This window comes from Bradyrhizobium sp. MI1.11, from assembly GCF_055811255.1.
In genome coordinates, this window is the sequence record NZ_JBVVPM010000040.1 from 1 (window position 1) to 57,671 (window position 57,671).

Annotated in this window: 48 protein-coding genes (1 of these 48 running past the window's edge); 32 read left to right on the plus strand and 16 right to left on the minus strand. The window is 64.4% G+C overall.

Annotation, left to right across the window (positions count from 1 at the left end; genetic code table 11):
- Positions 1–238: 238 nt before the first annotated feature.
- The gene (locus AC0L30_RS30200; protein WP_354160489.1) at positions 239–1,150 is read left to right on the plus strand and encodes a lipase family protein; all 912 of its coding nucleotides are present in this window, start codon (positions 239–241) and stop codon (positions 1,148–1,150) included.
- Positions 1,151–1,211: 61 nt separating this feature from the next.
- Here AC0L30_RS30200 and AC0L30_RS30205 read toward each other — a convergent pair whose 3' ends face one another.
- Positions 1,212–2,150 carry a LysR family transcriptional regulator gene (locus tag AC0L30_RS30205; protein WP_007595822.1) on the minus strand — a complete coding sequence of 313 codons (939 nt, stop codon included), beginning with the start codon at positions 2,148–2,150 and terminating at the stop codon, positions 1,212–1,214.
- 212 nt (positions 2,151–2,362) lie between these two features.
- Here AC0L30_RS30205 and AC0L30_RS30210 point away from each other — a divergent pair, with 212 nt between their 5' ends.
- From AC0L30_RS30210 to AC0L30_RS30265, 12 genes are all read left to right on the plus strand, one after another.
- Positions 2,363–3,445 carry an ABC transporter ATP-binding protein gene (locus tag AC0L30_RS30210; protein WP_354127245.1) on the plus strand — a complete coding sequence of 361 codons (1,083 nt, stop codon included), beginning with the start codon at positions 2,363–2,365 and terminating at the stop codon, positions 3,443–3,445.
- Positions 3,446–3,480: 35 nt separating this feature from the next.
- The gene (locus AC0L30_RS30215) at positions 3,481–4,197 is read left to right on the plus strand and encodes an HAD family hydrolase (protein WP_007595813.1); all 717 of its coding nucleotides are present in this window, start codon (positions 3,481–3,483) and stop codon (positions 4,195–4,197) included.
- A gap of 16 nt (positions 4,198–4,213) precedes the next feature.
- Positions 4,214–5,521, plus strand: coding sequence for an NAD(P)/FAD-dependent oxidoreductase (locus AC0L30_RS30220; RefSeq protein ID WP_473405865.1), 1,308 nt, complete (start codon positions 4,214–4,216; stop codon positions 5,519–5,521).
- A gap of 28 nt (positions 5,522–5,549) precedes the next feature.
- Positions 5,550–6,608, plus strand: a complete 1,059-nt coding sequence (locus AC0L30_RS30225; RefSeq protein WP_473405866.1) for an ABC transporter substrate-binding protein — start codon at positions 5,550–5,552, stop codon at positions 6,606–6,608.
- A gap of 193 nt (positions 6,609–6,801) precedes the next feature.
- Positions 6,802–7,674 (plus strand): ABC transporter permease, encoded by an 873-nt coding sequence (locus tag AC0L30_RS30230; RefSeq protein ID WP_473405867.1) that lies wholly within the window; start codon positions 6,802–6,804, stop codon positions 7,672–7,674.
- Complete coding sequence (locus AC0L30_RS30235) at positions 7,671–8,456, plus strand: ABC transporter permease (RefSeq protein WP_219681238.1); 786 nt, start codon at positions 7,671–7,673, stop codon at positions 8,454–8,456. Before AC0L30_RS30230 ends, AC0L30_RS30235 begins: the two co-directional genes overlap by 4 nt.
- A 197-nt stretch (positions 8,457–8,653) precedes the next feature.
- Entirely contained in the window at positions 8,654–10,315 is a 1,662-nt protein-coding gene (locus tag AC0L30_RS30240; RefSeq protein WP_473405868.1) for a thiamine pyrophosphate-binding protein, read from the plus strand.
- 3 nt (positions 10,316–10,318) lie between these two features.
- On the plus strand, positions 10,319–11,584 hold the full coding sequence (locus AC0L30_RS30245) for an NAD(P)/FAD-dependent oxidoreductase (RefSeq protein WP_473405869.1): 1,266 nt from the start codon (positions 10,319–10,321) through the stop codon (positions 11,582–11,584).
- Between the two features lie 9 nt (positions 11,585–11,593).
- The gene (locus AC0L30_RS30250) at positions 11,594–12,337 is read left to right on the plus strand and encodes an aspartate/glutamate racemase family protein (protein ID WP_354127251.1); all 744 of its coding nucleotides are present in this window, start codon (positions 11,594–11,596) and stop codon (positions 12,335–12,337) included.
- 325 nt (positions 12,338–12,662) lie between these two features.
- Positions 12,663–13,202 carry a thiamine pyrophosphate-binding protein gene (locus tag AC0L30_RS30255; protein ID WP_007595796.1) on the plus strand — a complete coding sequence of 180 codons (540 nt, stop codon included), beginning with the start codon at positions 12,663–12,665 and terminating at the stop codon, positions 13,200–13,202.
- The gene (locus AC0L30_RS30260; RefSeq protein ID WP_473405870.1) at positions 13,202–13,792 is read left to right on the plus strand and encodes a thiamine pyrophosphate-dependent enzyme; all 591 of its coding nucleotides are present in this window, start codon (positions 13,202–13,204) and stop codon (positions 13,790–13,792) included. Before AC0L30_RS30255 ends, AC0L30_RS30260 begins: the two co-directional genes overlap by 1 nt.
- A gap of 56 nt (positions 13,793–13,848) precedes the next feature.
- Complete coding sequence (locus AC0L30_RS30265) at positions 13,849–14,628, plus strand: SDR family NAD(P)-dependent oxidoreductase (RefSeq protein ID WP_473405871.1); 780 nt, start codon at positions 13,849–13,851, stop codon at positions 14,626–14,628.
- 120 nt (positions 14,629–14,748) lie between these two features.
- Here AC0L30_RS30265 and AC0L30_RS30270 read toward each other — a convergent pair whose 3' ends face one another.
- The 3 genes from AC0L30_RS30270 to AC0L30_RS30280 are packed head-to-tail and all read right to left on the minus strand — an operon-like array spanning position 14,749 to position 18,516.
- On the minus strand, positions 14,749–15,543 hold the full coding sequence (locus AC0L30_RS30270; RefSeq protein ID WP_473405872.1) for an IclR family transcriptional regulator: 795 nt from the start codon (positions 15,541–15,543) through the stop codon (positions 14,749–14,751).
- A 16-nt stretch (positions 15,544–15,559) separates the two neighbouring features.
- Positions 15,560–17,293 carry an FAD-dependent oxidoreductase gene (locus AC0L30_RS30275; RefSeq protein WP_473405873.1) on the minus strand — a complete coding sequence of 578 codons (1,734 nt, stop codon included), beginning with the start codon at positions 17,291–17,293 and terminating at the stop codon, positions 15,560–15,562.
- An 8-nt stretch (positions 17,294–17,301) separates the two neighbouring features.
- Positions 17,302–18,516, minus strand: coding sequence for an ABC transporter substrate-binding protein (locus AC0L30_RS30280; protein WP_473405874.1), 1,215 nt, complete (start codon positions 18,514–18,516; stop codon positions 17,302–17,304).
- A gap of 365 nt (positions 18,517–18,881) precedes the next feature.
- Here AC0L30_RS30280 and AC0L30_RS30285 point away from each other — a divergent pair, with 365 nt between their 5' ends.
- The 9 genes from AC0L30_RS30285 (at position 18,882) to AC0L30_RS30325 (ending at position 30,022) form a co-directional block, all read left to right on the plus strand.
- On the plus strand, positions 18,882–20,183 hold the full coding sequence (locus tag AC0L30_RS30285; RefSeq protein ID WP_473405875.1) for an MFS transporter: 1,302 nt from the start codon (positions 18,882–18,884) through the stop codon (positions 20,181–20,183).
- 274 nt (positions 20,184–20,457) lie between these two features.
- A complete protein-coding gene (locus AC0L30_RS30290; RefSeq protein ID WP_473405876.1) occupies positions 20,458–21,807 on the plus strand; it encodes an ABC transporter substrate-binding protein in 1,350 nt (449 codons plus the stop codon).
- A gap of 55 nt (positions 21,808–21,862) precedes the next feature.
- Positions 21,863–22,792, plus strand: coding sequence for an ABC transporter permease (locus tag AC0L30_RS30295; RefSeq protein ID WP_354168307.1), 930 nt, complete (start codon positions 21,863–21,865; stop codon positions 22,790–22,792).
- Positions 22,789–23,691: an ABC transporter permease gene (locus AC0L30_RS30300; RefSeq protein WP_354127256.1), complete on the plus strand. Its 903-nt coding sequence runs from the start codon at positions 22,789–22,791 to the stop codon at positions 23,689–23,691. Before AC0L30_RS30295 ends, AC0L30_RS30300 begins: the two co-directional genes overlap by 4 nt.
- 7 nt (positions 23,692–23,698) lie before the next feature.
- Entirely contained in the window at positions 23,699–24,805 is a 1,107-nt protein-coding gene (locus AC0L30_RS30305; protein WP_473405877.1) for an ABC transporter ATP-binding protein, read from the plus strand.
- A gap of 21 nt (positions 24,806–24,826) precedes the next feature.
- Entirely contained in the window at positions 24,827–25,318 is a 492-nt protein-coding gene (locus AC0L30_RS30310) for a (2Fe-2S)-binding protein (RefSeq protein ID WP_473405878.1), read from the plus strand.
- Between the two features lie 2 nt (positions 25,319–25,320).
- Positions 25,321–27,708 carry a xanthine dehydrogenase family protein molybdopterin-binding subunit gene (locus AC0L30_RS30315; RefSeq protein ID WP_473405879.1) on the plus strand — a complete coding sequence of 796 codons (2,388 nt, stop codon included), beginning with the start codon at positions 25,321–25,323 and terminating at the stop codon, positions 27,706–27,708.
- A gap of 11 nt (positions 27,709–27,719) precedes the next feature.
- Positions 27,720–28,517 carry an FAD binding domain-containing protein gene (locus tag AC0L30_RS30320; protein ID WP_473405880.1) on the plus strand — a complete coding sequence of 266 codons (798 nt, stop codon included), beginning with the start codon at positions 27,720–27,722 and terminating at the stop codon, positions 28,515–28,517.
- 17 nt (positions 28,518–28,534) lie between these two features.
- Positions 28,535–30,022, plus strand: a complete 1,488-nt coding sequence (locus AC0L30_RS30325) for an amidase (protein ID WP_473405881.1) — start codon at positions 28,535–28,537, stop codon at positions 30,020–30,022.
- A gap of 3 nt (positions 30,023–30,025) precedes the next feature.
- Here the strand turns inward: AC0L30_RS30325 and AC0L30_RS30330 are convergent, their stop codons facing one another.
- A complete protein-coding gene (locus AC0L30_RS30330; RefSeq protein WP_473405882.1) occupies positions 30,026–30,925 on the minus strand; it encodes a LysR substrate-binding domain-containing protein in 900 nt (299 codons plus the stop codon).
- 202 nt (positions 30,926–31,127) lie between these two features.
- Here AC0L30_RS30330 and AC0L30_RS30335 point away from each other — a divergent pair, with 202 nt between their 5' ends.
- Positions 31,128–31,925, plus strand: coding sequence for a fumarylacetoacetate hydrolase family protein (locus AC0L30_RS30335; protein ID WP_007595763.1), 798 nt, complete (start codon positions 31,128–31,130; stop codon positions 31,923–31,925).
- 193 nt (positions 31,926–32,118) lie between these two features.
- Here the strand turns inward: AC0L30_RS30335 and AC0L30_RS30340 are convergent, their stop codons facing one another.
- Positions 32,119–32,970, minus strand: coding sequence for an HpcH/HpaI aldolase/citrate lyase family protein (locus AC0L30_RS30340; RefSeq protein WP_473405883.1), 852 nt, complete (start codon positions 32,968–32,970; stop codon positions 32,119–32,121).
- Positions 32,970–33,422, minus strand: coding sequence for a MaoC family dehydratase (locus tag AC0L30_RS30345; RefSeq protein WP_007595761.1), 453 nt, complete (start codon positions 33,420–33,422; stop codon positions 32,970–32,972). The genes AC0L30_RS30340 and AC0L30_RS30345 overlap by 1 nt, the downstream gene beginning before the upstream one ends.
- Before the next feature lie 229 nt (positions 33,423–33,651).
- On the opposite strand from AC0L30_RS30345, the gene AC0L30_RS30350 reads away from it, so the two are divergent.
- Positions 33,652–34,818, plus strand: coding sequence for an acyl-CoA dehydrogenase family protein (locus AC0L30_RS30350; protein WP_007595760.1), 1,167 nt, complete (start codon positions 33,652–33,654; stop codon positions 34,816–34,818).
- A 61-nt stretch (positions 34,819–34,879) separates the two neighbouring features.
- Here the strand turns inward: AC0L30_RS30350 and AC0L30_RS30355 are convergent, their stop codons facing one another.
- From AC0L30_RS30355 to AC0L30_RS30365, 3 genes are all read right to left on the minus strand, one after another.
- On the minus strand, positions 34,880–36,466 hold the full coding sequence (locus tag AC0L30_RS30355; RefSeq protein WP_473405884.1) for an AMP-binding protein: 1,587 nt from the start codon (positions 36,464–36,466) through the stop codon (positions 34,880–34,882).
- 33 nt (positions 36,467–36,499) lie between these two features.
- Positions 36,500–37,135, minus strand: a complete 636-nt coding sequence (gene upp / locus AC0L30_RS30360; protein WP_354127265.1) for a uracil phosphoribosyltransferase — start codon at positions 37,133–37,135, stop codon at positions 36,500–36,502.
- Between the two features lie 192 nt (positions 37,136–37,327).
- Entirely contained in the window at positions 37,328–37,795 is a 468-nt protein-coding gene (locus AC0L30_RS30365; protein ID WP_354168286.1) for a hypothetical protein, read from the minus strand.
- Between the two features lie 468 nt (positions 37,796–38,263).
- Here AC0L30_RS30365 and AC0L30_RS30370 point away from each other — a divergent pair, with 468 nt between their 5' ends.
- The 6 genes from AC0L30_RS30370 to AC0L30_RS30395 all read left to right on the plus strand — a co-directional run bounded on the left by AC0L30_RS30370 (position 38,264) and on the right by AC0L30_RS30395 (position 46,408).
- Complete coding sequence (locus AC0L30_RS30370; RefSeq protein WP_007595755.1) at positions 38,264–38,353, plus strand: K(+)-transporting ATPase subunit F; 90 nt, start codon at positions 38,264–38,266, stop codon at positions 38,351–38,353.
- 31 nt (positions 38,354–38,384) lie between these two features.
- Positions 38,385–40,088, plus strand: a complete 1,704-nt coding sequence (kdpA, locus tag AC0L30_RS30375; protein ID WP_473405885.1) for a potassium-transporting ATPase subunit KdpA — start codon at positions 38,385–38,387, stop codon at positions 40,086–40,088.
- Positions 40,089–40,137: 49 nt separating this feature from the next.
- The gene (kdpB, locus tag AC0L30_RS30380; protein ID WP_473405886.1) at positions 40,138–42,252 is read left to right on the plus strand and encodes a potassium-transporting ATPase subunit KdpB; all 2,115 of its coding nucleotides are present in this window, start codon (positions 40,138–40,140) and stop codon (positions 42,250–42,252) included.
- A 106-nt stretch (positions 42,253–42,358) separates the two neighbouring features.
- Positions 42,359–42,961 (plus strand): K(+)-transporting ATPase subunit C, encoded by a 603-nt coding sequence (locus AC0L30_RS30385; protein WP_007595748.1) that lies wholly within the window; start codon positions 42,359–42,361, stop codon positions 42,959–42,961.
- A 37-nt stretch (positions 42,962–42,998) separates the two neighbouring features.
- Entirely contained in the window at positions 42,999–45,722 is a 2,724-nt protein-coding gene (locus AC0L30_RS30390) for a DUF4118 domain-containing protein (RefSeq protein WP_473405887.1), read from the plus strand.
- On the plus strand, positions 45,719–46,408 hold the full coding sequence (locus AC0L30_RS30395; protein ID WP_219681184.1) for a response regulator: 690 nt from the start codon (positions 45,719–45,721) through the stop codon (positions 46,406–46,408). The genes AC0L30_RS30390 and AC0L30_RS30395 overlap by 4 nt, the downstream gene beginning before the upstream one ends.
- Before the next feature lie 128 nt (positions 46,409–46,536).
- On the opposite strand, the gene ku is transcribed toward AC0L30_RS30395, so the two are convergent.
- Entirely contained in the window at positions 46,537–47,421 is an 885-nt protein-coding gene (gene ku, locus AC0L30_RS30400) for a non-homologous end joining protein Ku (RefSeq protein ID WP_007595745.1), read from the minus strand.
- Between the two features lie 118 nt (positions 47,422–47,539).
- On the opposite strand from ku, the gene ligD reads away from it, so the two are divergent.
- A complete protein-coding gene (gene ligD, locus AC0L30_RS30405) occupies positions 47,540–50,218 on the plus strand; it encodes a DNA ligase D (RefSeq protein ID WP_473367062.1) in 2,679 nt (892 codons plus the stop codon).
- Positions 50,219–50,312: 94 nt separating this feature from the next.
- Here the strand turns inward: ligD and AC0L30_RS30410 are convergent, their stop codons facing one another.
- Positions 50,313–50,477: a DUF3309 family protein gene (locus tag AC0L30_RS30410; RefSeq protein ID WP_007595743.1), complete on the minus strand. Its 165-nt coding sequence runs from the start codon at positions 50,475–50,477 to the stop codon at positions 50,313–50,315.
- Positions 50,478–50,661: 184 nt separating this feature from the next.
- On the opposite strand from AC0L30_RS30410, the gene AC0L30_RS30415 reads away from it, so the two are divergent.
- Positions 50,662–50,979 carry a polyhydroxyalkanoic acid system family protein gene (locus tag AC0L30_RS30415; RefSeq protein ID WP_007613819.1) on the plus strand — a complete coding sequence of 106 codons (318 nt, stop codon included), beginning with the start codon at positions 50,662–50,664 and terminating at the stop codon, positions 50,977–50,979.
- A gap of 3 nt (positions 50,980–50,982) precedes the next feature.
- On the opposite strand, the gene treY is transcribed toward AC0L30_RS30415, so the two are convergent.
- The 4 genes in view from treY to glgB are tightly spaced (at most 3 nt apart) and all read right to left on the minus strand, a layout consistent with a single transcriptional unit that may run on beyond the window.
- Positions 50,983–53,769, minus strand: coding sequence for a malto-oligosyltrehalose synthase (gene treY, locus AC0L30_RS30420; protein ID WP_473367061.1), 2,787 nt, complete (start codon positions 53,767–53,769; stop codon positions 50,983–50,985).
- Position 53,770: 1 nt separating this feature from the next.
- Positions 53,771–55,525 (minus strand): malto-oligosyltrehalose trehalohydrolase, encoded by a 1,755-nt coding sequence (gene treZ / locus AC0L30_RS30425; RefSeq protein ID WP_473405888.1) that lies wholly within the window; start codon positions 55,523–55,525, stop codon positions 53,771–53,773.
- A complete protein-coding gene (gene glgX, locus AC0L30_RS30430) occupies positions 55,522–57,600 on the minus strand; it encodes a glycogen debranching protein GlgX (protein WP_007595729.1) in 2,079 nt (692 codons plus the stop codon). The genes treZ and glgX overlap by 4 nt, the downstream gene beginning before the upstream one ends.
- A gap of 3 nt (positions 57,601–57,603) precedes the next feature.
- On the minus strand, positions 57,604–57,671 hold the final stretch of the coding sequence (glgB, locus tag AC0L30_RS30435; protein ID WP_473405889.1) for a 1,4-alpha-glucan branching protein GlgB. The gene runs 2,071 nt beyond the window's last position; 68 of the gene's 2,139 nt are visible here — the last part of the coding sequence; the start codon falls outside the window, past its right edge; its stop codon occupies positions 57,604–57,606.

The window sequence follows — 57,671 nt, forward strand, 5'->3', positions numbered from 1 at the left end:
CATTGCGAGCGCAGCTAAGCAATCCAGAATCCCTCCGCGGAAAGACTCTGGATTGCTTCGCTGCGCTCGCAATGACGTGGAGGAGAGGTGCCTCGTCTCAACCTTGTCCTCTTAAGCGCGACGGCAGAATACGTCCCGGGCACGCGCACAGATTGTCAAAGTTCCAGCCATATGCGAAGGTAGCGCCATTCCGTTTTCGATCGACGCATTGCAGCAATAAGCCATTTAGGAGCTTGATGTGAGCATTCTGGTCGAACTTCCTCCCGATCAATATGACCGACGGGCATTTGCAAAATTCAACGAGACATCAACCGGCTTTGATCTCGACATCGCTCGCGCGATGATGTGGATGTCGCAACTCGCCTACGAGACCCATGTGCCGGACACGATCAACAGGGTCTCTCCGTTCTTTGATCTGTCCGGTGTCAAGCTGCTGAGCCAGCCGGCGCATTCGACGCTGCCGCTGACCGACACGCGCGGGATCATCGCGAGCAAGGGCGACGCAACAATTGTCGCCTTCGCCGGCACCGACCCGCTTCATCTCCTGAACTGGGTCAGCGATTTCACGCTTGGCCGACCGAAGGCGCCCGTGCACCAGGGGTTCGTCGATGCGGCGGCAGCCGTGTGGGACGACGTGAAGAGCGCACTGGCGGCAGCGCTGGCGCGCAAATCACCGATCTTCATCACTGGGCACAGCCTCGGCGCCGCGATCGCGGTGGCAACGGTGGACTTCGCGCGGGAGCAGCTCCAACTCGCGGATGCGCAGATCTATCTTTACGGTTGTCCGCGCGTGGGCCGCGACGATTTCGTCGCACTCTACAACGGTACGTTCGGCAGGATGACCTATCGTCTCGTGCACGGCACCGACATCGTCCCGACCGTGCCTCCGCCCGGGCTTGGCTTTCATCACGTCGGCCGTTATCTCGCCTGTGCACGCGGCGCCAAATTCAGCGCCAGCCAGCTCACGACGAATGTTGGTTCGGATGAGCCAATGGCGAATGCTGGAATTGGTGAGCAGGTCCGCAATCTCCTCAGCGGCGTATCCGAGAACACGCGGTCGGATGTCGTCGGCAGGCTTACGGTGCTGCTCCCGGCGGGCATCGGCGATCACCTGCCCGATCGTTACTGTGCCGCGCTGACACCCGCCTAGACTCCGGTTTTGACGCGTTTTCTTCACGCGAGCCGGTATATCCACTTCGCCCGAAAACGCTCTAGTAGCACGCAGCCATCGCGCCGAGCTTTGGATAGAGCCGGTCGATCGCGGCGATCTCGCTTTTCATCTGGGCGGTGATCCAGTCGCGGATCTCGGCGGCGATGGGGCGCATCGGCCGGTTGCGCGGTGGCAGGAATTCGCAGATGCGGCGCGTCGTGGTGAGCGTGTCGGACGCCGGCACCAGCGCGCCCGTCAACAGCCAGTGCGAGGCGACCGTCAGCCATCCGAGCGCGATACCCTGGCCGAGCAGGGCGGCCTGCATCACGACGGCATAGTCCGTGAAGCTCAGCGCCTTGGCCGCACCGCGACGCCCGGTGAGAAGCGATGCGTAATCCGCGGCCCAGTCGCCCGGCGTCTCGGCGAGCCTAATGATGGTGTTGCCCTCGGCGGGATCGGTTTCGCCGAGATAGGCAGGGCTGCACATCGGCAGCATGACCTCCTTCATCACCAGCGTGCCGCCGGATGACGGCTCCTCGCGATCGCGGAAGCGCATGCCGAGGTCGACATTCTCCACCGGCCCGCGCAGCGCGCCGGAAATGAGCTGGAAGCGCAGATCGACCTGCGGAAATTGCTTCTGCAGCTTGTCGATGCGCGGCATCAGCCAGTGCGTGGTGAACGCGGAGGAGACCGACAGCGTCACCGTCTCGGTGCCCTTGCGCCGCCGTTCGATTTCCACGAGTCCGCTCTCGATGCTGCGAAAACCTTCGAGCACGCGGCGATACAAGAGTTCGCCTTCCTCGGTGAGCACCGCACGTCCTGCTGTTCGGTCGAACAGGCGAACGCCTAGGTGCTCCTCGAACTGTCCGAGCATCCGGCTCACCGCAGGCTGGGTGACGTTCAGTTCGGCGGCAGCCGCCGTGAAGCTGCCATTGCGCGCCGCTGCGTCGAAGACGAACAAGGCGTTACTTGAGGGCAGCATGCGGCGCAGCTCGGGCATAACACCATGTTATGAGCCAGGTGAGAATTTGGCAATTGCCGAGTTTTGCCAAGTCTGGTGTCATTGGCGTCACAGCCTAAAGACAGGGCTTGCGAGCGAAGATGTTGGTGCGGTGCACGCTTCGACCGTGAGTGCTCAAATTTCCTGTCTATAAAGCAGGCTTATGGCGTGCAGTGAGGCACGCCGTTGCAGGGACATGGCGAGGTCGATCGTTGGACAAACGAGCGGAAAGCGTCGAGATCAGATCCGCGAGCAAGGCCTATGGTGCCGTTCGCGCCCTCGACGACGTGTCCCTCAATGTCGCCGCCGGCGAGTTCGTCTCGCTGCTGGGCCCCTCCGGCTCCGGCAAGACCACGTTGCTCGGCATCCTCGGCGGCTTCATCTTGCCATCGAGCGGAACGATCCTGTTTGGCGGCCGCGACGTCACCTGGATGCCCCCGCACAAGCGCGACATCGGCGTCGTTTTCCAGAATTACGCGCTGTTCCCGCATATGAGCGTCGGCGAGAATGTCGCCTTTCCCTTGCGCGCGCGACGGCTGCCGAAGGCGGTCTGGCCGGACAAGGTGCGCACGGCACTTTCGATGGTTGGCCTTGCCGGCTACGAAGAGCGCGGTATCGCGCAGCTCTCCGGCGGCCAGCGCCAGCGCGTGGCGCTCGCACGCGCCATGATCTTCGAGCCGCGGCTGATCCTGATGGACGAACCGCTGTCCGCGCTCGACAAGCAACTGCGCGAATCCATGCAGATCGAGCTGCGCGCGCTGCACAAGCGCATCGGCGCCACCATCATCTACGTCACCCACGACCAACGCGAAGCGCTGACCATGAGCGACCGCGTCGCCGTGATGAAAGACGGCAGGCTGATCCAGATCGACGCGCCCGAGCGCCTGCACGATCATCCCGCGGATTCCTTCGTCGCAAGTTTCATTGGCGAAGCCACGATGCTTCCCGTGCGACGCGTCGATGCCTCCGGCGTTGCGCTGGGCAATGTGCTTCTGCGCAGCGCCCGCGCCATTCCCGACGGAGACTCGCTGATGCTCGCCGTGCACAGCGAAAAGCTGCTGATCGACGACGGCGCGCCGGACTCAGCCTGCAACCGGCTCACCGGCACGGTCACTGACATCGTCTATCAGGGCGAGAGCCTGCGCATCTTCCTGGCGCTCGCCGACGGCATCGTGCTCAGCCTGCGGCAGCCGAGCTACCACCAGGCCTACAGCCGCATCCCGCCACTCGGCGGCAGCCTCACCGTGACCCTTCACCCCGAGGACACCATCGTCGTACCCAGGGTGAGGGACTGAACCCAAGCCTTGTCCAACCGAGAGAAGAAGCCAAAATGTCGTCAGCAGCCTCGTTCAGCAATTTCAAGGTTCTCACCTTCGACGTCGTCGGCACCTTGATCGATTTCGAGACCGGCGTGCTCTCCGCGGTGCGCAGGATCTCGGGCAAGTCGCCGGCCGAGCTCAGCGACGACAAGATCTTCGAATCCTACAAGCGTGGCCGCGACAAGCACCATGAGCGTTCGAGCGAGGTGATGTTCCATGTCTATCGCTATCTCGCCAAGGAGCTCGGGCTGCAGGCCGATGACGCCTCCTGCGACGTGTTCCAACTCGCGGTGCTGCGCTGGGGACCGTTCCCGGATTCGGTCGAGGCTCTGAAGCGCCTGAGAACTAAATTCCGCCTGGTCGCGATGACCAACGCCGACCGCGTCGCGCTCTCCTGTTACGCGCATGCGCTCGGCAATCCCTTCGACGATACCGTTTGCGCCGACGAGACTGGCGTCGCCAAGCCGAACCCGGAATTCTTTGCCTACAACAAGGGCCGCCAGTCGGCGTTCGGCTACAAGCAGTCCGACATTCTGCACGTGGCGCAGAGCCAGTATCACGACATCGGGATCGCGCGGAAGCTCGGTTACAAGGTGTGCTGGATCGAGCGGCGTCAGGGCATGGCAGGCTTCGGCGGCACGCCGGCCGTGGAGACGCTGACCAAGCCGGACTTCCATTTCCCGACATTGAAGGCGCTCGCCGACGCGGCGATCGGGCCGGCGGTTTAACTTTGTGAGCGCGGAGATGACGCAGAACTGGGGCGCATTGCCGTCGGCCAACTCGCTGTGGGAAGCCACGGCGGAGCCGGCGCGCGCGTCTCCGGTCCTGTCCGGCGAGAGCCAGGCTGACGTGGTGATCATCGGTGCCGGCTATACCGGCCTGTCCGCGGCCCACCACATCGCCAAGAGCGGGCTCAGCCCCATCGTGCTCGAGGCCAACCGCCCGGGCTGGGGCGCCAGTGGGCGCAATGGCGGCGTGATCACCGCAAAATTCCGTCTCTCGTTCCGCGAGATCGACGCCGTGCACGGCCGCGCCATGGCGCGGCGAATGTACGAGATCGCGCATGAATCCACCGACATGGTCGAGGAGCTGGTCTCCGAATTCGGCATCACCAGCGCTCAGCTTGCCCGCACCGGCCAGGTCAAGGCCGCACACAATGAGACCACGCTGAAGGCCGCGATCGACGAAGCCAACTGGATGACGCGCGAGATGGGCTCCGCCGCGGTCCGTATTCTCGACAAGCGCGGCGTACGCGACGAGACCGGCTCCGACAGCTTCGTTGGCGGCGTGCTCAATCCCGGCTCTGGCGGCATTCATCCGCTGAACTATTTGCGCGGTCTCGCCGACGGCGTCGCGCGCCGCGGGGTGCCGATCTTCCAGGAGTCGCCGGTCGTAAGACTCCGGCGCGACAACGGCGGCATCGTCGCGGAGACGCCGCAAGGCGCGGTGCGGGCGAAGCAGGCGATCATTGCCACCAACAGCTATTCGGACCTGACGGATGCCACCGCGCAGATGCAGCGCACCCTGATTCCCTTCCGCAGCGCCATGGTCGCTACCGAGCAGCTGCCGCGCAATCTCGCGGGCAAGCTGATGCTGACGGGCCGCACCTACACCGAGACCAAGCGCATGATGCGCTGGTTCCGCATGGTCGACAATCGCGTCATCTTCGGCGGGCGCGGCGCCTTCGGCAGGCAGGACTCGGAAGCCGCATTCGATGCGCTGCGCAAGGCGATGGTCGGCATCTTTCCGGACCTGGCCGATGTGCCGCTCGCGTACAAATGGTCGGGCCTCGTTGCCATGACGCTGGATTCGGTGCCGCATCTCGGCCGGCTCGACGACCGCACGCTGTTCTCGATGGGCTACAACGGCGCGGGCGTCGCGATGTCGAGCCTGATGGGCCGCTATCTTGCCGCCTTCGTCCGCGGCGAGACACCGGAGGTCGGGCTGCTCGACGCGCGGCGCCTGAGGGCGATTCCGTTCTATCCGCTGCGCGAGCCCGCCGTGCGCATGATCGCCGGCTGGTACCAGTTTCTCGATGCGATCGGACAGTGACATTCAATTGGTGACAGAGGAGGCGAGGATGACGACGAAACGAGATATTCGATTTGGCTACGCATTGTTGGGCGGATCGCTCGGATTGTTCGCAACAACCGGCACCGCCGCCGCTGCCGAACAGATCACCTTTGTCTCGCAAGGCGGCGCCTATCAGCAGGCGCAGACGGTGACGATCCTCGATCCTTCCGCCAAGAAGCTCGGCATCACCATCAACCAGGATTCCATTCCCGATGCCTGGCCGGCGATCAAGACCCAGGTCGGCAGCGGCAAGCCGATCTGGGACGTCGTGGATACGCCGACCGGCAACTGCCTGCGTGGCGGCGAGCAGGGGCTGATCGAGAAGCTCGACTTCTCAAAGATTCCGAATGGCGCGGCGATGCCGGAATCCTATCGCAGTCCCTATTCGGTTTCCTACGAGTTCTATTCCAGCGTCCTGGCCTACAGTCAGAAGACCTTTCCGAAGGACGCGCCGAACAGCTGGGCCGATTTCTGGGACGTGAAGAAATTTCCCGGGCGCCGCGCACTGCGCAACCACCCGTTCGCCACACTCGAGGCGGCACTGATGGCCGACGGCGTCGCGCCCGATAAGCTCTATCCGCTCGACGTCGACCGCGCCTTCAAGAAGCTCGAAGAGATCAAGCCGAATATCACGGTGTGGTGGACCTCCGGCGCGCAGTCGGCGCAACTGCTCAACGACGGCGAGGTCGACATGGAGATGGCCTGGAACGGCCGCGTCAGCGCGGTCGCGAAGGAAGGCGCCAAGGTCGCCTTCACCTACAACCAGGGCGTTTTGCAAAGCACCTCGCTCTGCATCCTCAAGGGCGCGCCGAATCTCGAGACGGCCGTCAAGTTTCTCAACGAGGCCGTCGATCCCGTGCACCAGGCCAATCTGCCGCTGCATATCGACTATGGTCCGGGAAATCCAAAGGCGTTCGAGACCAAGGTGATCAAGCCCGAGCGCGCCGCGCAATTGCCGAGCGAGCCGGCCAATGCGGCCAAGCAGGCGCTGATGTCCTACGCGTGGTGGTCGTCGCCAGCCGGCGAAGCGGCGGAGAAGCGCTGGGCGTCGTTCATGCAGAAGTAAGCGAAATCGCGATGAGCGCAAGTCGTGCCAGAGCTGACACTGCGCTCCCTCCCCCGCTTGCGGGGGAGGGTTGGGGAGAGGGTATCTCCGCGAGAAAGACTCCCCAAGAGGACAGAACCCTCACCCGGATCGCTTTCGCGATCCGACCTCTCCCGCAAGCGGGAGAGGTGCACCACCCGAGATGAGCGAGCAAATGCTGACGACATCAATGCCAGATCCCTCCCAAAAGCATCAGCGCCGCGAGCATGCGCTGATGCTGGCATTGGTGTCGCCGGCGCTGCTGGTGATCTTGGCTCTGATCGTGCTGCCGGTCGGCTGGCTCGCCTGGCAGTCGATCTACCATGACGGCTTCACGCTGGAGAATTATCGCCGCGTCTTCACTGAAGACATCTACTGGCGCAGCTTTGCGCTGACCTTCGAGATCAGTCTCGCGGTCACGGCAATCGCGCTGCTGCTTGGCTATCCCGTGGCCTACCTCGCCAACTCGGTGCCGAAAGGATGGAGCATTCTCATCCTGTCGCTGGTCGTTCTGCCGTTCTGGACCAGTGTACTGGTGCGCGCTTATGCCTGGCTGGCGCTGCTCCAGCGCACCGGCGTGATCAACCAGTTCTTGCGTTATCTCGACGTGACGAGCGAACCGCTCGCGTTGGTGCACAACACCTTCGGCACGGTGGTTGCGACGGTACACATCCTCCTGCCGTTCATGGTGCTGCCGCTCTATGCCACCATGCAGAAGATCCCGAGCGATCTCATGCAGGCCGGCGCCAGCCTGGGGGCGAGCCCGTCGCTTACCTTCGTCCGCGTCTTTCTGCCGCTGTCTCTGCCCGGCGTGCTCGCAGGCTGCACCATGGTGTTCGTGCTCTGCCTCGGCTTCTACATCACGCCGGAACTGCTCGGCGGCGGCCGCACGGTGATGGTGTCGATGCTGGTGAGCCGCAATGTCGAGCTCTACAACCAGTTCGGTGCTGCGAGCGCGGTCGCCGTCGTGCTGCTCTTAAGCGTGCTCGCGATCTTTTTCGCCCTCAGCCGCTTCATCTCGCTCGATCGCATATTGGGGCAGAAATGACGCGATTGTCGCCCGCCCGGATCGCCCTCTATATGATCAGCGCGCTGGTGCTGGTCTACCTGATCCTGCCGGTGCTGATCATCGCGCCGATCTCCTTCTCCAGCGCGCGCTTTCTGACCTTTCCGCCGCCGTCGTTCTCGCTGCGCTGGTATCAGCAGTATTTCTCCAACTCGGCCTGGATGCAGGCGACGCGGGTGACGCTGACGGTCGCGCTTCTGACCGTGTTTATCGCAACGCCGCTCGGCGTCGCCGCCGCCTATGGCATCAGCCAGTCGAAGCTGCGGATCATGCGGCTGATCCACATGATGCTGCTGTTGCCGCTGGTGGTGCCGATCATCATCACCGCGGTGGGCATCTTCTTCCTCTATGCGAAAGTCGGCTTGGTCGCGACGCTGCCGGGCCTGGTGCTGGCGAATGTCATGTTGGGCCTGCCATACGTCATCATCTCGGTGCTGGCGGGCCTGCAAAGCTTCGATCCGGCGCAGGAGATGGTCGCACGCAGCCTCGGCATGAACCGCCTGCGCAGCTTCTTCGCGGTGACCTTGCCGCAGATCAAGTCCAGCGTGGTCGCAGGCGGCATCTTCGCCTTCATCTCGGCGATGGACGAGACCATCGTCGCGCTGTTCATCTCCGGCGGCCAGTATCAGCCGCTGACCAAGCGCATGTTCACCGCGCTCCGCGACGAGATCGACCCAACCATCGCCGCCATCTCGACACTGATGACGGCGGCCTCGTTCATGCTGGTGCTGCTGGCAAGCGCTCGGCAGCGCAAAGGGGCATGACGGCAAGGGGCCTGCTCCCCGGTCGACGTCCGAGAGAGGCATGGCTGCCGCCGCTATTTTCTGGAGAGGCATGACGAGGCCGTAATGCCGGGCAGCGGTTTCGGCCTTGCACCTTGTTTCCGGCTGTCCTACGCCAGCCCGGAACAAAATTTTCGCGAAGCTGCGAAACGCATCGCCAAAGCCTTGAGGGAGCCGTCATGACCATTCGCAACACCCGCACCGGGGGCCAGATCCTGATCGATCAGCTGGTCGCGCAAGGCGTCGAGCGCGTCACCTGCGTGCCGGGCGAGAGCTACCTTGCGGCGCTCGATGCGCTGCACGACAGCCCGATCGACGTCATGATCTGCCGCGCCGAGGGCGGTGCCGCGATGATGGCGGAGGCCTATGGCAAGCTCACCGGCCGTCCCGGTATCTGCTTCGTCACCCGCGGCCCCGGCGCCACCAATGCCAGCCATGGCGTCCACATCGCGATGCAGGATTCCACGCCGATGATCCTGTTCGTCGGTCAGGTCGACACCGGCATGCGCGAGCGCGAGGCGTTCCAGGAACTCGACTACAAGGCGGTGTTCGGCACCATGGCGAAATGGGCGGTCGAGATCGATCGTCCCGACCGCATTCCGGAGCTGGTCGCGCGCGCCTTCCGCGTCGCCATGCAGGGCCGTCCCGGTCCCGTGGTGATCTCGCTGCCCGAGAACATGCTGACCGAGACCGCAGCTGTTGCGGACGCCATGCGGATCGAGCCGGCGATGAGCTGGCCGGCGCCCGCGGATATCGAGCACGTTGGCGCCATGCTTGCGGGCGCGAAGGCGCCGCTCGTCATTCTCGGCGGCTCGCGCTGGACCGATGAGGCGACCAGGAGCATCGCGCGCTTTGCCGAGCGGTTCGACCTGCCGGTCGCGACCTCGTTCCGCCGCGCGTCGCTGATCGACGCCGATCACTCGCATTATGCCGGCGACCTCGGCATCGGCCCGAGCCCGGGCCTGAAGGCGCGGATCGACGGCGCCGATGTCATTCTTCTCATCGGCGGCCGCATGTCGGAGATGCCGTCCTCATCCTACACGCTGCTCGACATTCCGACCCCGCGGCAGAAGCTGATCCACGTTCATCCCGGCTCCGAAGAGCTCGGCCGCATCTATCAGCCTGAGCTCGCGATCCAGGCCACACCCGCCGCGTTCGCGGCCGCGGTCGAGACGCTGAAGCCGGCCGGCGCCGTTGCCTGGAAGGGCGAGGCCGCCAAGGCGCATGCCGATTATCTCGCCTGGACCGACAAGGCGCGCGAGCTGCCGGGCACGTTCCAGTATGGCCAGGTCATGACCTGGCTGCGCGATCGCCTGCCCAAGGACGCGATCGTCTGCAACGGCGCCGGCAACTACGCCGGCTGGATCCATCGGCATCATCGCTTTCACAGCTTTGCCTCGCAGCTCGCGCCGACGTCGGGCTCGATGGGCTACGGTGTGCCGGCCGCGGTGCTCGCGAAGCGACAATATCCGGACCGTACTGTTATCGCCTTTGCCGGTGACGGCTGCTTCCTGATGAACGGGCAGGAATTCGCGACCGCCGTGCAGTACGACGCAGCCCTCGTCGTCATCGTCGTCGACAATGCGCAATACGGCACCATCCGCATGCACCAGGAGCGCGACTATCCCGGACGCGTGGTCGGCACCCAGCTCAAGAACCCGGATTTCGCGATGTACGCAAAAGCATTCGGCGGCCATGGCGAGCGCGTCGAGCGCACCGAAGAGTTCGCGCCGGCGTTCGAGCGTGCGCTCGCCTCGGGCAAGCCGTCGATCCTCCACTGCATCATCGATCCGCGTGCGATGTCGGTCGGCAAGGACTTTGCCCCTGCGGTGAAGGCATAGCCGATGCCGCAAGGCCGCCACGTCGCCATCATCGGTGCCGGCGCGGTCGGCGTGATCAGCGCGATCGAGGCGCTGCGCGAGGGCCATCGCGTCACGCTGATCGATCCGGGCGAGCCCGGTGGCGAACAGGCGGCGAGCTACGGCAATGCCGGCTGGCTCTCCTCGCATTCGGTGATCCCGCCGGCCGAGCCCGGTGTCTGGAAGAAGGTGCCGGGTTATCTGATGGATCCGCTCGGGCCACTCGCGATCCGCTGGTCTTATCTGCCGAAGGCGCTGCCCTGGTTGATCAAATATCTGCTCTCGGGCTGGACCAAGGCGCGGGTCGAGAAGACGGCATTTGCGCTGCGCGATCTCCTGAAGGACGCGCCGCTATTGCACAGGAAGCTCGCGGAGGAGGCGGGCGTCCCTGAATTGATCGAGCGTAACGGCGTGATGCATGTCTTCCCGTCACGCGGCAATTTCGACAATGATCTCGGCTGGCGCGTGCGCAAGCGCGTCGGTGTCGAATGGCTGGAGCTTTCGGCCGACGAGATGCGTCAGCGCGAGCCCGATCTGCATCCGCGCTACACTTTTGGCGTGGTGGTGGAGGAAGCCGGTCGCTGCCGCGACCCCGGTGCCTATGTCGCGGCCCTCGCGCAACATGCGCTGGCAAGCGGCGCCGAGCTCGTGCGGGCCAAGGCAATTGGGCTGAAACTATCCGGCAACAAGCTCGTGGCTGTCCTGTCCGAGGCCGGCGAGATTGCGTGTGATGCCGCGGTGATTGCCGCCGGTGCGCATTCGAAGCGGCTCACGGCGTCCATCGGCGATCCGCTGCCGCTGGAGACCGAGCGCGGCTATCACGTGATGATCGAGAATCCGGAAACGGGCCCGCGCAGCTCGATGATGGCCTCGGATGCGAAGATGGTGGTGAACTGGACCGACAAGGGTTTGCGCGCCGCCGGCACGGTCGAGATCGCAGGCCTCGAGGCCGCGCCGAACTGGAAACGTGCCGAGATTCTGCGCAACCATCTCGTCAGCATGTTCCCAAAACTGCCCAAGGACATTCCGGCCTCCCGCATCAAGACCTGGTTCGGTCATCGGCCGAGCATGCCAGACGGACGTCCCTGCATCGGTTACGCGCGGGCCTCGCGCGATATCGTCTATGCCTTCGGCCACGGCCATATCGGCCTGGTCGGCTCGGCCCGCACCGGTCGTCTCGTCGCCCAGCTTCTGAGCGGCAAGCCGCCGGAAATTCCGCTGGCACCGTTTTCGCCCGATCGTTTTCTCTGAGATCGTACCATGACCCATCCTGCCAACTCGCCTTCTCGTATCGCCCGCGGCGGCAAGGCCATCTATGGAGCACCGCTCGGCATCCTGATGTTGGAGGCGCGCTTTCCCCGCATTCCCGGCGACATGGGCAACGGCACCACCTGGCCTTTCCCCGTGCTCTATCGCGTGGTGAGCGGTGCCTCGCCCGAGAAAGTGGTGCTGAACGGTGCGGCCGGTCTGCTGCCTGATTTCATCGATGCGGCGAAGGATCTGGTGCGGCTCGGGGCGGAAGCCATCACCACCAATTGCGGCTTCCTCTCGCTGTTCCAGAAGGAGATCGCAGCCGCGGTCGGCGTTCCCGTCGCGACCTCGTCACTGATGCAGGTGCCGTGGGTGCAGGCGACCTTGCCGCCGGGCAAGCGCGTCGGCCTCGTCACGGTCTCAGGTTCATCCTTGACGCCGGCTCATCTCGAAGGCGCCGGCGTGCCGCTCGATACGCCGCTGGTCGGCACCGAGCACGGCAAGGAATTCTTCCGCGTCCTGATCAAGGCCGAGAAGGACGACATGGATATCGCGCAGGCCGAACGTGACGTGGTCGAGGCCGGCAAGGAGCTGGTCGCCAGCAACCCGGATGTCGGCGCGATCGTGCTGGAATGCACCAACATGCCGCCTTATGCGGCGGCGCTTCAGGCCGAGGTCGGATTGCCCGTCTACGATATCTATTCCATGATCACCTGGTTTCATGCAGGACTGCGGCCGCGCCAGTTTGGCTAGAGGTCGAGAAGTTGCCTATGGCTCCTCTTCCTTCTACCCTTGTGGGAGAAGGTGGCGCGAAGCGCCGGATGAGGGGTATCTCTCCGCGCATATAGATGCGGATGAGTGCACGGAGAGATACCCCTCATCCAAATGAGTTTGTATCTGTCAGCGGTGATGCCCTCTCCCGCAAGGGGAGAGGGCGCAGCCATGCGCATCGTGCGCTGTCCCACCGGCAGCGGAAGAGGCAGCTATACAATCCCTCGATACCTGATCGCGCCAGACGGTCAGAGCTTTCGCGCCTGAACATCGTTAGAGTGCCGCTCGAAATCCACGGAGACATGCGGTGCACAGCCTTCAATCCAATCCCGACACGCGCGCAGACAATTGGCCGTCCGAGCTCTACCGCATCCTGAAAGCCGCCGACGTGCGGCAGATGTCATACGTCCCCGATGCCGGCCACAGCCAGCTCATCAGCCTGTTCTCGGCCGATCGCGACGTCACCACCAACGTGCTGACGACGGAAGAGGAGGGCGTCGCCATCGCCGCCGGCGCCTGGCTCGGCGGCCAGCGCAGCGTGCTCTTGATGCAGTCGAGCGGGGTCGGCAATTGCATCAACATGCTGTCGCTGTCGGCGATCGGACGATTTCCACTGCTGATGCTGGTGACGATGCGCGGCGAATGGGCCGAGTTCAATCCCTGGCAGGTGCCGATGAGCCGGGCGACGCAGCCCTCGCTGGAAGCGATTGGTTTGAAGGTGATGCGGGCGGAGACGGCGGAGGATCTGGTCGAGACGGTCGAATCGGCCGCAGCGCTCGCCTACGATTCCGATCAGCAGATCGCGGTGCTGATCGGGCAGCGCCTGATCGGCAAGAAGAAGTGGTGATGCCAATGCAAGCTCAACTCGATCGCCGCGCCGCCGTTGCCGCGCTCTTGAAGAATCGCAAGGACACGCTGGTCGTCTCCGGCCTCGGCTCGCCGACCTATGACCTTCATTCGGTCGGCGACCACGACGGCAATTTCTATCTCTGGGGCGCCATGGGCGGCGCCGCGCTGATCGGGCTTGGCCTCGCGCAAGCCCAGCCGGGAAAACGCGTCCTCGCTTTGACCGGGGATGGCGAGCAATTGATGGGCCTCGGCGGCATCGCCACCATCGGCGTCGCACGCCCGCGCAATCTCGACATTGTCGTGATCGACAACCAGCATTTTGGCGAGACCGGGATGCAGGCCAGCCACACCGGGCGTGGGGTCGACCTCACCGCAATCGCCGTGGCTTGCGGCTTTGCCGCTGCCGGAACCGTGCGGACGATCGAGGAGGTGCAGCGCCTCGCACCCCAAATCGCCGGGCCGGCCGATGGCCCGCGGCTGTTTGTCATCAAGGTCCTGGCCGAAAATCCGCCGCGCTCGCTGCCCTCGCGGGATGCCGTCTTTATCAAGAACCGGTTCCGTGCTCATCTTGGCTTCGCGGCGGCCTGAGCCGGGTTTCTCGCCCGGCGACAGTCTGCCCCAAGCAGCTATCCTGGAGTGAGACCATGAAACTAACCGGCAAGGTCGCCGCCATCACCGGCGCGGCGCGCGGTATCGGCAAGGCTTGCGCAAAGCGATTTCTGGATGACGGCGTCAAGGTCATCATTTCGGACGTCGATGCCGAGGGTTTGGCCGCGACGGCCGCCGAACTCGCGCGGCCGGATGCCTTGCGCACTGTCGTCGGCAATGTCGCCAAGCGTGTCGATGTCGACCAGCTGGTCGCAACGGCTGCAAGAGAGTTCGGCCGGCTCGACATCATGGTCAACAATGCCGGCGTCGCCCGCAACCGGGACCTCCTGGAGATATCCGAAGAAGAATTCGACGAGATCATCGGCATCAACCTGAAGGGCGCGTTCTTCGGCGTGCAGGCGGCGGCGAAGCAGATGATCGCGCAAGGTAGCGGCGGGGTCATCGTCAACATGTCCTCGGTGAATGCACTGCTGGCGATCCCGGCGCTTGCGACCTACGCGATGTCCAAGGGCGGCATGAAGCAGCTCACCTCGGTCGCCGCCGTCGCACTCGCCCCACACAACATCCGCGTCGTGGCGGTCGGGCCGGGCACGATTCTGACTGACATGGTGGCGTCGTCCATCTACACCTCGGAGGATGCCCGCAAAACCGTGATGTCGCGCACGCCGGCCGGCCGTGGCGGCGAGCCGAGCGAGGTTGCTTCCGTCGTGGCGTTCCTCGCGAGCGACGATGCGTCCTATATCACGGGGCAGACCATCTATCCGGATGGCGGGCGGTTGATCCTGAACTACACGGTGCCGGTGAAGGAGAGGTAGCGGGCGTCGTATTCTCCCTCGTCATGCCCGGGCTTGACCCGGGCATCCACGTCCTTCCGCAATCGCGGTGGCGCGTGGATGGCTGGGACAAGCCCGGCCATGACGTCGGACCAACCGCGCTCACTCCGCCGCAATCGTCATCCCGTAGCCCAGCCGCTTCGAGATCCCGCCCGCGCAGTCGCGCAGGGCATGGGCGATCGCGCTGTCCCAGCGGGCATCGAACGTGCCTTCCGGCCCCATCGCGGTGATCACCAGGGCGACATGGCCGGAATGGTCGAACACGGGCGCGGCGAACGCATTGACGCCGGGCAGGGGATCGCCGAGCGCGCGGGCGAGACCGTGCTTGCGGACCTCGGTGAGCATATCGGCGACCTTCGCGCCTTTCACGAGACGCTTCGGATTGTAACCGACGCCATGACGGTCGAGGCCGCTTTCGAGCGCGGCGTTGATGGACTTCTCCGGCAGAAAAGCTGCAAAGGCGCGGCCGGTCGCGGTCTCCAGCAGTGCCATCACCGAGCCGGCCCGCATCACGATGTGCACCGGCTGGCCGGGCTCCTCCAACTGCACCACGGTCGGACCATGCGTGCCCCAGACGGCCAGCGAGACCGCGTGTCCGATCTGGCTTGCAAGCGCCGCGATCTTCGGCCCGGCGAATCGTACGCCGGAGAGGCGGCGCAGGCTGATGAGGCCGAGCTCCAGCGCCAGTGCGCCGATCTCATAGCGGCCGGTGGTCTCGTCCTGCTCGATCAGCCCGATGCGGGAGAAGCTGGCAAGATAAGGATGCGCTTTGGCCGGCGTCATGCCGGCCTCGCGGGCGAGATCGCGCAGCATCATCGGCTCGCCGCTGCGGGCGAGGGCGCGGAGCAATTCCCCGCCGACCTCGATCGACTGGATGCCGCGGCTTTCTCTCTTCATGCGCCTCCTGGCGGGCTTAAGCCGCGTCGCGCTTGGCGGCGCTGTCGGCGAGATGACGGCCGGCAATGTAGCCGAAGGTCAGCGCCGGCCCAAGCGTAATGCCGGCGCCGGGATAATTGCCGCCCATGATGCTGGCCATGTCGTTGCCGGCGGCATAGAGCCCCGGAATGACCCGGCCTTCGGCATCCAGCGCCCGCGCGTTCTCGTCGGTGACGATGCCGGCATAGGTGCCGAGATCGCCCACCACCATCTTGATGGCGTAGAAAGGACCGTTCTCGATCGGCGCCACGCAAGGGTTCGGGCCGTGCAGCGCGTCGCCCTGGTAGCGGTTGTAGGCCTTCGAGCCCTTGCCGAAAGCGGAATCGTGTCCCAGTGATGCGGTCGCATTGAACTGCTTGACCGTCTCGGTGAGGGCCTTGGCATCGATGCCGGCCTTCGCCGCCAGCGCCTCGAGCGTATCGCCGCGCATGAGATAGCCGGTCTTGAGATGGTGACCCAGTGGCATCGGAAACGGCGGCACGCAGCCGAGGCCGTACTTCCGCAGCGTCTTGTGATCGCAGACGAGATAGGCGGCGATCTCCTCGCCGGGCTTTGCTGCCTTGACCATGGCCTGGACAAAGTCGTGATAGGAATTGCCTTCATTGGCAAAACGCTTGCCGTCGCGCATCACCGCGATCACGCCGGGTTTGGCGCGGTCGATGAAATGCGGCATCACACCCTTCGATCCGTCCTTGCGCGTGGTCAGCGACACCGGCACCCAGGCCGCCGCGTTCGGCAAGCGATCCTCGACATGCCCGCCGGCACCTTCGGCAAGGCGCAGGCCGTCGCCGGTGTTGCCGGTAGGACCGGGTGAAAAATGTTCATTGCCGGTCGGCGCGTGCGGAAACATCTTCTTGCGCCGTTCGACGTCGTGCGGAAAGCCGCCGCAGGCGAGCACGACGCCCTGCCGTGCGCGGACGCGCACGTCTCGTCCCTCACGCGAAACGATCGCTCCCGTGACCGTACCGTCCTCGACCGTCAGCTCACCCACCGGCGAAGACAGCCACATCGGAATCTTCAAATCCTGCGCGGACTTCGCAAGACGTCCGGCCAGTGCATTGCCGTTGGTCAGCGTCATGCCGCGGCCATAGCGCAGCACATCCATCAGATGCCGCGACAGGCGCTTGGCGACGTAGACCGCTGAGTTCAGCGACTTCGTCACACGCATGAAATGGATGATCTCCTTGCCGCTTCCGAGCATCATGCCGAACACCGTGAGCTCGGGCAGGGGCATGCCGAGGGTCTCGATGAGGTCGCCGAGCTCGCGGCCATCGAACGGGCGGGTCACCATCGAGCGGCCGCCCTGCGCGCCGCCGGGCGCTTCGGCGTGATAGTCCGGGAACACCAGCGGCATGTCGAAACGGAGCGCCGTCTTGCTGGTGAAAAAATCGACCGCCTCGGGCCCGGCCCTCAGGAATGCATCGACGCGCGCGGCGTCAAAGTTGTTGCCGGCTTCGTGCCGCAGGTAAGTCCGCGCCTGCTCAAGCGTCTCCTCGATGCCGTAGACCTTTGCCAGCGAGGTGCCGGGAATCCAGAGCCAGCCGCCGGAGCGGGCGGTGGTGCCGCCGAAGCGCGGCTCCTTCTCGACGATCAGCACGTCAAGACCGCGATAGCGCGCGGTGATCGCGGCCGACATGCCGGAGCAGCCCGATCCAGCCACGAGCACATCGCACTCGTAGATTTCGCCTGCGTTGCGCTCGTTACCGGTCATGCGGTGCCTCACTTCTTGAGCAGCGGACATTTGGATTCGGAGACCGGGCGGAAGGCGTCCTCGCCCTTCACCGTCTTGATGATCTCCAAATAATCCCAGGGTTCTTTGGACTGCTCGGGCGTTTTCACCTTGGCCAGATACATGTCGCGAATGACGCGGCCGTCCTCGCGCAACTTGCCGCCATGAACGAATGTATCCTCGATCGGCAGCTCGCGCATCTTGGCCATCACCTTGGCCGGATCGTCGGTGCCGGCGGCCTTGATGGCCTTGAGATAATGCAGCACCGAGCCGTAGACGCCGGTCTGGATCATGGTCGGCATCACCTTCGTGCGCTCGTAGAATTTCCGCGACCATGCGCGGGTCGCCTCGTCCATGTTCCAGTACGACGCGGTGGTCATGTAGGTGCCCTGCGCGGCCTTGAGGCCGACCGCGTGCACGTCGGTGTCGAACATCAGGAGGCCGACAAGCTTCTGGCCGCCCTGGACCAGGCCGAACTCGCCGGACTGCTTGATAGCGTTGTCGGTGTCCTGGCCGGCGTTGGCGAAGGCGACGACGTCGGCTTTCGAGCTTTGCGCCTGCAGCGCGAAAGAGGAGAAGTCGGCCGTATTGGTCGGATGCTTTACCCCGCCCAGAACCTTGCCGCCCATCTCGTTGATGAAGCGGGTGGCGTCCTTCTCGAGCTGCTGGCCGAAAGCATAGTCCGCGGTGATGAAGTACCAGGATTTGCCGCCTTCCTTGATCACGGCGGAAGCGGTGACCTTGGACAACGCGTAGGTGTCGTAGGTGAAGTGGACGGTGTTCGGGCTGCACAATTCGTCGGTCAGCGAGCTTGCGCCGGGGCCGGAGAGCAGGGCGATCTTGTTGCGCTCGCGCACCATGTTGTGCACGGCGATCGCGATGCCGGAATTGGGGATGTCAACCACCGCGTCGACCTTGCCGTTGTCGAACCAGCCGCGCACGATCTGCACGCCCACGTCGGTCTTCATCTGGTGATCGGCGCTGATGATCTCGATTGGCTTGCCGAGCACGGTCGGGCCGAATTCCTCCACGGCCATTTTGGCGGCCTCGACCGAGCCCGGCCCGCTGTTGTCGCGACCCCAGCTCGACAGGTCCGTCAGCACGCCGATCCGCACCGCGTCGTCGGAGACTTGCGCGGTCGCGGCCGTCGTCACGACAGCCGAAATCACGGCCGCGAGCATGGTGCAGGCCAGATAGGCTTTCATTGTCGTTCCCTCTCTTTTATGGGCCGCTTGGCGCGGCTGGTTATTGGAGCTAATTAGATATTAGCGAATACGTTTGTCAATAACGAATAAGTGGGTATACGGGGTCTGTGACTGCCGGGAGGGCGTTGCGGAGAGACGCACGCCACTGCTTCAACACCGTCATTGCGAGCGAAGCAAAGCAATCCAAGGGCTTTCCGCGGCGAGATTCTGGATTGCTTCGTCGCAAGGGCTCCTCGCAATGACGGTGCTGAAACCGTAGCGCGCAATTGACACCCACTGTGGTCCTCGTCGACGACTATGCGCGGACAAGTTGCAACCATCATCATGATTGGCCATGATGCCCTCTGGAATTGTGGGGCGCGGCAATGACGGTAACAACGGGGGTCTCCGGCGAAACGGAGAGATCGACGACAGCGCATGTGGTGTGGGCAGCCGCGCTCGGCACCGCGATCGAGTGGTACGACTTCCTGATCTACGGCACCGCCGCGGCCCTCGTGCTCAACAAGCTGTTCTTTCCAAGTTTCGATCCATTCGTCGGCACGCTGGCGGCATTCTCGACCTATGCGGTCGGATTCGTGGCGCGGCCGATCGGCGGTGCCATCATCGGGCATTACGGCGACCGGCTCGGCCGCAAGACCATGCTGGTCGCGACCATGATCGCGATGGGCCTCGGTACCTTCCTGATCGGTTGCCTGCCGACCTACAGCCAGATCGGCGTCTGGGCGCCGATCTTCCTCGTCCTCCTGCGCTTCATCCAGGGCATCGGCCTCGGAGGCGAATGGAGCGGCGCGGTCGTCATGGTGATCGAGCATGCCGGCAACCGCCGCGGCTTCTATGGCAGTCTGGTGCAGATCGGCTTTCCCGTCGGCGTTGCCGCCTCCACCGGCATCTTTGCCCTGCTGACGCAATTGCCCGAGGCCGATTTTTTGAGCTGGGGCTGGCGCGTGCCGTTCTGGATCAGCATTCTCCTGGTCGGCGTCGGCTTCCTCGTGCGGTTGCGGCTTGCCGAGACGCCGCACTTCAGGGACGTGGTCGAGCGCAAGGAGGTACTGGCGCAGCCGGTATGGGAAGTGCTTCGCCGCGACTGGCGCAGTTTTCTGCTCGCGGTCGGCATCACGGTGTCGGAGGTTGGGCTCGCTTATCTCCTCACCGTCTTCACCGTCGTCTATGCCACGACCAAGCTCGGCCTGCCGCGCCAGGTGATCCTGAATGCCGTGGTCTATGCCGCGCTCGTCGAGTTCGCGACACTGCCGCTTGCGGGCTGGCTGTCCGACATCTTCGGCCGCAAGGCGCTGTATCTTGCCGGCGGCGTGTTTTCGGTGGCGCTGGCGTTTCCGCTGTTCTGGTTCCTCGACACCAAGGAGCCGGCACTGATCACGTTCGCGCTCGTCGTCACGATGACACTGACGCATGCGCTGCTGTTCGGACCGAAGGCCGCCTTCATGCCGGAACTATTCCGAACCCAGGTGCGCTACAGCGGCGCTTCGCTGGGCGCCAACGTCGCCGCTGCGCTCAGCGGCGGCTTCTCGCCGCTGATTGCGACTGCGTTGCTCGCGTGGGCCGGCTCTTACTGGGCCGTGTCGGTTTACATCATCGCGCTCTCGATCATCACGATCATCGCGACGCTGATGGCGCCGGAGACGGCGCGTGACGCGCTGAAATCCTGAGGCAATCGACATCGTGATCCCGATCACGCCTGCCGCGCGAACGGGCCCTCGCCGTTCGGCGCGCTACCTTGCATGCACCTCCTGACGTCTTCTTATGCGGTGCTGCTGAAAGCAAATGCAGCGGCGCGAACCATTAGCCGCGTTTATGCGGCGAATTTTTACTTCCAATTTTACTTCGCAATTTCCTGCCCCTAGCCTCGCCCGCAATTGATCACTTCCGCAGCCGATCAATGACGATCGGGGCGAGCGCTTATTGTAACCAACGGGGGTTGCCATGCTTGACAAGGACAAGGGGACATCCACTGCCAATCCGACGGGGACGAGCGACAAGTCTGCGAAAAAGCTGAACCGGCGCACACTGTTGAAGGGGGCGGCCGCAGTTGCGGGCGCGGCCGCGGGGTCGGACGCGATCCGCGGCTTCCCGACCATCTGGGCGCAGGAGATCAAGGACATCGAGCTGCGCCATGTCGGCGTATCCTATTCGGTGGTGAAGGCGATCGGCGACCAGGCCGCCAAAGATCTTGGCTTCAAGGTGACGATGCAGAACCTCGACACCTCCGCCGCCATCAACCGCTTCATAAGCCAGCCTAATACGGTCGACATCGCCGATCTCGAGGGCTGGCAGGCCAAGCTGGCCGCCAAGCGCAGCGTGATCCAGGGCATCGAGGTCAAGAAGATCAAGGAGTTCGACAACATCCTGCCGATCTTCACCAAGGGCGAGATCGACGGTCACAAGATCCCGCGCCAGGGCATCTCGCCCTACGAAGCCATGTACATTTCCAAGCCCGACTCCACCGATCTGAACGACGGCGTCACCGAATGGGCGACCTTCCTGCCGCAGGTCTACAACGCCGACTCCATCGGCTATCGCCCGGATCTCGTCGGCCATGAAGTGACCGAGTGGAAGGATCTGATCGATCCCAAGTTCAAGGGCAAGGCCGCGATCCTCGACGTGCCCGCGATCGGCATCATGGACGCCGCGCTCTGCTTCGAAAGCGCCGGACTGATCAAGTACGGCAACAAGGGCAACATGACCAAGGAGGAGATCGACTTCACCTGCAACAAGCTGATCGAGCTGAAGAAGCAGGGCCAGTTCCGCGCGACCTGGACCACCTTCGACCAGTCGGTGCAGCTGATGGCGGCGGGCGAAGTGGTCATCCAGTCGATGTGGTCGCCGGCGGTTGCCGCGGTGCGCGTGAAAGAAATCCCCTGCGTCTACGCGCCGGTCAACATCAAGAACGGCAAGGAAGGCTATCGCGGCTGGTGCAACGGCATGGGCCTGATGAAGCATCTCTCCGGCAAGAAGCTGGACGCGGCCTATGAATATCTCAACTGGTATCTGTCGGGCTGGCAGGGCGGCTTCGTCGCGCGCTACGGCTATTACAGCCCGGTCCCTTCGACTGCGAAGAAATTCCTCACGCCGGCCGAATGGGCGTTCTGGTACGAGGGCCAGCCCGCGCCCGAGGTGGTCAACGATCCCTATGGCGTGCCGATGGAGAAGAGCGGCACCAAGCGTGACGGCGGCTCGTTCCTCGACCGCGTCAAGAACATCTCCTGCTGGAATACGCTGATGGACGAAGCCGCCTACATGAACAAGCGCTGGAACGACTTCAAGGTGGCCTGAAACCTGCTTTTCCTGACGTGAACGAAGCGCCGGCGCGGCGATGCGCCGGTGCCAAATGACCGAGTTCGAGGCGTTTGCCGACATGCAGCCAAGCCTTAGTCCAGCTCTTAGTCCAGCTCAAACCTCACCACGCGCAAATCTCGCCGGCTGGCTCTACGTGTCTCCGCTCGTGCTCGTGCTCGTACCGTTCTTCGTGGCGCCGATCCTGGTCGTGCTGGCCGCGAGCTTCTTTGCCACCGACGGCTTTGGCGGGCTGACGCCGGGCTTCACGCTCGCAAGCTATGTCGAGGTGCTGCATTCGGCGCTGACGCTGAAGCTGTATCTCGCGACCATCAAATTCACGGTGCTGACCTGGATCTTCACACTGATCATCGGCTTCTTCGTCGCCTACTTCCTGGTTTTCCACGTCCGCAACCAGTTGCTGGCGATTGGCCTGTTCCTGCTCTGCACGGTGCCGTTCTGGACCTCGAACATCATCCGGATGATTTCCTGGATTCCGCTGCTCGGCAAGGAAGGCCTGATCAACCAGGCGCTGCTGGGGCTTGGCGTGATCCGCCAGCCGCTGGAAGTGCTGCTGTTCTCGGACCTGGCGGTCGTCATCGCCTATGTCCACCAGCTCACCATTTTCATGATCGTGCCGATCTTCAATTCCATGGCGCGGATCGACAAGAAGCTGATCGAGGCCGCGATTGATGCAGGCGCCAGCCGTTTCGACATCATGCGCCTGATCGTGGTGCCGATGTCCAAGAGCGGCATCGCCCTCGGCACCATCTTCGTCGTCTCGATCGTGATGGGCGATTTCTTCGTGGTCAAGGTGATGTCCGGCGGCGGCTCGGCTTCGGTGGTGAGCGCGTTCTACGAGGACGTCGGCGTGCTGCAATATCCGACCGCGGCGGCCAGCGCAGTGTTGCTGACGCTGGTGCTGGTCGCGATCGTCTCGCTGATCCTGCGCACCGTCGACATCAGGCAGGAGATCACGCGATGAGCGCGGTTCTCGCCGACATGCCCGAAACCGATGTGTCAAAGACGATCGCGCCGGCGACAAAGGCGATTGCGCCGAGCAAGGGCGGCCGGCCGTGGACGTTCTACGTCCTGGCAACGCTGTTTGCGTTCTATGTGATCGCGCTCTACGGCCCGATGTTCTGCATCTACGTCCTGTCGTTCCAGGACATCCGCGGCGGCCTCGTGTTCCCGATGAAGGGCACTTCGCTGCACTGGTTCGTCGATCTCTTCACCCAGGTGCGGACCGGTGACGTCAAGGGCTCGTTCGACCGCTCGATCAAGCTCGCCGTCATTGTCACTGTTATCACGGTGGTGGTCTCGTTCCTCGCCGGGCTCGGTTTTCGCAAGCGCTTTCGCGGCGACACCGTCGTGTTCTACATGATGATCGGCAGCCTGGTCGCGCCGGGTCTCGTGCTCGGCCTCGGCACCGGTCTGTTGTTCCAGGCGCTCGGGCTCAATGCGAGCTGGTACACCTCGGCGCTCGGCGCGCAACTGTCCTGGACGCTGCCGTTCGGCGTGCTCGTGATGTTTGCGGTGATGTCGCGCTTCAACCTCGTCTGGGAGGAGGCGGCCTACGACCTCGGCGCCAGCCGCTGGCAATCGATCCGGCTGGTGATGATTCCGGTGCTGGCGCCCGGCCTCGTCGCGGTCGCGCTGTTCGGCTTCACGCTCTCCTACGACGAGTTTGCGCGCAGCCTCCAGACCGCGGGCTCACTGAACACGCTGCCGCTGGAGATCTGGAGCATGACGCTGAACGTCACGTCCCCCTCACTCTATGCGCTCGGGACGGTGACGACGATCGTCTCCTTCATCGTGATCGGCGCAAGCCTGGGCAGCATCGTGCTGATCCAGAAAAAGCGCGGCAGCAGCACAAAGGGTTGAGCTGAGAATGAAGAGTGATCGCGGCGATATCGAACTGGCGGGCGTCTGCAAGAGCTTTGACGGCGTCACCAATGTGGTGGACGGTGTCAATCTCAAGATCGCCGACGGCGCCTATTGCTGCTTCATCGGTCCCTCCGGCTGCGGCAAGACCACGATTTTGCGCATGATCGCCGGCCACGAGGACCCGACCGCCGGCGAGATCGTGATCGGCGGGCAGAACGTCGTCGGTCTTGCGCCGGTGCAGCGGCGCACCGCGATGATGTTCCAGTCCTACGCGCTGTTCCCGCATCTCACCGTGCGCGACAACATCGCGTTCGCCTTGCGCGTGCGCGGCATGTCGAAGGCTGATCGCCTGCGCGCTGCGGATGCCATGATCGAGAAGGTGCGGCTGACGCAATTCGCCGACCGCCTGCCGGCGCAGCTCTCCGGCGGCCAGCAGCAGCGTGTGGCGCTGGCGCGCGCCGCGATCACCGAGCCGAGGGTACTCTTGCTCGACGAACCGCTGTCCGCCCTGGACGAGCAGCTCCGCGTGCAGATGCGCCAGGAGCTCAGGCGGATGCAGCAGGAGCTCGGTATCACCTTCATCCACGTCACCCATACCCAGCTCGAGGCGATCGCGCTCGCCGATCTGGTGGTGGTGATGGAGCAGGGCAGGATCAAGCAGGCGGGCGCGGCCCGCGACGTCTATGCCCATCCGCACGATCGTTACGTCGCTGAGTTCATGGGCGGGCAGAACGTGCTGTCGGGGCGGGTCGAGAAGGTCAACGGTTCGACCTTTACGCTCGCGCAGGCCGCGCCTGATGGCATCGAGGTCCCGCTTCAGGCGCGGTCCACGGTGAGCGTCGGTGACAAGATCGATATCGCCGTGCGCCGCGACGATGTCGCGCTGGTCCGGCCGGGCAGGGGACTACCGCCGGGCTGCACCACGTTGCTGCCGAGTCGTGTGCTCGCGATCGAATACCAGGGCTATTTCGTCAAGGTCATGCTGGACACCGTGCCGGACGACGCGTTCGTCGCCTACGTGCCGGAAAAGACTTTCTTCGCGGATCCGTTCACCGTCGGCGACGTCGTGATGGCCACATGGGCCACCGGCAGCGCGCTTCCACTCGCCTAAAGACCCGTCGCGCACAGGAGTATGATCGTGCAGATATCCTTCACACTCAACGGACGGCCAACCATTGTCGATGTCGAACCGGCGATGCTAGTCGCCGAGCTGCTGCGCGAGCGGCTCAACCTCACCGGTACCCATATCGGCTGCGACACCAGCCAGTGCGGCGCCTGCGTGGTGCACCTCGACGGCCTGCCGGTGAAGAGCTGCACACTGCTCGCGCCCGCGCTCGACGGCGCGACGCTCCTCACTATCGAGGGGCTTCATGGAGCGCCCGGTTCGAACCAGCTGCATCCGATGCAGGAAGCGTTTCGCGAGCATCACGGCCTGCAATGCGGCTTTTGCACGCCCGGTATGCTGATGACAGCGGTGGCGCTTGCGACCGAGAAGCCGGATCTGACGGAAGTCGACGTCCGTCACGGCCTCGAAGGCAATATCTGCCGCTGCACCGGCTATCAGAACATCGTCGTCTCGGTCATGGCTGGCGCTGCCGCCATGAACACCGCGAGGGGAGAGTGACCATGGGCAATGTGATCGGGATCGGCGCTTCACCCAAACGGAAAGAGGACCAGCGCTTCCTCACCGGCCGCGGCAATTACGTCTCCGACATCAAGCGTCCCGGCATGACGGCGGGTGTGTTCGTGCGCTCGCCGCACGGACACGCGATCCTGCGCGGCATCGACAAGAGTGCGGCGCTCGCATCGCCCGGCGTCATCGCGGTCCTGACCGGCGAGGATGCCGCCGCGGACAAGCTGGGATCGCTGCCCTGCGGCTGGGGTATCTCGGATGCCAAGGGCGTGCCGATGAAGGAGCCCCCATTCCCGATGCTGGCGCAGGGCAAGGTGCGCTTCGTCGGCGACATGGTGGCCTTCGTCGTCGCGGAGACGCCGGCGCAGGCCAGCGCGGCGGCCGAACTGCTCACGGTCGATTACGAGGTGCTGCCCTCAGTGGTCGGCGTGCTCGAAGCCGTGCGGCCCGGCGCGCCGCAATTGTTCGACGACGTGCCGAACAACCTCTGTTGCGATTGGGAGCTCGGCGACAAGGCCGCGGTCGAGACTGCGTTCCGGAAAGCGGCGCATGTCGCAAAGCTCAGCCTCGTCAACAACAGGCTGATCGGCAACCCGATGGAGCCGCGCGCGGCGATCGCCGAATACGAGCCCGGCACGGATCGCTTCACGCTGTGGACCACCAGCCAGTTCCCGCATGTCGTACGCTTCCTGATGGGCGCGCTGGTGCTGAACATTCCGCAGCACAAATTGCGCGTGGTCGCGCCCGATGTCGGCGGCGGCTTTGGAGTCAAGCAGTTCCACTACGGCGAGGAGGCCGTGATCACCTGGGCCGCCAAGCGCGTGATGCGGCCGATCAAATGGGTCGCGAGCCGGTCGGAAGGCTACGTCTCCGATCGTCACGGCCGCGATCACGTCACCGAGGCCGAGCTTGCACTGGACGAGACCGGGAAGTTCCTGGCCTTCCGTGTCAACACGCTCGCCAATATGGGCGGCTATCTCTCGACCTTCGGGCCGAACATCCCGACCAATCTCTACGGACCGCTGCTCGGCGGCGTCTACACCACGCCGGCAATCTACTGCAACGTGAAGGTGGTGTTCACCAATACCGTTCCGGTCGACGCCTATCGCGGCGCCGGCCGTCCCGAGGCGACCTTCGTGCTGGAGCGAATCGTCGACGTCGCAGCCAGCGAGATGGGGATCGACCGCGTCGAGATTCGCCGACGCAACATGATTCCGAAGGAGGCCTACCCGTATCAGACGCCGGTGCTGGTGCAATACGATTCCGGCGATCCGATGGGGTGTCTCGACGGCGCCCTTGTCGCGGCCGACGTCAAGAACTTCGGTATCCGCAAGGCGGAGTCGGCGCGCAGGGGCAAATTCCGCGGGCTCGGCTACTCGACCTATGTCGAGGCCTGCGGCCTCGCACCGTCGCGCTTCGCGGGACGATTGGGCGCGCGCGGCGGGCTCTATGAGAGCGCCACGGTGCGGGTGCATCCGACCGGCCAGGTCACGGTCATGATCGGCACCCACAATCACGGCCAGGGCCACGAGACGACGTTCGCGCAGATCGTCTCGGAAAAGCTCGGCGTCGCGTTTGACAATGTCGACATCGTGTTTGGCGATACCGATCGCGTGCAGTTCGGCATGGGTACCTATGGCTCGCGTTCGCTGGTGGTTGGCGGCGCGGCGCTGTCGAAGGCGACCGACAAGGTGGTCGCGAAAGGCAAGAAGATCGCGGCGCATCTGCTTGAAGCGGCCGAGATGGATATCCAGTTCGAGGCCGGAAAATTCTCGGTCGCAGGCACCGACCGCATGAAGACGTTCGAGGAGATCGCGGGCGCCGCCTACGTGCCGCACGACTATCCGCTCGAAGTGCTGGAGCCGGGACTCGAGGAGCAGGCTTATTACGATCCCGTCAACTTCACCTATCCCGGCGGCTGTCACATTGCCGAGGTCGAGGTCGATCCGGAAACCGGCACGGTGACGCTGGTCAATTACACCGCGGTCGACGACGTCGGCACGGTCATCAACCCGATGATCGTCGAGGGCCAGTTGCACGGCGGCATCGTGCAGGGCGTCGGTCAGGCGCTGTACGAGAACGCGGTCTATGACGAGGGCTCGGGCCAGCTGCTATCGGGCTCGCTGATGGACTACTGCATGCCGCGCGCCGACCACATGCCGATGATGAACATCTCGACCCATTCGACGCTGTGCACGCACACGCCGATGGGCGTGAAGGGTTGCGGCGAGGTCGGCACCATCGGTTCGCCGGCTGCGGTCATCAATGCGGTGGTCGATGCGCTGTCGCATCTCGGCGTCGCCCATGTCGACATGCCGGCGACGCCGAACCGGATTTGGCGCCTGCTTCAGAATGCATCGCTGCCGGTCGCTGCGGAATAGGGAGGACAATCATGAAACCGTTTGCCTATCACCAGCCGGACCGGATTCCCGACGCTGCCAAACTGCTCACATCGATCGAGGACAGCAAGCTCGTCGCCGGCGGCATGACGCTGATCCCGACGCTGAAGCAGCGGCTGGCGAGCCCGCCTGCCTTGATCGACCTGTCGAAGCTCGGGAATCTGAAGGGCATCACCGACGGCGGCGCCACCATCACCATCGGTGCGATGACGCCACACGCGGTGGTGGCCGCCTCGAAGCTGGTGCAGGGAAAGATTCCCGGTCTCGCCGCGCTGGCGTCGATGATCGGCGATCCCGCCGTGCGCATCCGCGGCACGATCGGCGGTTCGGTCGCGAACAACGATCCGGCGGCCGATTATCCGGCAGGTGTGCTGGGCCTTGGCGCGACCGTCGTCACCAGCACGCGCGAGATCGCGGCCGACGGGTTCTTCCGCGGCCTGTTCGAGACCGCGCTCGAACCTGGCGAGATCATCACCGCGATCCGCTTTCCCGTACCGCTCAAGGCGGGCTACGCCAAGTTCAAGGCGCCGGCGTCGCGCTATGCGCTGGTCGGCGTGTTCGTGGCGAAATTCGCCGATGACGTTCGCGTGGCCGTGACCGGAGCGGGCTCCGGCGTATTCCGCGTTCCCCCGATGGAAGAAGCGCTGTCTCGAAGTTTCGATCCGTCCGCGATCGCGGCGATCAAGATCGACACCGAGGGCCTCACTTCGGACATCCATGCCGAAGCCGACTACCGTGCGCATCTCGTCACGGTCATGGCCAAGCGCGCCGTCGACGCGGCGCTCAGCTAGCTCTTTTAGGGTTGATGATGACTGATGGTTCCGGCCGAACGGCCGTCCCGCCGGCGCCGACTGGTCTTGGCTCGCTTTCCGCAACCGAGATCCTGGCCGGCTACCGGCGCAAGGCGTTCACTCCGCGCGATGTCGTCGACGACACCATTGCCGCGCTGGAGGCGACGAACGAGGCCTGCAACGCGGTGGTGACGCCGATGTACGAGCAGGCGAGGGCGGAGGCCGATCGTCTCACCAGGGAGATGCGTGCCGGCGAGGCCAAGGGGCCGCTCGCCGGTATACCTGTGACGATCAAGGACCTGGTCTTTGTCGCAGGCGTGCCGGCCTATGGCGGCTCGCCGACGAACAAGGCATTCGTGCCCGATGCCGATGCGGCCGTTGTCTCGGCGCTGAAGGAGGCGGGTGCAATCGTCACCTGCAAGACCACGACCTGCGAGTCCGGTTACAAGTTGACGGCGGACAGCCCGGTCACCGGCACCACGCGCAATCCCTGGAACCCCGGTCGCACCAGTGGCGGATCGAGCGGCGGCGCGGCGGCGGGCGTTGCCGCCGGCTGCGGTCCGATCGCGATCGGAACGGACGGCGTGGGCTCGATCCGCGTGCCTTCGTCTTTTTGCGGAGTGTTCGGCCTCAAGCCGACCTTTGGCCTGGTGCCGCGTTCACCCGGCTTCTCGCCACCGTCCTGGGGCTCGCTCGCGCATACCGGGCCGATCACGCGCACGGTCGCGGATGCCGCGCTGACGCTGGAGATCATCGCCGGCTACGATCTGCGCGATCCCGCGAGCCTGCCGGTGGCGGCGCGGCGGTTTGATACGAAGGCGGCGCCGTTGAACGGCATTCGTATCGGCGCCAGCGTCGATCTCGGCTACGCCGCCGTCAGCCCCGATGTGCGCGCGGCGTTCGGCAAGGCGTTGGCCATTCTCGATGCCTGCGGCGCGCAGGTCACCATGGATGGTCCGGGCCTCGATCCCGGCATCCTCGAGCACACGCTGAAGCCGATCGCATTTACCGAACAGGCGGCGGCTGTCGCGAGCAAGACCACGGCCGATCTCGCCAGCTCCGAAGCAGATTATCTTGACGTCATCAGTGCCGGTCGGCGCTACAGCGGCACGGACTATATCGAAGCGGGGTATCGCCGCGGCCAGGCTCGCAGCGGCTTCCTGAAGCTTTTCGAGCGCGTCGATGCGCTGGTGACGCCGACCGTCGCGGTGACTGCGTTCGAGGCCGGCCGTCTCGGCGTCGAGACGATCGACGGCGGGAAGGTCGATCCGCATCTCGGCTGGTCGCCCTTCACCTGGCCGATCAATCTCGCCGGCCTACCGGCCGCGACGCTGCCTTGCGGCTTCGATCGCGAGGGAATGCCGATCGGCTTGCAGATCGTCGCTGCCTGGCTCGACGAGCCCACGATCTTCCGCATCGCCGCTGCGTTCGAAGCGGCGCAGCCCTGGGCAGCGTTCTGGCCGTCACTGGCGCTCCGCGAAAAGCCGGCGCGCGCGAAGGCATGAAGCTCAGGACAGCTCGATCAGGTCGCCGCGGCCGCTGAGCTCCTCGTCGAGCCGCAGATAGTGCGCGAGATAGTCGTGCAGCGCGGTCGCCGCCTTCGAGGTCGCGCCGCTCGACTTGTAGAGCAGCAGCTCGATCTTCGGCAGCGGCGGCAGGCCCTCGTTCGGGCCGATCTCGCGCATCGCCGGGACCAGCGCGCTGCGGCCGAGTACGGTCACGGCCATGCCGGCGAAGGCCGCCGCCTGAAGGCCGCCGACGCTTTCGCTGACGCAGGCGATGCGCCAGCGCAAATTCGCACGTTCCAGCGTGTCGATCGCGTAGTCGCGATAGATGTTGCCCGGAGGCAGCAATGCCAGCGGAATGGGCCGCTCCTGGTGCGCGGTGGACTGCTCGCCGGTCATCCAGACCAGTTGCTCGCGCCGTACCACCTGGCCGCCCGTAAAATCATTCATGCGGGTGACGAGCGCGATGTCGACATCGCCGCGCTTGACGAGGCCCACCAGCGGCGTCGAGAGCGCGCAATTGAGCTCGACCTGGACGCGCGGGAAGGATTTTCGGAACACGCTGAGGATCTGCGGCAGCATGAAGGCGGCATAGAGGTCGGGCGTGCCGAGTACGACCTGACCCTCGATCTCCTGCGACGCCAGCTGCGAAATCAACTCGTCATGCAACCGCAGGATGGATTTGGCGTAGGTGAGAACCGTGGTGCCGTCCTCACTCAGCGTCAGCCGGCGGCCGGCATGCTCGAACAATTGCTTGCCGGTGAGCTCCTCCAGCCGCTGCAATTGCAGGGTGATCGCCGGCTGGGTGCGGCCCAGCCGCCGCGCGGTCTCGGTAATGCTGCCGGTCTCGACCACGGAGATCAGCGACCGGAGCATGCGGATATCGAGGCTGATGAGGTTCATGCGGCATCCATGTCGCCCAGAATTTATGCAAGTTCCATGCTAGTGGCGAAAGGGAGCCGGTTTGGAAGGCGCGGCTGCAGGTGGCCTGTTCTCGTCGATCAGAGGACGTGCCGGTGCAGCATTGGTGGCATACTGAATATTGATTATCAGGCGGGTCGGCGCGCATGATGCGCCCAACGAACATAAAAAGGGAGCACAAAACATGAAAGAGATCTCACCAACGCGACGAGAGCTGCTCGCAATTGCCGCGGCCGCAGGTGCTGTCTCGATCGCGGAAGTTGCGCCGGCTGCGGCGCAGACCGGGCCGAAGCCGATCTTTCCAGTGCCGATGGTCACCATCCCGATCGTCGGCGAAACCCAGGTGTTCCAGGTCCGACGCATCTACTGCATCGGGCGCAACTACGCGGCGCATGCGATCGAGCGCGGCTCGGACCCGAACCGCGAGCCGCCGTTCTTCTTCCAGAAGCCGACCGACGCGATCCAGAACGTCGCTGTGGGCGAGGTCGCCGATCATCCCTATCCGTCGCTGACCAAGAACTATCACCACGAGGTCGAGCTGGTCGCCGCGTTGAAATCCGGCGGCAGCAACATCCCGGCCGAGAAGGCGCTCGACCATGTCTATGGTTATGCGCTCGGCCTCGACATGACCCGGCGCGATCTCCAGAACGGCATGGCCGCGGAGAAGAAGCCGTGGGAGATCGGCAAGAGCTTTGACCACGCCGCGGTGATCGGTCCGATCCACCCGGCCAGCAAGACCGGCCATTTCGACAAGGGTGCCATCTCGCTCGCGATCAACGGCACAGTGAAGCAGAGCTCGGATCTCAGCAAGATGATCTGGAGTGTGGCCGAGCAGATCGCAAAGCTGTCGGAAGCGTTCGAGCTCAAGGCCGGCGACATCATCTATTCCGGCACGCCCGAGAATGTCGGTCCGGTCGTGAAGGGCGACGTGCTGTTGTGCAAGCTCGACGGCTTGCCGGACATGTCGATCAAGATCGTCTAGCGGCGGGCTTCCGCTCTCCCCAACTGCGTAACCTGAGGGGCGAGACGTTTTCGCTTCGTCATGCCCGGGCTTGTCCCGGGCATCCACGTTCTTGGGCGCCGGTTGTGTGGAAGCCCGTGAATGGCCGGGACAAGCCCGGTCACGACGACGCTGAGAGTGGCCTCGATCCCTTGTCGCAGCGCGGCGTCCTGCTCTAGCTCTGGCCGAGAATCTTCATCGCAGCACGAAGATGCGGCTTGTCGATCATCTGGCCGTCGAGGCGCAGCGTGCCGGAGTTCGGATTGCTCGCGAATGCTGCGATCACCTTCTCGGCCCAATTGCGCTCGGCCTCGGTCGGTTCGAACGCCGCGTTGACCACGTCGACGTGCTTGGGATGGATCAGCGCTTTCGCCGAAAAACCGTCGCGCCGCGCCGCGCGCGTTTCCTGTTCGAGCCCCGCCAGATTGTCGATGTCGGTATAGACGGTGTCGATCGGCGCGACCTCGGCCGCGGCCGCCGCCATCAGGCAGAGATCGCGCGCCAAGCGATAGGGGCTGTGGAACACGCCGCCTGAGGCCTTTTCAGTAGCGCCGAGCGAGGCCGAGAGATCCTCCGCGCCCCACATCAGGCCCGCGAGGCGAGGAGAGCAGCCCTTGTAGCTGCCGAGCCCGAAGATCGATCCTGCGGTTTCGGTCGCGACGCAGACGATGCGCGTTGCGCCGATGGCGATGCCAGCCGCAGCCTCCAAAGCTTCGAGCCAGGTCGCGACCTGCCGAACGTCGTCGCCGCCCTGCGATTTCGGCAGCACGATGCCGTCGGGCTTGCCTGGAATCACCGCGGCGAGGTCGGCGAGCGTCATGCCGGTGTCGAGCGCGTTGACGCGGACATAGAGCTGATGGGGTTTGTTGCGGCCCTTCAGCATCGCCAACGTCAACCCGCGCGCCTCCGGCTTCTTGTCGGTGACGACCGAATCCTCGAGGTCGATGATCAGCGCGTCGGCGTTGCCTTCGCTGGCCTTCTCGAATTTGCGCGGGGAGTCGCCCGGCACGAACAGCATCGAACGCATCAGACCGGCCTCTTGTGCATCATCGCCATGCGGCGGCATTTTCCGACGATCTCGTCGTTCTGGTTGAGAGCGTGGTGCTCGAACTCGACGATGCCCGCCTTGGGGCGCGATTTGGATTCCCGCAACGAAAGCACCTTCGTCGTCGCCCGCAAAGTGTCGCCATGGAAGACCGGTTTCGGAAAAGTGACGTCGGTCATGCCCAGGTTGGCAACGGTGGTTCCCATGGTCGTATCATAGACCGTCATGCCGATCATGATGCCGAGGGTGTAAAGGCTGTTGAAAATGCGCTGGCCGAACTCGGTCTGGGCCGAAAAATGCGCGTCGATGTGCAGCGGCTGCGGGTTGAGCGTCAGCAGGCTGAACATGGTGTTATCCATCTCCGTGACGGTCCGCGTCAGGGGATGCCTGAACTCCTGGCCCACCGAAAACTCCTCGAAATAAAGTCCGGCCATCGCGGTCTTCCTCCCTGCGAAATAACGGCGCGTTCACACCGTGGCGCCGCATGATCCCATGCATGGTACACACAGTTGGCAGGCAAATTCACGTATCTGTACCCGGTTTTTCAAGCTAAAGAACGCAAGCGAGGGAACGTCCGGGTACAGTCATCGGCCACGGCCTTCGCATGGGAAACGCGAAGAGGCGGGAGATTGCGCGGGCGCGGCTCCCAGCAAGGAGACCATCATGGATTTCGCGCTCACGGATCAGCAGGAGGCCATTCGCGACGCTATCGCGAAGATCTGCGAAGACTTTCCCGACGCCTATTGGCTGAAGAAGGACCACGACGGCGGTTTTCCGCACGACTTCCATAAGGCGCTCGCCGACGCGGGCTGGCTCGGCATCTGCGTGCCGGAGGCCTACGGCGGCTCCGGCCTCGGCATCACCGAGGCCGCGATCATGATGCGCGCCATCGCGGAATCCGGCGCCGGCATGTCCGGCGCATCCGCGGTGCACATCAACGTGTTCGGCCTCAATCCCGTGGTCGTGTTCGGCACCGAGGAACAGCGCAAGCGCATGCTGCCGCCGATGGTCGAGGGCCGCGAGAAGGCGTGCTTTGCCGTGACCGAGCCCAACACCGGCCTCAACACCACCCAGCTCAAGACCCGCGCGGTGGCCAAGAACGACCGCTACATCGTCAACGGCCAGAAGGTGTGGATCTCGACCGCGCAGGTCGCGCACAAGATCCTGCTGCTTGCGCGCACCACGCCGTTGGAGGAGGTGCGCTCGCCGACGCATGGGTTGAGCCTGTTCTATACGGACTTCGATCGCAACAGGATCAAGGTCCACGAGATCGAGAAGATGGGCCGCAAGGTCGTCGATTCCAACGAGCTGTTCTTCGAGGATTTCGAGATCCCCATGGAAGACCGCATCGGCGAAGAAGGCAAAGGCTTCCAGTATATCCTCGAGGGCATGAACCCGGAGCGCATTCTGATCGCAGCGGAAGCCGTCGGTCTCGGCAAGCTCGCACTGTCGCGCGCGACCGAATACGCCAAGACCCGCGTGGTGTTCAACCGGCCCATCGGCAAGAACCAGGGCATTCAGCATCCGCTGGCCGTCAACTGGGTGGAGCTCGAGGCGGCCTGGCTGATGGTGATGTCGGCCGCCTGGCAATACGACAAGGGCATGCCTTGCGGTGGCGCCGCCAATGCCGCGAAATACATTGCGGGCGAAGCCGGATATCATGCCTGCGAGCAGGCGGTGATGACCCATGGCGGCTTCGGCTATGCCAAGGAGTTCCACGTCGAACGTTACTTGCGCGAAGTGCTGATCCCGCGCATCGCACCGGTCAGCCCGCAGCTTGCGCTCAGCTTCATTGCGGAAAAGGTGCTGGGGCTGGCCAAGTCATACTAGGCTTGAGCGCGCACCATTGTGGGGCGCTGCGATGGTCGCCTCCAAGCGAAGCCCATAGACGTTATTCGGCAGCGATCCGCTCCATCGCCATGGCGCGAAGCCTGGCGCGCTGGATCTTGACGCCGTTGGCACTGTCGGTGACGGGGAAAGCTTCTACGACATAGATCCGCGCCGGGACCTTGTAGCCGGCCAGCCGCTCGCGCAGACGCGCGATCAACGCGTCCTGCTGCGGCGGCTCGTGGTGGGGTTCCCGGGCGGGGATCACGAAGGCAACGCAGCGGGCGTTTCCCTTCAGATCGACCGCGACGACCTGGGCGTCGGCCACACCAGCGCACGATTTGAGTTCGTCTTCGATCTCGCCGGGCGCGACCAGGAAGCCGCCGAGCCGCATGGCGTCGCCCGCGCGGGTTTCGTACACGAAGGAGCCGTCGCCGCGCAGCCGGCCGATATCGCCGGTGCGGAAGAAGCCATCCGCGGTGATGGCGTCGCGCGTCGCGTCGGGATTGTTGTAGTAGCCCAGGAAGCGCGACGGCGCGTTGATCTCGATCTCGCCTGAGACACCTGAAGCCGCGAGCTCGCCGGTCTCGGTGTCGCGCACACGGACCTTGGCCTCCGGCGACATCGGCCAGCCGCCGCCCTCGATGCGATCTGTGAAGGCGTCACTCGAGCGTGCGATCGAGAACAGCGCCTGCACCTCGCTCGAACCGTAGAGGCCGTGCAACGGCATGCCGCGCGCCTCGGCCTCGGCAGCGAGCTCGCGCCAGCCGGGCTGGAACGCGGCAAAGCCGCAGACTTCGAGATGCGGAAACGGATGCGGCGCCTCGGTGAGGGCGAGGATGCGGCGGAACATCTCGTCCGAGCCAAAGGCATGCGTGATCCCGCACTCGCGGAGAAGCCTCAGCGCCGGCGCGGCCTCGAAGGCGTCGAGCGCATGGACGGTCGCGCCCGCTGCGACGAAGCCGAGCAGGCTCGTCATGCCAAAAGTGCCGCAGAACGGCAGCATGGCCAGCAGCGCATGGCGCTGTGGCGAGAGTTTGAGCGCCTTGGCAACGGAGGCGGCGTGCGTGGCCAACGTTCGCTGCGAATGCGCGACAAGCTTCGGTCCCTTGGTGGTGCCCGATGTCGTGTAGAGCAGAACCGGCAGATCGAAATCATCCTGAGCAGGCGGGGCAGGCGGATAGCGCTTCTCGAAGGCATCGAGGCGCACGCAGGGCCATCGGGCGGGAATCTCATCCGCGCCGACCACCGCGATCTCTCGCAGCGCAGGCACCTCGTCCTTCGCAATGTCGGCGAGAATAGCGACAAAGTCGATCGAGCGGAACGCGGCTTCGATCACCATCAGACGGGCGCCGGACAGCTTCAGGAGATGCGCGACCTCCGCGCTGCGGTAGCGCGTATTGACGGCGGCGACGATTGCCCCAAGCCGGGCGGCCGCGAACAGCAGCGGGATCCATTCGATCCGGTTGACCAGCCAGACCGCGACGACATCGCCCTTGCCGATACCGCGCGCGGCAAGCCAGGCGGCGGTCTGCTCGATCTTTTCCGAGAATTCCGCGCGCGAGACCGGCGTGCCGTCGAACACGAAGGCCGGGTCGGCGGCGGCTTCGGTCCGGATCAGCGATTGCAGCGAAAATTCGTTAGCGCTCATGGCAACCGGACTAACCCGATCGCGCGAACCTGTCTACTTGGTGCCGAACATCCGGTCGCCGGCGTCGCCCAGCCCCGGCACGATGTAGCCGTGGTCGTTGAGCCGCTCGTCGATCGCGGCGGTCCAGACCGGCACGTCGGGATGCTCGCTCTGGAACTGCGCGATGCCTTCAGGCGCGGCCAGAAGGCAGACGAAGCGGATGTCGCGGGCGCCGCGCGCCTTCAGCAGCGAGGCGCCGGCGCAGGCCGAGTTACCGGTCGCCAGCATGGGATCCATCAGGATCACGGTGCGGTCCGACAGGTCCTGCGGCGCCTTGAAGTAATATTCCACGGCCTGCAACGTCTCGGGATCGCGGTAGAGCCCGATATGGGCGATGCGCGCCGAGGGCATCAACGCCAGCATGCCGTCGAGGAAGCCGACGCCGGCGCGCAGGATCGGCGCCAGCGTGAGCTTCTTGCCGGCGATCTTGGGCGCCCGCATTGGCGAAATCGGCGTCTCGATATCGACCAGCTCCAGCGGCAGGTCGCGCGTCACCTCGTAGCCGAGCAGCATCCCGATCTCGTTCAGGATCTCGCGAAAGCTCTTGGTCGAGCGGTCCTTCTCCCGCATCAGGGAGAGCTTGTGCTGGACCAGGGGATGGGCGACCACGTTGACGTTGCTGATGCTCATGAAACCGATCTACACGGTTCCGTGAAACTGCGCCAGATCGGCCGAGTGTTTTTGGCCACGCCTTTTAGCCGTGCCTCTTGGCCACGGAGCCGGTTGCTCGCCCCGTAGGCAGCCATGGTCAATTCGCGGTCGATGCGCCTGAGGGCTTATGCTCCGAGGCTGCGCGCCACGACTGTGATGACAAGCGGCGGACTAGCCGAAATTTTCGCAGCCGACCGGCTCATAGAGCGGGTCAGACGCGGGACGAACAGTGGGAACGCTCGGACGCGAAACTTCCAGGGCCAATGCCTCGACCTCGATGAAAGCCGACAGCAGCGCCAGCGAAAGATCGACGTGGCTGGCCTCGACCGCGGCGTCGAGCCAGTCCGGCAACTCGCGTTCGCGCGAGAGCGCACAGTGCCATTCGCCCTCGTCATAGGCGATGCGGCGGACCTGCCATAGCGGCAGCTCCAGCTCTACCAGCGCCAGCGTGGCATCGGCCCAGGCCTCGACATCGATCAGGCGCATGATGCGTGCGGTGCGTTCGCTTGGTCCAAGCGAAGGGAAGCGGCGGCAGACGTGCGCGATGATGTCGAGCATCAACGGCCGCGTCATCACCTGCGTGTTGCGCAAGCGGTCGCTGAGTGACGGCAGTTCGTGGTGTCGGCGTGCGGCGGTCATGTCAGGCCTCCTGGAATTGGCGTCGGTCAGTCGGCCGGCCTCTCCAAGATGGCGAAAATGGCATTTGAAAACGGGAGATATAGGGATTTCATAAGTGTGGGATGGGGCGGTGGCGCGCCATTCTTCGCCGGGACGACGATGTGATGTGCCTCGCGAGCGTTGTCCGACCACGCTGTCAGCCCCGCCCCTTTATGAGATTCCTATAACTTCGCCACGGCCTTCGTCTCGAAAACCTATGCCCGCGGTGGCACTTCAGCACGGTCAAAAGTCCCGGTAGGCGCCGTGGAATGCACCGGCATTTCCTTTCACGCGCCGACCGGGTCTCCCGAGAAACGGTTGCGCCGAAATCAAGGGCGCAACGAGGAGTATCTCCATGATGGACATTCTGATGCTGGCGCTGGGCTTCGGCTTCTTCGCCCTTGCGATCGGCTACACCTACGCCTGCGAGCGGCTTTGAGGGAGCGGACCATGATCTTCGATTATTCGCTCGCTGGCGTCGTCTCGCTCGGCCTCCTGTTCTACCTCACTTACGCGCTGCTGCGGCCCGAGCGATTCTGACCGTGCTCACGAAGCCTGAAGGGTTGATTTCATGACTATGATCGGTTGGCTCCAGATCATTCTCTTTTGCGTCATTATCGTCGCGCTCGTAAAGCCGCTCGGCTGGTACATGACGAGCGTGTTCAACGGCGAGCGGACCTTCCTGTCGCCGGTGCTGCGTCCGATCGAGGCCGGCATCTACTGGTTCTCCGGCGTCGACGAGAAGCGCGAGCAGCATTGGCTGACCTATACGGTCGCCATGCTGCTGTTCCATGTCGGTGGCTTCCTCATCATCTACGGCGTGATGCGTTTGCAGGCGATCCTGCCCTTCAATCCAGCAGGCCAGGCCGCGGTCGCCGAGGATCTCTCCTTCAACACCGCGATCTCCTTTATCACCAACACCAACTGGCAGAACTACGGCGGCGAGAGCACGCTGTCTTATCTCGTGCAGATGCTCGGCCTGACGCACCAGAATTTCTTGTCGGCGGCGACCGGCATCGCGCTGGCGGTGGCGCTGATCCGTGGCTTCTCGCGTGCGTCGGCACGCACCGTCGGGAATTTCTGGGTCGATGTCACCCGCTGCACATTGTACGTCCTGCTGCCGATCTGCATCGTCTACACGCTGTTTCTGGTTTGGCAGGGCATACCGCAGACGCTTGGCGATTATGTCGATGCGACAACGCTCGAAGGCGCCAAGCAGACCATTGCGGTCGGGCCGGTCGCCTCGCAGGTCGCGATCAAGATGCTCGGCACCAATGGCGGCGGCTTCTTCAATGCCAACGCCGCGCACCCCTTCGAGAACCCGACCGCGCTGTCGAACTTCGTGCAAATGCTGTCGATCTTCGCGCTCGGCGCCGCGCTGACCAACGTGTTCGGCCGCATGGTCGGCAACCAGCGCCAGGGCTGGGCAATCCTGTCCGTGATGGGCGTGCTGTTTCTCGCTGGTGTCGCCGTGACTTATTGGGCGGAAGCCAGCGGCACTTCGACCCTGCACGTGCTCGAGCTGACCGGCGGCAATATGGAGGGCAAGGAGGTCCGCTTCGGCATCGTCGCGTCCTCGCTGTTCGCCGTGATCACGACGGCCGCCTCCTGCGGCGCGGTCAACGCCATGCATGACAGCTTCACCGCACTCGGCGGCATGATTCCGCTGATCAACATCGAGCTCGGCGAAGTCATTGTCGGCGGCGTCGGCGCCGGCATGTACGGCATGCTGCTGTTCGTCATCCTCGCGATCTTCGTGGCGGGCCTGATGGTCGGCCGCACGCCGGAATATGTCGGCAAGAAGATCGAGGCGCGCGAGGTCAAGATGGCGATGCTCGCGATCCTGGTGCTGCCGCTGATGATCCTCGGCTGGAGCGCGGTCGGCGTGGTCTATCCGGCGGCGGTCGCCTCAATGGCGAATGCCGGGCCGCACGGCTTCACCGAGGTGCTCTACGCCTTCACCTCGGCGACCGGCAACAACGGCTCGGCCTTCGCAGGCCTCACCGGCAACACTTTCTTCTACAACCTCACGCTGGCAAGCGCGATGTTCGTCGGCCGCTTCTTCATGATCATCCCGGCGATGGCGATTGCGGGTTCGCTGGCCGCCAAGAAATCGATCCCGCCGTCCGCGGGCACCCTCCCGACCACGGGCGGGCTGTTCGTCGGCCTCGTTGTCGGCGTGATTCTGATCATCGGCGGCCTGACCTTCTTCCCGGCCCTCGCTCTCGGTCCCATCGTCGAGCATCTCGCGATGAACGCCGGCCAAGTGTTCTGACCAGCGAGTGTTCTGATCGACCGCCTTCTGACTGTTCGGAGTGACCTCCATGGATACCATGAAACTGCAAAAACGCGCGTCCGTCTCGGCGATGCTCGATCCCAAGATCGTCGTGCCTGCGATCCGCGCGTCCTTCGCCAAGCTCGATCCGCGCTTGATGATCAAGAATCCCGTGATGTTCGTGGTCGAGATCGTGGCCGCGCTCACCACTGTGATCTTCCTGCGCGATCTCGTCACGGGCGGTGGGAATCTCGGCTTTACCTTCCAGATCATCGTCTGGCTCTGGTTCACGGTGCTGTTCGCCAACTTCGCCGAAGCGGTGGCCGAAGGCCGTGGCAAGGCGCAGGCGGAATCGCTGCGCAAGACCCGCACCGAGAGCCAGGCCAAGCTGCTGACCGGCGCCGGCCTGGCCTTCAATCTCGTGCCGGGGACCAGCCTCAAGGTTGGTGACATCGTGCTGGTCGAGGCCGGCGATACCATCCCCTCCGATGGCGAGGTGATCGAGGGCGTTGCTTCCGTCAACGAAGCCGCCATCACCGGCGAGTCCGCACCCGTGATCCGCGAATCCGGCGGCGACCGTTCGGCGGTGACCGGCGGCACCCAGGTGCTGTCCGACTGGATTCGCGTGCGGATCACGGCAGCGCAAGGTTCGACCTTCATCGACCGCATGATCAAGCTGGTCGAGGGCGCTGAACGAGCAAAGACCCCGAACGAGATCGCGCTCAACATCCTGCTAGCCGGCCTCACCATCATCTTCGTGTTCGCAACCGTCACCATCCCGAGCTACGCGGCGTATGCCGGCGGCTCGATCTCGGTGGTTGTGCTGGTCGCGCTGTTCGTGACGCTGATCCCGACCACGATCGGCGCGCTGCTGTCGGCAATCGGCATCGCCGGCATGGACCGCCTGGTCCGCTTCAACGTGCTGGCGATGTCCGGCCGCGCCGTCGAGGCCGCCGGAGACGTCGACACGCTGCTGCTCGACAAGACCGGAACGATTACACTCGGCAACCGCCAGGCGACCTCCTTCCGCCCGGTGCGCGGCGTCACCGAGCAGGAGCTCGCGAACGCGGCCCAGCTCGCCTCGCTTGCCGACGAGACCCCGGAGGGCCGTTCGATCGTGGTGCTGGCCAAGGAGAAATACGGCATCCGTGGCCGCGACATGGCCGAGTTGGGAGCCACCTTCATCCCGTTCACGGCGCAGACCCGCATGAGCGGCGTCGACGCCGGCGGCTCGTCAGTGCGCAAGGGCGCGGTCGATGCCATCCTCAACTATGTCGGTGGTGGTGCACCGCTGGTGGTCGCCTCAGGCAACACGGCTCGTTCCATCCAGCCCGCCGGGCTCTCGGACATCGGTCGCGAGATCCAGACCATTGCCGACGACATTTCGAAGGCCGGCGGCACGCCGCTGGCGGTCGCCAGGGACGGTAGGCTGCTCGGCGTCATCCAGCTCAAGGACATCGTCAAGGGCGGCATCCGCGAGCGCTTTGCCGAGCTGCGGCGCATGGGCATCCGCACCGTCATGATCACCGGCGACAATCCCATGACGGCCGCCGCGATTGCAGCGGAAGCCGGCGTCGACGACTTCCTGGCGCAGGCAACCCCGGAGGACAAGCTCAAGCTGATCCGGGACGAGCAGGCCAACGGCAAGCTGGTGGCGATGTGCGGCGACGGCACCAACGACGCGCCGGCGCTCGCTCAGGCCGACGTCGGTGTCGCCATGAACACCGGCACGCAGGCAGCCCGCGAGGCCGGCAACATGGTCGACCTCGACTCCAACCCGACCAAGCTGATCGAGGTGGTCGAGATCGGCAAGCAGCTGCTGATGACGCGCGGCGCGCTGACCACGTTCTCGATCGCCAACGACGTCGCGAAATATTTCGCGATCATCCCGGCGATGTTCCTGGCGTTCTACCCCCAGCTCAACGTGCTCAATGTCATGAACCTGTCGAGCCCGCAGAGCGCTATCCTGTCGGCGATCATCTTCAACGCGCTTGTTATCATCGCGCTGATCCCGCTGGCGCTCAAGGGCGTCGCTTATCGCGCGGTCGGGGCCGGCGCATTGCTCCGGCGCAACCTGCTGATCTACGGCCTCGGCGGCATCGTCATTCCCTTCATCGGCATCAAGGCGATCGATCTCGTGGTCGTTGCCTTGCACCTGGCTTAACCCGTCATTGCGAGGAGCGAAGCGACGAAGCAATCCAGACTGCCTCTGCGGAAAGATTCTGGATTGCTTCGCTTCGCTCGCAATGACGGAGAAATAGGAGAAACACATGCTCAGAGAAATCCGCCCCGCCATCGTCCTGCTGCTGGTGCTTACCGCCATCACCGGACTTGCCTATCCGCTCGCGATGACCGCTATTGCTGGCGCGATCTTCCCCGCGCAGGCGCAGGGCAGCCTGATCGAGAAGGACGGCAAGGTGGTCGGCTCCGCCCTGATCGGGCAGGAGTTCAAGGACGACAAATATTTCCACGGTCGCCTCTCGGCGACAGTGGCGTCGGACCCGAACGATTCGACCAAGACGGTACCGGCGCCCTACAACGCCGCCAATTCGGGTGGCTCCAATCTCGGTCCCACCAGCAAGGCGCTGGCCGACCGGCTGAAGGAAGATGTGGACAAGCTCAAGGGCGAGAACCCCAATGTCGCCGTGCCGGTCGACCTCGTGACGACCTCGGCCAGCGGCCTTGATCCGGATATCTCGCCGGAAGCGGCGGAATTCCAGGTGCCGCGCGTAGCGAAGGCGCGAAACGTGCCGGAGGATCAGGTCAAGCAAATGGTGGCTTCCAACATCCAGGGCCGCCTGCTCGGCCTGATCGGCGAGCCCCGGGTCAATGTGCTGGCTCTCAATCTCGCGCTCGATCGTGCCACGAAGTAGTCTAGGCTAGGTCCGCGCGGATGATTATATTGACCTGATGGTCCGAGAGCGCCGCGATCCCGAACAACGTCCTTCGCCCGAGGCGCTGCTGGAAGCCGCGCGCCGGGAGGAGGGCGTGAGCGGCAAGCTGAAGATCTTCGTCGGCGCCGCTCCCGGCGTCGGCAAGACCTACGAGATGCTGCAAAGCGCCCACGCCAGGCGCAAGTCAGGCATCGACGTCGTGGTCGGCTTCGTCGAGACCCATGGCCGGGCCGAGACTGAGGCGCTGGTGCGCGGGCTGGAAGTGATCCCGCGCAAGAAGCTCGATTATCGCGGCCAGACTGTCGAGGAAATGGACCTCGACGCCGTGATCGCGCGCCGGCCGAAAATCGCGCTGGTCGACGAGCTCGCCCACACCAATGCCGCCGGCAGCCGCCATCCAAAACGCTATCTCGATGTCCAAGAACTGCTGTCCCATGGCATCGACGTCTACACCGCCGTCAATATTCAGCACATCGAGAGCCTGAACGACGTCGTTGCGCAGATCACCCATGTGCGGGTGCGGGAGACCGTGCCGGATTCGGTGTTCGACCGCGCAGACGCCATCGAACTGATCGATCTCACGCCGGACGACCTGATCCAGCGGCTGAAAGAGGGCAAGGTCTATGTCTCCAGGCAGGCCGAGCGGGCGCTGGAGCATTATTTCTCGCCGGGCAACCTGACCGCGCTGCGCGAACTCGCGCTGCGGCGCACGGCCGAGCGGGTCGACGAGCAGCTGCTCACCCACATGCAGGCGAATGCGATCGCGGGTCCCTGGGCCGCAGGCGAGCGCATCCTCGTCTGCGTCAGCGAAGATCCGCGTGCGGCCAGCCTCGTGCGCTACACCAAGCGGCTGGCCGACCGGCTGCACGCGCCGTTCATCGCGGTCTCGATCGAGACGCGACGCTCGCTCCAGCTGTCCGACGAGCAGCGCGACCGGCTGGCCGATACGCTGCGGCTCGCGGAATCGCTTGGCGGTGAGGCGCTGACGATTCCGGGCGTTGGCCGCCGCCTCGCCGACGACGTCGTCAACTTCGCGCAGGGCAACAACGTCACCCAGATCGTGATCGGCAAGTCGACACGCTCGCTCTGGTTCGAGATGACGCGCGGTTCCGTCGTGCACGATCTGGTGCGCCGCGCCGGCAATATCAGCGTGCATGTCATTCCTGGCGACGAGCTCACGAGCGAGCCGGCGCCAAAGACGGCGGTGCAGACCGCAACGCGATCGGACCCGTTCGACGCGCGGCCCTATCTGAAGGCACTCGGGATCACCGCGCTTGGCCTCGCTGCTGCCGTGGCCATCAAGCCGTATTTCGGCATTGAGAACGTCGACCTGATGTTCCTGACCGCCGTGGTGACCGTTGCCGTGCGCTACGGATTGTGGCCGTCGTTACTTGCGAGTGTCGCGGCATCACTCGCCTACAATTTCTTCTTTCTGCCGCCGGTCTATACCTTCACCATCACCGATCCGACCAATGTCGCGGCGTTCTTTTTCTTCATGCTGATTGCGTTCGTGGTGTCGAACGTCGCGGGGCGGGTCCGCACCCAGGCCGATGCTGCGATCGGTCGCATCCGGACCACCGAGCAACTCTATGCATTCAGCCGCAAGCTCGCCGGTACCGGCACGCTCGACGACGTGCTGTGGGCGACCGCCTACCAGATCGCGCTGATGCTGAAAGTCCGCGTGGTGCTGCTGTTGCCGGAGGACGGCCTGCTCACGGTGAAGTCGGGCTATCCCCCCGAAGACGATCTCGATCAGGCCGACCTTGCCGCCGCCAACTGGGCCTGGAGCAACGACCGGCCTGCAGGCCGCGGCTCGGACACCCTGCCTGGCGCAAAACGGCTGTTCCTGCCGATGCGCACCGGGCGCGGCCCGATCGGCGTGATCGGCATCGACGACGACCGCACCGGTCCCTTGCTGACGCCTGACCAGCGCCGGCTGCTCGATGCGCTGGTCGACCAGGGCGCGCTGGCGATCGAGCGCGTGCTGCTGGTCGAGGACGTCGATCGCGTCAAGCGCTCCGTCGAATCCGAGCGGCTGCGTTCCGCATTGTTGACGTCGATTTCACACGACCTGAAGACGCCGCTCGCATCCGTGCTGGGTGCGGCCTCGACCATGCGCGATCTCGCCAGCGCCCTCTCCGACACCGAGAAGCGCGACCTGCTCGCGACGGTCATCGACGAATCCGAACGGCTCAACCGCTTCATCGCCAATCTGCTCGACATGACCAAGCTCGAATCCGGCGCCATCGTGCCCAACGCTGCGTTGCACGATCTCGGAGAGATCGTCGGCAGCGCGCTCCGGCGGGCAGCCAAGATCCTCACCGCCCACAAGGTGGAGCTGGAGTTGGCCGCAGACCTTCCTATGCTCCAGCTCGATGCGGTGCTGTTCGAGCAGGTGCTGTTCAACCTGCTCGACAACGCCGCCAAATATTCGCAGCCCCACGCCACGGTTTCGATCCGCAGCCGGCGCGACAGCGATCATGTGGTGCTCCAGATTGCCGACGAGGGCGACGGCATTCCGTCGGAGGAGCTCGAGAGCGTGTTCGACAAGTTTTATCGCGCGCAGAAGGGCGACCATGTCCGTCCCGGCACCGGGCTCGGGCTCGCCATCTCCCGCGGCTTCGTCGAGGCGATGCATGGCACGATCTCGGCCGCGAATCGCAGCGACCGGAGCGGCGCGGTTCTGACCATCCGCCTGCCCATTCCGGCCCCGACCCACGCATTGGATACCGCCGCATGAGCGCAGCCCCGATCAAGGTGCTGGTCATCGACGACGAGCCGCCGATCCGCAAATTGCTGCGGATGGGGCTCTCGACGCAAGGCTATGAGATACTGGAGGCGTCGAACGGCAAGACCGCGCTGGAGAAGCTCAGCGAGGGCCCCGCGCTGATCATCCTCGATCTCGGCCTTCCCGACATCCAGGGCCATGAGTTGTTGCGTACCATCCGCGCCCGCAATGACGCGGTGCCGATCGTGGTGTTGTCGAGCCGTGGCGACGAGGCCGGCAAGGTGGAGGCGCTCGATCTCGGGGCCGACGATTACCTGACAAAGCCGTTCGGCATGGACGAGCTGCTGGCGCGCCTGCGCGCGGCGCTGCGGCACCAGCTTCAGATCCAGGGCGAACGCCCGGTGTTTCGTGCCGGCGATCTCTCAGTCGATCTGGTGCGCCGGATCGTGAAGGTCGGCGAGCGCGACGTCAAACTGTCGCCGAAGGAATATGACCTCCTGCGTGTGTTGGTGCAGCACGCCGGCAAGGTGCTCACTCACCGCTTCCTGCTGAGGGAGCTCTGGGACGAGTTGACCGACGCGCAATATCTGCGCGTCTATGTCCGCCAGCTCCGGCAGAAGATCGAGGCCGATCCGGAACGGCCGCAATATGTGCTGACGGAGACGGGGATTGGGTACAGGCTGAAGGCGGGGGATTAGGCTGCCCACGTGCGACGGGCGGCGCAAGCCTGCATCAGCATCGTCATTGCGAGCGCAGCGAAGCAATCCAGACTGCCTCCGCGGAAAGATACTGGATTGCTTCGCTGCGCTCGCAATGACGGATTAAATCAACCCGCCTTCCTCTGCCGCGCCGTCGATCGGTGCGTCTTCTTTGGGGCCCTGGTTCGCCCCGATGCTCGGCGCGCATGGGACTTCGCCGCCGTCTTCTTCCCACCGCGTCCCTTCAAGCTCTGCTTCAGCGCATCCATCAGGCTGACGACATTGCTCGGCTTCTCCTCAGGCTCCGGCAGTTCGATTGTCTTGCCGCTGGCCTTGCGCTTCACCAGGGCCTTCAGCGCGTTCTCGTAGTCGTCCTTGAATTTGCTCGGATCGAAATGGGAGGCCTTGGTCTGGAGGATATGGCCGGCGAGCTCAACCATGTCCTTGGTGATCTTCGGGCTCTTGATGTCGTCGAAGAACTGGTCCTCGTCGCGCAGTTCGTAGGGGAAACGCAGCGTGGTGCCGAGCAGTCCCTTGCCGAGCGGCTCGATCGCGATGATGTGCTCGCGATTGGTGAGCACGATTTTGGCGAGCGCGACGCGATCCTGGTCCTTCATGGCGTCGCGGATCACGGCAAAGGCATCGACCGCGGCTTTGCCGTCGGGCGCGATGTAGTAGGGATGGTTGAGGTAGCGCTGGTCGATCTCGTCGCTCGGCACAAAGCTCTCGATGTCGATGGTGTGGTTGCTCTCGATCTGGACCGCTTCGAGCTCCTCCGGCTCGATCTCGACATATTTGCCCTTGCGCAGCTCGTAGCCGCGGCCCTTCTGGTCGCTCTCGACGACGTCGCCGGTCTCGGCGTCGATCATCTGCTGCTTCAATCGGTTTCCGGTCTCGCGGTTGATCATGTGAAACCGCGTCTTCTCGGCCGCGGTGGTCGCCGGATAAAGCACAACGGGACAACTGACCAGCGAGAGCTTCAACGTTCCCTTCCAATAGGCGCGCGGTGCCATTCCGTTCTCCAGCGTCTGCGAGTCATTTTGGAACCCCAACCGTCCCGCGGGGTTTTGGTTCCGGGTGGGATGCGGGCCGTGATAGGCTTCCACGCCGAAAGAGAATCCGGGACCAGCCGTGCTGCAAAAGCTATCGAAGTATCGACAGAAACGTGATTTCGAGAAGACGCCGGAGCCGTCGGGCAAGGCCGCGGTGGCGCCATCGAAGCAACGGCGCTTCGTGATCCAGAAGCATGACGCTTCGCGGCTGCACTACGATCTGCGGCTCGAGTTCGATGGCGTCTTCAAGTCCTGGGCGGTGACGAAAGGGCCCTCGCTCGATCCGCACGACAAGCGGCTGGCCGTCGAGGTCGAGGACCATCCGCTCGACTATGGCGACTTCGAGGGCACGATTCCGGAAGGCCAGTACGGCGGCGGCACGGTCATGCTGTGGGACCGCGGCACCTGGGAATCCGAAGATCCCGAACGCGGTTTCAAGAAGGGCGATCTGAAATTCACACTGCATGGCGAGAAGCTGCACGGCAGCTGGGTCCTGGTGCGCATGCGCAACGATCGCACCGGCGGCAAACGGACCAATTGGCTCTTGATCAAGCATCGCGACGAATATGTTCGCGAGGGCGCAGACAACGACATTCTCGAGGAGGACAAGTCGGTCGCCTCAGGGCGCGCGATGGAGCAGATCGCCGGAGGCAAGGGGCGCGCGCCAAAACCGTTCATGCTGGCGAAGGGCACCAAGGCCAAGGCCGACGCGGTCTGGCAGTCCGATCGGGCGGACGAGGCGAAAGGGCGCACGGTCAAGCCGGCGCCGCGCGCGGCGTTGAAGGCCGGCAGGACGGCAAAGAAGAAAGCCACGACCGCAACGACCGCGAAGAACGCGGCGGAGATGCCGGACTTCGTCGCGCCGCAGCTCTGCACGTCGGTCGAGCGCCCGCCGGGCGGCGATGGCTGGTGCCACGAGATCAAGTTCGACGGCTACCGCGTGCAGCTGCGGGTCGAGGGCGGCAAGGCGACGTTGAAGACGCGCAAAGGCCTCGACTGGACCGAAAAATTCGCGAGCATCGCGAAAGAAGCGGGCGCGTTACCGGACATGATGATCGACGGCGAGATCGTCGCGCTCGACCACAATGGGGCACCGAACTTTTCGTCGCTCCAGGCGGCGCTGTCGGACGGCAAGACCGAGGAGCTCATCTTTTTCGCCTTCGACCTGTTGTTTACGGAAGGTCTCGATTACCGCCGGCTACCGCTCGGCGAGCGCAAGGCGCGGTTGAAGGAGCTGCTGGAGGCGCGCAAGCGCAAATCGAGCCAGATCCGCTATGTCGAGCATTTCGAGAGCGGTGGCGACGCCGTGCTGCAATCGGCCTGCAAGCTTGAGCTTGAGGGCGTGGTGTCGAAGAAGCTCGACGCGCCCTATCGCTCGGGGCGGACGGAAAGCTGGACCAAGGCCAAATGCCGTGCCGGCCATGAGGTCGTGATCGGCGGCTACAAGACCACCAATGGCAAATTCCGCTCGCTGATGGCCGGCGTGCACCGCGGTGATCATCTCGCGTTCGTCGGCATGGTCGGCACCGGTTTTGGCGCCGACAAGGTCAAGCGCATCATGCCGTCCTTGAAGGCCATGGAGGCGAAGCAAAGCCCCTTTGGCGGCAAGAACGCACCGAAAAAAGCGCGCGAGGTGCACTGGCTGAAGCCGGAGCTCGTGGCCGAGATCGAGTTCGCCGGCTTCACCGCCGACGGGAATATCCGCCAGGCCGCCTTCAAGGGTCTGCGGCAGGACAAGCCGGCGGAGGAGGTGGAGGCTGAGACACCGGTCGATACCGAGCTTGCCGAGCCCTCGACGAAGCCGCGCGCGAAAGCGAAGACCGGCGCACGAACGGCCCAGGCCGGCGGCAGTGCCGAAGTGATGGGAGTCGTCATCTCCAAGCCGGACAAGGAGCTCTGGCCGGACGATGGCAATGGCGATCCCGTCACCAAGCTGGACCTCGCGCGCTATCTCGAAGCCGTCGGCGAATGGATGATCGCGCATCTCAAGGGTCGGCCGTGCTCGCTGATCCGCGCCCCCGATGGCATCAAGGGCGAATGCTTTTTCCAGCGTCACGCCATGCAGGGGACATCGAATCTTCTGGAGCTCGCAAGGGTCTCCGGCGATCGCAAACCCTATTTGCAGATCGACCGCATCGAGGGGCTCGCCGCGGTGGCGCAGATCGGCGGTGTCGAGCTGCATCCCTGGAATTGCGCGCCCTACGCCTACGATACCCCGGGCCGGCTGGTGTTCGATCTCGATCCGGCGCCCGACGTCGTCTTCGCCGAGGTCGTCGAGGCCGCCAAGGAGATGCGGCAGCGGCTGACCGACATCGGCATGGAAAGCTTCTGCAAGACCACCGGCGGCAAGGGCCTGCACGTCGTGGTGCCCTTGCGTCATGGCGCGCGCGACCAGGTGAGCTGGAAAGAGGCCAAGGCCTTCGCGCAAGGCGTTTGCCAGTGGATGGCGGACGACGCTCCCGAGCGCTATCTGCTCAACATGTCGAAGAAGCTGCGCAACGGAAAGATCTTCCTGGATTATCTGCGCAACGATCGCATGTCGACGGCGGTGGCCCCGCTGTCGCCGCGTGCGCGCGCCGGCGCCACCGTGTCGATGCCGCTCACCTGGGCGCAGGTGAAGACCGATCTCGATCCGAAGCGCTATACGTTGCGGACGGTGCCTGGGCTGCTGCCGCGGTCGAAGGCGTGGGATGGTTATGACGATGCGGCCGTGTCGATCAAGGCAGCGATCAAGAAGCTCGCGGGGAAAACGAAGTAGGGTGGGTTAGCGAAGCGTAACCCACCACTTCTGTTGACACGGAGAGAAAAAAGGTGGGTTACGCCTTGCGGCTAACCCACCCTACCGAACCCGGCTAGATCCGTCCCAGCAGGAGCAGGATCAGCAGGATCACGATGACGAGCCCGAGACCGCCGCCGCCGTAATAGCCGGTGCCGTAGAACGGGCCGCCGCCGATGCCGCTGAAGCCGCCGAGCAGCGCGATGACCAAAATGATCAGAATGATCGTACCGATAGACATGCCAAATCTCCTCCAGCCCTTCGTTGAAGGGTTTCTTGCAACCTGTCCCGTTGTGCGAGGGCAACTTGCCGCAGGTTTTATAGTTCCGCCTATGAAACACGGGGTGCACGCGCAACTTGCATGGAACCTTTGTGGTACCGGTGGGCATGATTATGTGAGGTTCAATCACTAACGGGGCAGAGCCATGTCAGCACCGCTTGTCGTCTCTATTCCCCACCGCCTCGGCCGCGAGGAGGCGGTACGCCGGCTCAAGACCGGGCTCGGCCGTGCTGCCGCCAGCATTCCGGTGATGCAGGTCGAGGAGGAGCGCTGGAACGGCGACAGCATGAATTTCCGCATCCGCGCGCTGGGGCAGATTGCGAGCGGCCAGGTCGATGTCGCCGACGATCATGTCAAGGTGCAGGTGGTGCTGCCTTGGCTGTTGCAGCGCTTTGCCGAGATGGCACAGGCCACGATCCGCAAACGCGGCCAGCTGCTGTTGGGCAAAGACGGGAAGAGCTAGCGTTCAAGCGCGGGTGCGCTGTCGCACCGGTTTCGCCGCGTCCACGGGGCGCGCCGGGATGACCGAAGCGGGAAAACCGCGAAGCGCCTGCGCGAGCGGCAGATCGTTGCCGGCGAAACCCGGCATGCTGTAGCCCGTGACGTCGATGGCGGCGTCGGCCCCATCGAGCGCCGGCCATTCGCGTCCTGCTTGCGTGAAAGGTGCGAAGTGGCGCCCGACAATGACGATCGCAGCAGTGCGGCCGTGGCGGCGGGCAAAGGCCACGACATGGTCGGCATGTGCGCCCCGCACCTGAAGCGGCTGGTAGTCGCCTCGCGCGAAGACGTCGGACAACTCGTTGCGCAGCTTGAGCAGGTGCCGCGCCCAGGCCAGCTTGAGCTGGCCGTCCGGCCAGCTCTTGATCAGGTGATTCCAATCCGGATTGTCCAGCGTGCCCAGCGCCGCGTGTCGCGCGGAAAAATCCACCGGGCGGCGGTTGTCGGGATCGACCAGCGACAGGTCCCAGAATTCGGTCCCCTGATAGAAATCGGGCACGCCCGGCAGAGTCGCCTTGAGCGTGAGCTGGCTCAGCGCGTTCAGCGCGCCGAGCAGCGCGACGCGGCGAGCCAGGGTTTGCAGCGCCTCCAGGAACTCGCCTGATTGCGCGGGATCGAGGATCTTCGCGATGAAGCTCTTGACGCCGTTCTCATAGGCCTCGTGCGGGTTGAGCCAGCTGGTCTCCTCCTTGCCCTCGCGCGCGGCCTTGAGCGCATAGGCCTGGATACGCGCGACGAAACCGGCATCGGCCGTCTCTACAAGCGGCCAGGCGCCGAGCAGCGTCTGATAGAGCATGTATTCGAACGTTGCCGACGGAGCGCGTAGATTGCCGTCGAGCGCGAGGTGCGGCGCGTTCAGGACTTTCCAGCGTGCCACGGCGCTGGTCCATTCGCCGGGAATTTCACTTAAGGCAGCGATCCGCGCGCGGGCGTCCTCGCCACGTTTGGTGTCGTGCGTGGCAGTCGCCGTCATCCCTTGCGGCCATTCCCTGGCGCGGGCCTGCATGGTCTCGTGGAAAGCGGGAATGGTGAGGCCCTTGCTCGCGGGATCGCCGCCGACTTCGTTCAGGGCGAGCAGCCGGTGGAATTGATAGAAGGCAGTGTCCTCCAGCGACTTCGCCATCATCGGCCCGGTGAATTGCTGCACCTTCAGCGCAAAGCGGCGCACGCGCGGGGCGCTGTGCGGGGGACGGCCGGGCTTGAGCAGGTCCATGGTGAGGGCGTCGCGCAGGAAGTCGAAAATGCCTTCGTCTGCGGCGAACCATTCCTGGCGAGCGGCCTCGATGGTGTCGTCGATCAGCTTGCGATCGTTCGCGGTCGGCGCGCTTGTCGTCAAATAGGTGCGGTACACCGGGAAATGCAGCACGTAGAGCTCGAGCGCCTGCCGCAGGCTGTCGGCGGAAAAGTCGCGGGTGGAGTAGTGCCCGTTGGCGATGCGTGCAAGCAGGCGCGTCAGAACCGTGAATTCGCTGGTCAGCAGCGTCTCCAGCACGCGCCGTTTGGCGTCCTTGACATAAGGCGCGAGCCGCGGCGGCCGGTTGCTGATCTGCCGCCAGGTCTCGTCCAGCGCCTCCAGCCCCTTGGGGTCGACCAGAACGTGGGTGATGGCATTCATCCACTCATAGCCGGTGGTGCCCTGGACGCCGGCGAAATGCGGCAGGCGCTCGTGCTCGCACAGGATTTTCTCGATCACCGTATAGAACGGCTTTGTGGTGCCCTGAGCGTCGCGCACCAGCCGGCGCAGCCGCTGGCAATATTGCGCGGGATCGCGCAGGCCGTCGATATGATCGAGCCGGATGCCCTGCAGTTTCCCGTCGGCAATGAGTTGCTTCACCAGCCGGTGCGTGGCGGCGAACGTGCCGGGATCCTCGACGCGCATGCCGGCGAGCCCGTTGACGTCGAAGAAGCGGCGATAATTGATGTCGCTGGAGGCAAGCCGCCAGTGCCCGAGCTTGTAGTGCTGGCGCTCCAGCAAATGATGCAGCGCCAGCGTCTGCGCGGGGCGGTCCTTGGCGGCGCGATAGGCGCCGAGGCCGCGCGCGATGATATCGGCGCTGCCTGCGATCTCTTTGAGCTCCGCCTTGAAGCCGGGCGCTTCCTTGCGGTTGGGGCGGCGCAGTCCCGTGTAGCGGGCCGCCAGCGACAGCAGGCGCTTGCCGGCCTCGGTTTCGGCGGCGTCGGCTTCCTTCACGATCATCCGCAGCATCTCGCCATAGCGCTCCGGCGCGATCGGCAATCGATGCTCGAAATACCAAGCGGAAAAACTACCTTCGTTGGGATCGTAGCGCAGCTCGATATCGCCGCTCTCGAGCGCTTCACCATAGGACGCTCCGAGGATCGGCAGCAGCACGCCGCCACGGGCGCGGAAAGCCAGTTGATCCCAGTCGATATCGAAGGAGACGGCATGCGGCGAGGCCTGGCCCCATTCCAGCACGTCCAGCCACCAGGGATTGTCGGCAAAGTGAACGCCGACGTGGTTCGGTACGAAATCGATGATGAGGCCGAGGTCGTGTCGCGTCAGCGCCTCGCTCAGCCGCGCGAAGCCGGCCTCGCCGCCGAGCTCCGGATTGAACTGGCTGTGATCGACGGTGTCATAGCCGTGGGTCGAGCCCTTGCGGGCCTTCATCACCGGCGAGGTGTAGAGATGCGTGATCCCCAGCGCCTTCAGATAGGGCACCACCGCGGCGGCCCTGTCGAAATCGAAATCCGCGGTGAGCTGAAGCCGGTAGGTTGCGAGAGGAATGGCTGGAGGCATGTCAACCTCCGAGGCGCCAGACCACCGACCAGGGCGCAAGCCGGTCGCCGGTCGCGCCGCCCCAGATCAGGGTCCCCACACCGTCGTCGGAATATGCGGCGTCCTTGTCGGAGAGATTGGCCACGAGGCGCAACGTCGCGCCATCCCCCATGTGCCAATGTGCGGTGAGCAGCCCGCTATCGGCCACGGCGGCATCACCGAAGCGCGCACCTTTCAGTCGTGGCGCGACCTCCTTGTGGCGGAGTGCGAGCAGCTGCCGCACCAGCGCGAGGCGTGCATCCTGCTCCGGCGTGTGGCCGCTCCAGTCGAGCACGGCCGATTGCAGCGTTGCCGGATCGAGCGGGTCGGGCACGTCGTCGCCGTACTTTTCATAGGCCCAGGCGTATTCCTGCCTGCGCCCCTTGCGGACGGCATCAGCCAGTCCGCCCTGGAAGTCACAGAAGAACGGGAAGGGCACGGTGGAGCCCCACTCCTCGCCCTGGAACAGCATGGGCACCATCGGCGCGAGCAGGGTCACCGCGAGTGCTGCTTCGATCTGCTTGGGCGATGCCAGGCTTTCGAGCCGGTCGCCGAGCGGCCGGTTGCCGATCTGGTCGTGGTTTTGCAGGAAATTGACGAAGGTTGCCGGCGGCAGCTCGCCGCTGTTCTCGCCGCGCGGCTTCTTGCCCCAGAATTCAGAGATTTCGCCCTGATAGACGAAGCCGGAGGCGAGCGCGCGTGCGAGATCGAGGCGCGGTGTTTGATAGTCCGCGTAATAACCGGCGAGCTCGCCCGTCAGCATCGCGTGCCAGACGTGGTGGTAGTCGTCGTTCCACTGGGCGCGATATTTGCCGTTCGGAGGCTCCTGCGCGGCGTCGAGCAGGCTCGCGCGGTTGTCGCCATTCTCCAGCACGAGATGGATATGCCGCCCCGTCGCTTTGGCCAGCTCGCCCGCGGCGACGCTGAGGTCTTGCAGCATCGATTGCTCGCCGGGGATCGCCATGATGTGATTGGCGGCATCAAGCCTCAGGCCGTCGAAGCGATAGTCGCTGAGCCACGACAGCGCGTTCTCGACGGCAAAAGCGCGAACCTGCGGCACGCGATAATCGATCGCACTGCCCCATGGCGTGTGCGCGTCGGTGAAGAAGGCCGGCGCGTAGCGGCCGAGATAATTTCCCTCGGGGCCGAAATGATTGTAGACGACGTCGAGGAACACCATCAGCCCGCGCAGATGGGCTTCGTCGATCAGCGTCTTCAAATCATCGGGATGACCATAGGCGCTGTCGGGCGCGTACCACAGCACGCCATCATAACCCCAGCCGCGACGACCGGCGAAGTCGGCCAGCGGCATCAGCTCGACCGCGCTGATGCCGGTCGCGACGAGATGATCGAGCTTGTCGATCATGGCACGATAGGTACCTTCCGCAGTGAAGGTGCCGACATGCGTCTCGATCAGTACCGTCTCTTCCCAGGGACGCCCGCGCCAATCGGGCGTGCGCCAGGCGAAGGCGTCATGATCGATCACCTCGCTCGGGCCGAACACGTCGTCGGGCTGGAATGCAGACGCCGGATCGGGCACGTCGATCGCGTCGTCGATCCTGAATTTGTAGTTGCTGCCGACGGGCAGATTGGCAATCTCGGCGACATACCAGCCATCCTGCCGGCGCTGCATCGCGTGTCGTCTGTCGAGCAGGAGATCGACACGGCGCGCGGCAGGTGCCCATAGCCGGAACGACACGCCGTCCTTCGTCGGCCTCGCCCCGAAGGATGGCCTCATAGCGCCCCCGCGAAAGCGAGCACGGAGCGCGGCGGCGCCTTGCTGTCGCTTCCGGGCAGGAAGTCGACCGTGTTCAGCTTGGCGTCGGTCGTGTTCAGGATTTGCTGCCAGCTCTTGTATTCGGTCAATTTTGGCAATTTGAATGCGATCTCTTCGGGGGCTGCGTTGAGTACGATAAAGATCGCGGCGCTGCCCGGTTCCATCGGCCCCATCACATAGGAGAGGAACCGCCCTTCCGGGAATTTCCAGTCGCTTTCCGTCATTTCGTCGCCGGCCGGCGTCAGCCACAGCGCGCCGTAGGAGATGCCGTCCTTGGGGCGGCCGTCGAGCCAGCGATGGCTGCGAAGCTGCGAGAACCGGCGGCGGATATCGGCGAGCTCGGCGACGAAATCGACCATGTCGTCGCCGTCCTTGCCGAGATTGTCCCAGCCGACCCAGCCAACCTCATTGTCCTGGCAATAGGCGTTGTTGTTGCCTGATTGCGAATTCCCGACCTCGTCGCCGGCGAGAATCAGCGGAATGCCCTGCGCCAGCATGAGGCAGGCCAGCACGTTCTTGCGAAGCTGCCGGCGCAAGCTGACGATTTGGGGATCGTCGGTCGGGCCCTCGACACCGCAATTGTTGCTGTGGTTGTCGTTGGAGCCGTCGCGATTGTCCTCGCCATTGGCCTCATTATGCTTCTCGTTGTAGCTGAAGAGATCGGCGAGGGTGAAGCCGTCATGCACGGTGATGTGGTTGACGCTGGCGCGGGGCCGCCGTCCATCGTGGTTGAACAGGTCGGAGGACGCCGTCATGCGGCTGGAGATGTCGCCGATCAGGCTGCCTTCGCCGCTCCAGTAGCGGCGCATGGCGCTGCGATAACGGTCGTTCCACTCCGACCATTGTGAAGGAAATGCGCCGACCTGATAGCCGCCAAGGCCGAGGTCCCAGGGTTCGGCGACGAGCTTGACGCTCGCCAGCACCGGGTCCTGGCGTATCGCGGTCAGGAACGAGCTGCCGCGATCATAACCGTTCGGCCCGCGCGCCAGCGTGGTGGCGAGGTCGAAACGGAAGCCGTCGACGTGGCAGACCTCGACCCAGTAGCGCAGGGAATCCATCACCATCTGCAGCACGCGCGGATGGGTGAGGTTCACCGACGAGCCGCAGCCGGTAAAATCGTCGTAGTAGCGCGGGTTCTCGCGGTTCAGCCAGTAATAGGAGGCGTTGTCGATGCCGCGGTAGCACAGCGTCGGGCCGAGATGATTGCCCTCGGCTGTGTGGTTGTAGACGACGTCGAGCATCACCTCGATGCCGGCATCGTGCAGGCGTGCGACGGTGGTGCGGAAGGAATCGAGGGCGTTGTCCTGGGCGTAGCGCTGCTCGGGCGCGAAGAAGGACAAGGTGTTGTAGCCCCAGTAATTGGCGAGCTTCTTCTCCACCAGGATGCGGTCATCGACGAAACTGTGCACCGGCAGGAGCTCAACGGTGGTGACGCCGAGCTTCTTCAGGTGCTCGATCATCGCCGGCGAGGACAGGCCGCCATAGGTGCCGCGCAAATTCGGCGGGACGTCGTCGCGCTTCTGTGTCAGTCCCTTGACGTGGGCCTCGTAGATGATGGTGTCTTCCCAGGGAATGTTGGGCCGGATCTCGCGGCGGCCCCAGTTGAAGGTCTCGTCGACGACGACAGCCTTGGGCATGCCGCGCGCGTTGTCGCGCCGGTCGAACGACAGATCCTCGCGCGGGCTTCCGGTGCGATAGGCGAAATGCGCGTCACTCCAGACCAGCCGCCCGGAAAGCCGCTTGGCATAGGGGTCTAGCAGGAGCTTGTTGGCGTTGAAGCGGTGGCCTTGTTCGGGCTCGTAGGGGCCATGCACGCGGTAGCCGTAGAGCTGGCCGGGCGAGACGTCGTTGAGATAGCCGTGCCAGACATCCTCGGTGCGCTCCGGCAGCTCGACGCGCTCGAGTTCGCGGCGGCCCTGCATGTCAAACAGGCACAGCTCGACCTTCTGCGCGTTGGCGGAGAACAGCGCGAAATTGGTGCCGCGTCCGTCCCAGCTTGCGCCGAGGCGTGCGGGCGATCCAGCAGTCAGGCGCATCGTTCAGCTTTCCGGAACGAGGAAGATCGCGGCGAGCGGCGGAATGGTGAGGCGGAGCTCGCCATTGACGG

What these genes read in the sequence shown, in the direction of transcription:
- AC0L30_RS30205 (WP_007595822.1), bottom strand. Translation starts at nt 2,150, where the DNA reads ATGCCCGAGCTGCGCCGCATGCTGCCCTCAAGTAACGCCTTGTTCGTC.
- AC0L30_RS30215 (WP_007595813.1), top strand. Translation starts at nt 3,481, where the DNA reads ATGTCGTCAGCAGCCTCGTTCAGCAATTTCAAGGTTCTCACCTTCGAC.
- AC0L30_RS30220 (WP_473405865.1), top strand. Translation starts at nt 4,214, where the DNA reads ATGACGCAGAACTGGGGCGCATTGCCGTCGGCCAACTCGCTGTGGGAA.
- AC0L30_RS30225 (WP_473405866.1), top strand. Translation starts at nt 5,550, where the DNA reads ATGACGACGAAACGAGATATTCGATTTGGCTACGCATTGTTGGGCGGA.
- AC0L30_RS30230 (WP_473405867.1), top strand. Translation starts at nt 6,802, where the DNA reads ATGCTGACGACATCAATGCCAGATCCCTCCCAAAAGCATCAGCGCCGC.
- AC0L30_RS30235 (WP_219681238.1), top strand. Translation starts at nt 7,671, where the DNA reads ATGACGCGATTGTCGCCCGCCCGGATCGCCCTCTATATGATCAGCGCG.
- AC0L30_RS30240 (WP_473405868.1), top strand. Translation starts at nt 8,654, where the DNA reads ATGACCATTCGCAACACCCGCACCGGGGGCCAGATCCTGATCGATCAG.
- AC0L30_RS30245 (WP_473405869.1), top strand. Translation starts at nt 10,319, where the DNA reads ATGCCGCAAGGCCGCCACGTCGCCATCATCGGTGCCGGCGCGGTCGGC.
- AC0L30_RS30250 (WP_354127251.1), top strand. Translation starts at nt 11,594, where the DNA reads ATGACCCATCCTGCCAACTCGCCTTCTCGTATCGCCCGCGGCGGCAAG.
- AC0L30_RS30260 (WP_473405870.1), top strand. Translation starts at nt 13,202, where the DNA reads ATGCCAATGCAAGCTCAACTCGATCGCCGCGCCGCCGTTGCCGCGCTC.
- AC0L30_RS30265 (WP_473405871.1), top strand. Translation starts at nt 13,849, where the DNA reads ATGAAACTAACCGGCAAGGTCGCCGCCATCACCGGCGCGGCGCGCGGT.
- AC0L30_RS30270 (WP_473405872.1), bottom strand. Translation starts at nt 15,543, where the DNA reads ATGAAGAGAGAAAGCCGCGGCATCCAGTCGATCGAGGTCGGCGGGGAA.
- AC0L30_RS30275 (WP_473405873.1), bottom strand. Translation starts at nt 17,293, where the DNA reads ATGACCGGTAACGAGCGCAACGCAGGCGAAATCTACGAGTGCGATGTG.
- AC0L30_RS30280 (WP_473405874.1), bottom strand. Translation starts at nt 18,516, where the DNA reads ATGAAAGCCTATCTGGCCTGCACCATGCTCGCGGCCGTGATTTCGGCT.
- AC0L30_RS30285 (WP_473405875.1), top strand. Translation starts at nt 18,882, where the DNA reads ATGACGGTAACAACGGGGGTCTCCGGCGAAACGGAGAGATCGACGACA.
- AC0L30_RS30290 (WP_473405876.1), top strand. Translation starts at nt 20,458, where the DNA reads ATGCTTGACAAGGACAAGGGGACATCCACTGCCAATCCGACGGGGACG.
- AC0L30_RS30295 (WP_354168307.1), top strand. Translation starts at nt 21,863, where the DNA reads ATGACCGAGTTCGAGGCGTTTGCCGACATGCAGCCAAGCCTTAGTCCA.
- AC0L30_RS30300 (WP_354127256.1), top strand. Translation starts at nt 22,789, where the DNA reads ATGAGCGCGGTTCTCGCCGACATGCCCGAAACCGATGTGTCAAAGACG.
- AC0L30_RS30305 (WP_473405877.1), top strand. Translation starts at nt 23,699, where the DNA reads ATGAAGAGTGATCGCGGCGATATCGAACTGGCGGGCGTCTGCAAGAGC.
- AC0L30_RS30310 (WP_473405878.1), top strand. Translation starts at nt 24,827, where the DNA reads ATGATCGTGCAGATATCCTTCACACTCAACGGACGGCCAACCATTGTC.
- AC0L30_RS30315 (WP_473405879.1), top strand. Translation starts at nt 25,321, where the DNA reads ATGGGCAATGTGATCGGGATCGGCGCTTCACCCAAACGGAAAGAGGAC.
- AC0L30_RS30320 (WP_473405880.1), top strand. Translation starts at nt 27,720, where the DNA reads ATGAAACCGTTTGCCTATCACCAGCCGGACCGGATTCCCGACGCTGCC.
- AC0L30_RS30325 (WP_473405881.1), top strand. Translation starts at nt 28,535, where the DNA reads ATGACTGATGGTTCCGGCCGAACGGCCGTCCCGCCGGCGCCGACTGGT.
- AC0L30_RS30330 (WP_473405882.1), bottom strand. Translation starts at nt 30,925, where the DNA reads ATGAACCTCATCAGCCTCGATATCCGCATGCTCCGGTCGCTGATCTCC.
- AC0L30_RS30335 (WP_007595763.1), top strand. Translation starts at nt 31,128, where the DNA reads ATGAAAGAGATCTCACCAACGCGACGAGAGCTGCTCGCAATTGCCGCG.
- AC0L30_RS30340 (WP_473405883.1), bottom strand. Translation starts at nt 32,970, where the DNA reads ATGCGTTCGATGCTGTTCGTGCCGGGCGACTCCCCGCGCAAATTCGAG.
- AC0L30_RS30345 (WP_007595761.1), bottom strand. Translation starts at nt 33,422, where the DNA reads ATGGCCGGACTTTATTTCGAGGAGTTTTCGGTGGGCCAGGAGTTCAGG.
- AC0L30_RS30350 (WP_007595760.1), top strand. Translation starts at nt 33,652, where the DNA reads ATGGATTTCGCGCTCACGGATCAGCAGGAGGCCATTCGCGACGCTATC.
- AC0L30_RS30355 (WP_473405884.1), bottom strand. Translation starts at nt 36,466, where the DNA reads ATGAGCGCTAACGAATTTTCGCTGCAATCGCTGATCCGGACCGAAGCC.
- upp (WP_354127265.1), bottom strand. Translation starts at nt 37,135, where the DNA reads ATGAGCATCAGCAACGTCAACGTGGTCGCCCATCCCCTGGTCCAGCAC.
- AC0L30_RS30365 (WP_354168286.1), bottom strand. Translation starts at nt 37,795, where the DNA reads ATGACCGCCGCACGCCGACACCACGAACTGCCGTCACTCAGCGACCGC.
- AC0L30_RS30370 (WP_007595755.1), top strand. Translation starts at nt 38,264, where the DNA reads ATGATCTTCGATTATTCGCTCGCTGGCGTCGTCTCGCTCGGCCTCCTG.
- kdpA (WP_473405885.1), top strand. Translation starts at nt 38,385, where the DNA reads ATGACTATGATCGGTTGGCTCCAGATCATTCTCTTTTGCGTCATTATC.
- kdpB (WP_473405886.1), top strand. Translation starts at nt 40,138, where the DNA reads ATGGATACCATGAAACTGCAAAAACGCGCGTCCGTCTCGGCGATGCTC.
- AC0L30_RS30385 (WP_007595748.1), top strand. Translation starts at nt 42,359, where the DNA reads ATGCTCAGAGAAATCCGCCCCGCCATCGTCCTGCTGCTGGTGCTTACC.
- AC0L30_RS30390 (WP_473405887.1), top strand. Translation starts at nt 42,999, where the DNA reads ATGGTCCGAGAGCGCCGCGATCCCGAACAACGTCCTTCGCCCGAGGCG.
- AC0L30_RS30395 (WP_219681184.1), top strand. Translation starts at nt 45,719, where the DNA reads ATGAGCGCAGCCCCGATCAAGGTGCTGGTCATCGACGACGAGCCGCCG.
- ku (WP_007595745.1), bottom strand. Translation starts at nt 47,421, where the DNA reads ATGGCACCGCGCGCCTATTGGAAGGGAACGTTGAAGCTCTCGCTGGTC.
- AC0L30_RS30410 (WP_007595743.1), bottom strand. Translation starts at nt 50,477, where the DNA reads ATGTCTATCGGTACGATCATTCTGATCATTTTGGTCATCGCGCTGCTC.
- AC0L30_RS30415 (WP_007613819.1), top strand. Translation starts at nt 50,662, where the DNA reads ATGTCAGCACCGCTTGTCGTCTCTATTCCCCACCGCCTCGGCCGCGAG.
- treY (WP_473367061.1), bottom strand. Translation starts at nt 53,769, where the DNA reads ATGCCTCCAGCCATTCCTCTCGCAACCTACCGGCTTCAGCTCACCGCG.
- treZ (WP_473405888.1), bottom strand. Translation starts at nt 55,525, where the DNA reads ATGAGGCCATCCTTCGGGGCGAGGCCGACGAAGGACGGCGTGTCGTTC.
- glgX (WP_007595729.1), bottom strand. Translation starts at nt 57,600, where the DNA reads ATGCGCCTGACTGCTGGATCGCCCGCACGCCTCGGCGCAAGCTGGGAC.